Consider the following 55,651-nt stretch of genomic DNA (forward strand, 5'->3'; position numbering starts at 1 on the left):
CCCCCCCCCCCCCCCCCCCCTTTTTTTTTTAATGATACGGCGACCACCGATATCTACACCGTATAATTCGTCGGCAGCGTCATATGTTTAAAAGAGACAGTTATTCGAGACGATCCCCGCTGATTTCAAGTTTCGCCGTGCCGTTCAACGACGCAGGCACGACGCGCTCGAGCGCGACGGTGCCAAAGCGCTTCTCGCTGGGCTGATTGTCATTGGCTCCGATGGCCTCGGCCCATGTCAGCGACAGCGCGGTCTCGCCAGCGGAAGCGGCCGTCAGATCGGCCGTCACCTCGACGAAGCCGTCGGCTCGCGACAGAGCGCCGTAGCTGACAGAATTGACGGCAAGCTCGTGCATGGCCAAGCCGATATGCAGGGCGGCATTGGGATTGAGGTATGGGTTTGCACCGCGAAAACGCAGGCTGCGCACAGGGTCGGCGCCATAGCGGCCGACCTGGCCGGACACCAGTTCGCGCAGTGCCGCTCCCCGCCAGTTGGACGAGGTCACCAGGTCTTGGGACGAGGCAAGCGACTGCAGCCGGCCGCGAAAGCGCGTCAGGAAATCACTGAGCGTGTCCGAATAACGGCTGGTCTGGGTGGCGATGCTCTGGATGATGGCCAAAAGGTTCTTCGACCGGTGGCTCACCTCGCGCAGCAGCGTCTTCAGGGTTTGCTCGCGACGTTTCTGCTCGGTCGTTTCGACCATTGTGGTGACGACGCCCTGCACGGCGCCGCCGTCGTCATGATCCGCGTCTATCCATATTTGGAACCAGCGGACGCCATCTTCGGCCGGAATGCTGAGCTCAAGATGTTCCGGATTGCCGGATGCGACGACCTTGCGTTTGGCTGCGCCGATGCGCTCCGCCTGCGCAAGCGGCAGGATGCCGTTGCCGTCGCCCGTCTCGGAAACCCCAGTGTCGGAAACCCCAGTGCCGGAAATCCCCGTGTCGGAAATCGTCGTGTCGGAAATCCAGGGCGGGCGCATGTTGCGGGCCCAGACGGTTTTCATCTCGCGATCCTGATAGAGGACCGAAATGCCGGCATTGTGCAGCGCATGAAGAAGGGCCCGGCCAAGCTGCATTCCACTCTCAGCGGACTGCAGAGCGATGATCTCATCGCTCCGTCGGCTGTCTCTCATGTCTCCGGCTCTGGATTGCATCGTTCACTTCACCCGCCCAATGCAGGCTGAACGGCTGACGGAAAATTGGGTTCCAAAAAGAAGTCCGCCGAGCGACGTCTGGCTAAGGACACCGCCCGGCGGTAGCTGGAAACCGCTTGAGGGGTGCGGCTCCCAGTGTTCGATCGCAGTTCACGACGCGCGTTTGAACAAGCCCGCAATAAGCGAGATGATCAGGAAAGCGAGAAAGATGAAAAACAATATCTGCGCTATACCAGCCGAGGTGCCGGCGATGCCGCCGAAGCCAAGAGCGCCTGCAATGATCGCAACGACGAGAAATACGAGGGCCCAGTAAAGCATGGTCCATCTCCTTCAAATAGTATGCCAAAAACGTCTTTCGCTGCCGTTTGTTCCAGCATTTCCCGAAAAAGACGAGCCCCGGAAAGCATTCCCGCTCGAATTGGATCGTCATGCGCAGGTGAGTTGCAAGTGGCGTGTGCCGGCCGCAAGCGGCCAGCGTTACTCATCTGTGGAAAACGGGCGATCAGTGGAACTGTGGAAAGGGCGGCTCAGGGCCGGGCTGCCCGGCCCTACGCAGCGGCTTTCGCATGCCGGTCGAAGAACAGCGCCTGGCTGATCAGGGCCTTGACCATCTCCGGATTGAACGGCTTGGTGACGAGGAAGGCCGGCTCCGGCCGCTCGCCGGTCAGCAGGCGTTCGGGAAAAGCGGTGATGAAGATCACCGGCACCGGGGTGGTCGACAGGATCTCGTTGACCGCTTCGATGCCCGAGCTGCCGTCGGCAAGCTGGATGTCGGCCAGCACCATCTTCGGCCGCGTCTTGGTGAACATCGCCACCGCCTCGGCATGGGTACGCGCCGTTCCGACAACGCGATGGCCCAGGCTCTCGACCATTTGCTCGATGTCCATGGCGATCAGCGGCTCGTCCTCGATGATCAGCACATCGGTTGCCACCTGGCGGGAAATCTCGTTGCTGGCCTCGGCAAGAAGCTCGGAGAACTCCTGATCGTCGACGTCGAGGATCTCCGCCGCCTCGTCTTCGCTGAAACCTTCGACGGCGACCAGCAGGAAGGCTTGGCGGGGGCGGGGTGAGATCGCGTTCAGATTGGCGGCGGCGCGCTGTTCCCACGCCGACTGCGGGTGTTCCTGCGGAACGCGGATGGCGACGGAGGTGAACAGCCTGGCGAAGACCTTGTAGAGCGCGATGCGGTCATTCGACGCGTTCGGAAAGATGTCGACGTCGGCGATGATGGCCTCGAGCATCGCGGCGACCAGCGCGTCGCCACTCTCCTGCGATCCGGAGACGGCCCGCGAAAAGCGGCGCAGGAACGGCAGGTGTGGAGCGATGGTTGCGGATAGGCTCATGATGGACGTCTCCCTCTGACGTAATTGCATAGATTGCAGGCCAAGCTAATGACAAACCCCGAGAATAAACCCTGAAAACATAAACGCCGGCTTTCCCAAAAAGTTCCGACGGCTTGGAACTAATGTAAGCCGAAGGCGTTTGAGATCGGGACGGGCAACCAGACGAGGGGGCCGCCAGCTTTGCGTCGTGTATTGAAGGCGGCAGGGTACTGGGAACAAAGGGCGAAATGACGACATGAGGAAAGACAACACGGCTGGCGCTGCAACGAACAGGCGCCGGGCTGCTTCCGGCGACCCGCTCGGGCCAAACTCGGAAATCGGCCGCAAACTCAAACAATATTACGACGAGCTGGTCTCCGACAGCGTGCCGGATCGCTTCGCCCAATTGCTCAGCCAGTTGGAACAGGCCCAACCTGCACGGAAAAAGGACTGAGGCATGGCGGCCGTCTCCCAGAGCTTCAAGACGGATCTGCTCGCCTCGATTCCGAGCCTGCGGGCCTTTGCCGTGTCGTTGACGCAAAACGCCGACAAGGCCGACGATCTGGTCCAGGAAACGCTGGTGAAGGCGTGGGACAAGCATGAGAGCTTCGAGCCGGGCACCAATCTCAAGGCATGGCTGTTCACCATCCTGCGCAATGAATTCTATTCGCAGATGCGCAAGCGCGGCCGCGAGGTGCAGGATAGCGACGGCATCATGACCGCCAGACTAGCCGTCCATCCGGCCCAGCACGGCCAGCTTGACCTCAAGGACTTTCGGAGCGCGCTCGAGCAATTGCCAGAGGACCAGCGCGAAGCCATCATCCTCATCGGCGCGTCGGGCTTTTCCTACGAGGAAGCCGCCGAAATTTGCGGCTGTGCGGTCGGAACGATCAAGAGCCGCGTCAGCCGCGCCCGCACGCGGCTGCAGGAAATCCTGAAGATTTCCGGCGACGACGAGTTTGGCCCGGATGCGATCTCGGCTCAGGTGACGGGGTCGAACGCCGCCTGAATACACACCACCGGTAATGTGGGACCCTGTAATTAATGTCGGGCCCGGTAATCGGGCTCCAGTTTGCGGACATCAAACAACAGGTCCGCGCCCGCACGCCGACGCCACCGCCTCCACGAGATCGTCTCCCGAATAGGGCTTGGTGACCAACCTGACATCCGGAAACGCCACCTTGATTTCGTCCATCTCGGAATAGCCCGAGGCGAAGACGAAAGGCACGCCCGATTCGCGCAGCCGCGAAGCGAAATCGAGTGTCGAAGTGCCGCCTAGCATGAGGTCGACGATGGCCGCGTCGAATCGCGAGGCAATGCTCTGCCGATCGATCTCAGCCAGATCGCGGGCGACGACCACATCGCCGGCGCCATAGTCGCGGCAAAGCTGCTCGACATCCATGGCGATCAGGAATTCATCCTCCAGAACTAGAATCCGCAATCCGTCCAGCAACTGGGGCACGTGCAATGTCTCCGTGGGGCGCAGGGAACAGGGAGCGCAAGGGATAGAGGAGTCATGATCCCTATTTGGCTTCCTGTCATTTAAAGTTATTTCGCATCCTGTCATTTAAAAAAGACATGCCGCCGCAGATGGCGGAACCTCGACGCCGGCAGGGCGTTTGCTATCGCCCTCCGGAAGAGGGCTTCGAAGAGAGATTGAAATGTCTGGCCAGAACGGCCGTTCCTTGTCCGCCCGCCGGTATTCATGTGAGAGCTGCCCACTGCGGCCGTTGCCGGCGTTCCGGGCGTTCGAGAAGCAGGAACTCGTCTTCGTCAATGGCTTCAAGAAGGGCGAACTGGCCGTCGAGAAGGGCGACACGGTTCTGGTTGAGGGAAGCCGCAGTGCCCATCTGTATACAGTGCTGTCGGGTTGGGCCTTCCGCTACAAATTGCTGTCGGATGGCCGCCGGCAGATTCTGAATTATTCCATGCCAGGCGACCTCATCGGTCTGCAAGGCAGTCTGATGGGCGAAATGCAGCACTCCGTGGAAGCTCTGTCGCCGATGCTGCTCTGCCTCTTCGAGCGGGAGGCCCTCCCCGAACTCTACCGCAGCCATCCGGGCCTCGCCTACGACATCACCTGGATCGCCGCGCGAGAGGAGCGCATGCTCGACGAGAACCTGCTCAGTATCGGCAGACGCACCGCGCTCGAGCGTGCTGCCTATCTCATCGCCTTCATCTCCAGTCGCGCCAGGGTGGTCGGGTTGAACGGCAGGACGCCCGTGCAGATTCCGATCACTCAGCAGCACCTCGCCGATACGCTCGGCCTGTCGCTGGTCCACACCAACAAGACGATCCGCAAGCTGATCGATCGCAAGCTTATCTTCTGGCGCGACGGCGGCTGCGAGGTGGTCGACAACGAAAGGCTCAAGGACCTCGCCCGCTGGGAAGGGTTGAGCGAAGGTCGCCGACCGCTGATCTGAGCGGCTAGCGGAGACGTGCCGGGCTGGACTTGGCTGCGTAAACACCCTTTCATGGCAGTTGTTCCGATTTCGGAACCTTGGGGTGGGTCGAACGTTTCGACCCGAGCAAACGCAAGGAGTCAAGTAATGGCGACTGCCGCAGGAAAGTCCCCGAACGAAAGCCGGCCGAATTCGGACCTTGAAGAAGACATCAGGCAGCTGAAAGTCGACATTCAGAAACTCACCGAACAGCTGGCCGAGACCGGCCAACACGGTTACGGGGCTGCTCGTCGGGTTGCTGCGGAAGGGGTCGAGCAATTGCGCTCCCAAGGCGAAGCAGCCTTTGAAAATATGCGTAGCAACGCCAAGGATATCGAAGCGCAAGTGGTGGCGAGCGTGCGCGAAAAGCCGGTGACGTCGCTGGCGATCGCGGCAGGCGTCGGCTTTCTGTTTGCGCTTCTCGCGCGCCGCTAGTCTCAGCCCAGATGGGAATGCTGGCATCGTTGATCTCGGCTCTTGCCTCGGGTGAAGCCGTTGCCGCCGTGCGCCGCGCGCGCACGGCTGCGATCGTCTATGCGCTCGCAGCACTTGCAGCGCTGTGCGGCCTCGGTTTCCTCGTCGGAGCGGCCTATGTCTGGGTGGCGGGTCGCTATGGGCCGATGGCAGCCTGCCTTGGTTTCGGGGTCGGCTTCCTGCTGATCGCAGGGCTCCTCCTGCTCATCCATCAGCTGTCGGCCGGCGCGCGCGCCCGACGCCGGGCGCGGAGGCGCAATGCCGATATGAAGGCGGTCGGCATCACGGCCGCGCTCGCCGTGCTGCCGGCGCTACTCAAGGGGAAAGGCGGCTTGGGCACGATACTCGCCCCGGCGATTGCACTCGCCGCCTACGCAATCTACCGCGAGAACACAAAGCCCGATGCCGACGATCCGGATGCCGGCGAAGCGAAATAGCTCGAAGTGGTTCTTCTTCGGGTTGGCATCGTGTTGGCAATGATCCGAAAAACCGGGTTCCACTTTTCCCTGACATGGACCTTTGGTTCGAGATCCATGGTCGAGCCGTCACTTCGGCAGATCCTCCAGCGGCATCGATATTTCGGCGAATACGCCTTCCGGCCGGAATTCGTGGGTCACTTCACTGGAGATGACCTTGGCCAGGCTGCGGCGGATCAGGATCGAGCCGAAGCCGTGGCGTTCGGGCGAGGCAACTTCAGGCCCGCCGCTTTCGCGCCAGGTCAGGACCAGGCGCCGAGCGCCTTTCCTAACCTGTGCCTTCCAGTCGAGATCGACCTTGCCCGAGGCCGCCGACAGCGCTCCGTGTTGCAGCGCGTTGCTGGCCAGTTCATGCAAGATCAGGCCAAGCCCGACTGCCTGGTCAGGCGAAAGCAGCAGATCGGCGCCTGAGATCGTCATGCGCGGCTGATCGGCGGTGTCGAACGGCTTGACCTCGATCTGCACGAGTTCGCGGATGCCAATGCCGCGCCACTCGCGGTCGGACAGCAGGCTGTGGGCGGCGCCCAGCGCCTGAAGCCTGGAGCTGAAGGCGTCGAGGAAATCCCTCGGCTGGCGGGCATGGCGAACTGTCTGCGTCGCCAGCGCCTGGACGGTGGCCAGCGTGTTCTTGACGCGATGGTTCAGCTCGCGCAGCAACAGCCGCTGCCGCTCATCGCCGAGCTTGCGTTCGGTGATGTCGTAGTTGACGCCGAAGATCAGCGTCGGCTTGCCGTCGCCGTCACGCTCGATGACCCGGCCGCGCGTAGCGAGCCAGCGCGGCGGGCTGAAGCCCTTGACGCGGTATTCGCCAAAATAATCGTCGCCGCCGCTCAGCACGTCGCGAAAGCGCGTCTCGGTCTGGTAGGCGTCACGCGGGTCGATGGCGGCGAGGATATCGCGTGCTCTCAGCCGGGTCGAGCGCGGCAGGTCGAACAGCTCGGACAATCGGGCATCGCATTCGATCATATCGCTATGGATATCCCATGCCCAGCTCGCGAGCGATGCGGCATCGAGCGCAATGCCGCGCCGCTTTTCCTCGCGCGCCAGTGCCGCAGCGGCGCTGGCGGCGTTGCGGGTGGCGTCCTTCAATGCGAACAGGCTGGCAGCGAGGCTGGCGAGCGCCGTCAATTGTTCGAGCTGGGCGGCAGACGGCGACCCGCGCGGCCTCCGGTCGAGCACGCAGAGCGTGCCGATCCGGGCACCGGCCACCACAATCGCCGCACCCGCATAGAAACGGAAATGATGCTCGCCAGTGACCAGCGGACTGGCGTTGAAGCGTGAATCCATGGTCGCATCCGTCACCACCATCGGCTGGTCGCCGGCAGCAATGGTGTGGGCGCAGAAGGATGTATCGGTCGCGGCCTCGGTCTCGTCCAGGCCGACACAGGACGTGAACCACTGCCGCTCGACATCGACGACCGTCACCAGCGCGACAGGTGTTTGCATCACCGCGGCGGCGAGCCCACTGATAGTGTCGAAGTCAGGATCGGCCGCCGTGTCGATTGCATCGAGATCATGGAGCACGGCAAGCCGATCCTGCGCCGTTACCACGCTAAGGACATCGACCGGCAGATTCGGCTTTGTCACTACCCTGCTATCCACAAGTCCCCCAGATGCATCGGCTTGCAGCCATCCGCGCTGGGCCCAGTTGCCGGGCCCTGAAACCGGAACCTTCGCCCTGAGGAACCGTTACCCAACCACATTTTGCCAGCCGCGCCGCCAGCCGCCAACCGACATGCCAGCGCCAAACGAAATGCCAGCGCCAACCGAAATGGAGGCCGATCATGCCCAAGATCGTTCCTGAAGACAAAGCCCGGCAGGGACGCTGGGGGTGGCACACCTTCCGTATCTTGATCGCTGCGCTGCTTTTGGCGTTTATCGCCTGGGGCATCGCCGAGATCTACGGCAACATGATAGACCGGACGCCGACAACCGAACAGGGCGAGCTTCCCAGGAACGAGCAGGGCGAGATTCCCAGAGGCTGAAGCCTTCCGATCGACTGTGCCGGGATGCATCACGCTGCCCTTGCTTGGACGGCGCGCGCCGGGACGAGAACGTTCAGCGCACCAGGATGAATTTCGATCGTCGTTTCGCGGTCAAGCCTGACCAGTTCGCCATCCATGACGGCGCGAAATTTCTTCGCAGCTGAGTGGAGTTTCAAAACGGCCCGTTCAGCCTGGTGGATCTCCACATGCTCACTGTCGCGCCATTTGCCGCGCGACATGTCGAAGAGGACCCTGACCAGTTCGCCACGCCGCCGCGCCACCGTGACATAGATGCCGAGCACGCCGCCGGCGGGATTGTCGGCATAGGGCAGATGACCCTCACCGAAAAGATTGTTGGTGATGCCGATGCCAGTGGTGCGCGTCACGATCTCAGCCTCGCCGATGGTCAGCGTCACCTTCATCGCCGAAGGGTTTTTGATCGCCGCCCAGGCAGCCTTTGCCGAGGCCCGCATCTTTCCCAACCGCGAGCCATACTCCATGGCCTGGCGAAGCTGAACCATCCTGGCATGCATGCCGATCGAGAACTGATGCACGAATGGCTTACCATTGGCGGTTGCCATATCGACTGCGATCACCTCGCCGTCGGCAAAGGATTTCACAGCCGCGTCAAGGGTTTGTGGAATACCGAGCCCACGCGCGAACAGGTTCATCGTGCCCGCCGGTAAAATGGCAAGCGCTTTCTTGCTGCCCATCAACCGAGCAGCCGCGGCCGAAATGGTGCCGTCGCCGCCACCGGCCAGCACAATGTCGACACTGTGCCTGGAAGCGATACGGTCCAGCGTTGCGACGATGTCCCTGCCGGCAACGATTTCGATATCGATGCAGTGACCTGCTGCCTCCAATGCCTGGCGCATCCGGTCGGTGAAGGCGGAGAGATCAATTGTTCGCAGGGTGCCGCCCTCCTGGTTCAGCACCGCCGCAAATCGCATCCCCCCGCTCCGTTTTTTCTTGGCAGCCATTGGATAATCATCGGCCAGGACAGACCCAGCCACAGGCTGGAACGGGGCGGCTGAAAAAAAGTTCCACAAGCTATAGCGAAATTACAGGAGCGAATCTCACCGGCCGAACGCATGGCTGAGCGCGATTCGGGTGGTTTTTGCAGGACACTCGCCATGGTGTCGGAACAACCGCGCGGTCACGACGTTGTGAATGTGTAACGCCGCGACCATTCTCCACCGGCGGCTTGTGGCGTGAAGAAATAACGCACGAGGAGAGATTACGATGATCCGCACCCTTTTATCCACCACCGCACTGGCAGCGTTGATTGCGACCGGTGCGTATGCGCAGGAAGCCACAACACCGGCGCCCACCCAGGACCCGGCGGTCCAGGAGACCGCTCCGGCGGCTCCCGTTGCGCGGGCCGAGGGCAGCCTGATGACCAATATCATTGGTGAATCCGTCTATAACGGCACCGGCGACGATGCCGAGAACATCGGTGAGGTCAGTGATGTCGTCTTCGATGAAAACGGTCAGGCGAAATCCGTCGTCATCGGCGTCGGCGGCTTTCTTGGCGTCGGTGCCAAGAATGTCGCTTTCGACTACAACAAGCTGCAATGGGCCGAACGGAATGGCGACCGCTGGCTGATTGCCGAAACCACAAAAGATGAGTTGACGGCTCAGCCGGACTTCGATCGCAAGCCCTATGATCCGGCTCCTGCGGCCACCGACAGCACGGCTACGGCTCCCGCTCCATCGACCTCGACGGATACAACGGCGCAGAATGCTCCGGCGGCTCCAGCCGATAGCGCCGCAGCTCCGGCCGAACCAGTGAAGAGTGCCGACGGCAACCTTGCCACGAATATCATCGGTGAAACCGTCTATAACGGCACTGGCGACGACGCTCAAAACATCGGCGACGTGAACGACATCGTTCTGGCCAAGGATGGCAAGGCCGAGTCGCTGATCATTGGCGTCGGCGGCTTCCTCGAGGTTGGCGAAAAGAATGTCGCCTATCAGTTCGACAAGGCCAAGTGGGCGGAGAGGGACGGCGACCGCTGGCTGGTGGCCGAGACCACGAAGGAAGACCTGGAGGCGCTGCCGGAGTTCGACCGCGAGCCCTATGATCCCGCCCCGGCGACAACCGCAGCGACTGACGCGGCGACGCCGGCGCCAGTGACCACCACCCCTGCTGTCACTGCGGCTCCAGCCCCGGCGGAGAAGACTGCGGAAGCTCCGGCGGCAACGCCGGAACCCGCGGCTCCGGCTCCAATGGACAAGACAGCCGAGGCTCCGGCGACGACGCCAGACCCGGCTGCTCCGGCACCGGCGGACAAGACAGCCGAGGCTCCGGCTGCAGCAACGCCTGACCCAACCCCCGACCAGACGAAGACCGCGGCGATCGACAAGTCGGCGCTGACCGAAATGCCGATCAACGAAATCCGCTCCGAGGATTTGGTTGGAACCACCGTCTATGGCGCCAACGATGTCAACGTCGGTGAGATTGGTGACGTCGTGCTGACCGGCGACAAGAAGGTTGACGCCGTCATCATCGACGTCGGCGGTTTCCTCGGGGTTGGCGAGAAGGAAGTGGCGATCGGCATGGACAACCTTAAATTCATGACCGACAAGGATGGCAATCGCTATCTCTACACGAACTTCACCAAGGAGCAGCTCGAGGCGCAGGCACCCTATGACAAGGCCACATATGCGCAAAACCGCGACACCCAGCGCATGATGATGCGCTAGCTTGCGCCAACGACGAAAAAGACCCGCGTCGGCAACGGCGCGGGTCTTTTCATGATGGGAAAGATGGCAGGCCTGCGACGTGGCCGGCAACCCCATCCTCGGTCAGTTCGGCAAGCGCCAGCGACTGATCGAGATGTTCGGCCCGCCAGGCAAGCAGCCTTTCGGCAAGCTCCAGCCGGACCGGCAGATAGGCCGGATCGGCAGCGACATTGGTCAGTTCGTCCCGATCCTGCTCCAGGTCGAATAGCAGCGGCGGCAGGCCGCCGCCGAAATGTACATATTTGAATTGTTTCGTGCGGATGACGGCCAGATTGCACTGGCGCGGACCGATGCCGAAACGGCGCTCGGCATCACCGTCGGCGACCGAGCGGAAATCGAACTCCCAATGCGCGGCCTCGCGCCAGTTGCCCGGCTCCCCGGCATCCAGGAACGGCTTCAGCGATTGTCCGTCGAGGTGCGGCGGGGGTTCCTCGCCAAGCAGATCGAGCAATGTCGGCGCTATGTCGACCGCTTCGGTGAAGCGGTCGACGCTGGCGCCGGCTGCCTTGCGGCGACGCGGGTCGCGGATGATCAGCGGAATATGAAAACTGCCGTCGAAGAAGCCGCCCTTGCCCAGCATGAAATGGTCGCCCATCATCTCGGCATGGTCAGAGGTCAGCACGACGATGGTGTCGTCCCAGGCATTCGCCGCCTTTACCGCCTGCCAGATGCGGCCAAGCTGCGCGTCGACTTCCGAGATCATGCCGTAATAGAGCGCGCGGATGCGGCCAAAATTGCCGTCGCCCCAATCGCGCACCTTGCCCTCGGCGCCGGGGCGGAAATTTGCCCGCTGCTGCTGGTCAAGTTCATAGGCGAGGTAGGGGTGGCTCTGCGCCTCGGCCTGCCAGCTCGCAGCGTGGCGGAAGGCTGTTCCGTCGGCTGGGTCATACATCCTGTTGTAAGGCTCCGGCACGATGAAGGGCGGGTGCGGGCTGAGGAAGGAAAGATGCGCGAACCACGGTGTATCGCGCTCCTGTTCGCCGAGCCAGCGGACGAATTCGCCGGTCAGGAAGGCGGCTGGGGTCTCGTCCTTCGAGTAGACGGGCGGTGAGGTGGTCACGGCACCGTCCGTCGTGGCACCAACGATTTCGTCCGCTGGGCGATGGATATCGGGAAAACCGGCGCTGCTATCGATGCCGCGCGCCTTGAGCCATGACAGCCACGGTTTCTGGTGCTCCGGCAGGAGTTGGCGCACGGTGAAGCCGGGCAGCACGCCTTCATAGCTTTTCAGCCGCGGGTCGCCTGGCGCCAGCGTGCGCGGATCGGGCGATACGTCGGTATAGCCGAACAGCGTCGGATCATAGCCGAGACTGCGTGCCGAGAGCGCAATGTTGCCATGGCGGACGTCGAGCGGCGTGCCGTTGCGGCAGACGCGGTTGTTCATCTGGTAAAGGCCGGTGTAGAGGCAGGCGCGTGCCGGCGAGCAGGGCGCCGCCCCGCCAAAGTGCTGTCGAAACAGCACACCCTCGGCGGCGAGCGCGTCGGCATTCGTCGTTCGCACCACCTTGTGGCCTGCCGCCGACAGGCAGTCGCCGCGCCACTGGTCGCAGGTGATCAGGAGAACATTCGGGCGTCTGTCTTTTCTGACCAATGCTGGTGTCCTTCATTGAAAACCTGTCGCGAATACCTGCCGGTCACGGGAGCCGAATTTTTGTGGCGACACAAGCCTCAGCTGTTCGCAAAATGGTGAACAAAGGTCGCTTTATTGTTCACTTATAGAGCACAGTCTATTCTGTGTTTGCGGCCTTTGCCGCCGGCTGGCGGCTCCTCATATTGGCGTGGACCGCGGCATGGGCCGCACAGGACAAGGAAGGAGCAGGAAAATGCTCAACCAGATCAGGGGCCTGCATCACGTCACCTCGATGGCCAGGGATGCGCGCCAGAACAACGCGTTCTTCACCAAAAAGCTCGGCCTGCGCCGGGTCAAGAAAACCGTCAATTTCGACGCGCCGGATGTCTACCATCTCTACTATGCCGACGAGCTCGGCACGCCCGGTTCGGTGATGACCTATTTTCCGTTCCCCAACATCGGCAAGGGCCGCCACGGCGTTGGCGAGGTCGGCACCACGGTCTATTCGGTGCCCGAAGGCACGCTTGCCTATTGGGAAAAGCGTTTTGCCGATGAGGGCGTCGCCGGGCTGTCGCGCGAAGAGAGCTTCGGCGACAAGCGCCTTGGCTTCGCCGGTCCCGATGGCGACGGGTTTGCGCTGGTCGAGAACAAGGCCGACAGCCGTGCACCATGGGCGAAGGGCGATGTTCCGTCCGACGAGGCGATTCGCGGCTTTCACTCGGTGTCGCTCAGGCTGAAGGATGGCGGCGCCACGGAAGAGCTGCTGAAATTCATGGGCTATGAGGTAGTCGACACGTCCGGCACTGTAAAAAGGCTGGCGCTGAAGGACGGCAACGGCGCCGACATCGTCGATATCGAATCGCTGCCGGGCGCCGCTCTTGCCGATCTCGGCGCCGGCTCGGTCCACCACGTCGCCTTCGCTGTCGAAAACCGCGCCAAGCAGCTCGAAGTGCGCAAGGCGCTGATGGACACCGGCTACCAGGTGACGCCGGTGATCGACCGCGATTATTTCTGGGCGATCTATTTCCGCACGCCGGGCGGCGTGCTGTTCGAAGTCGCCACCAGCGAGCCGGGCTTCGACCGCGACGAGGACGCCGCCCATCTCGGCGAGGCGCTGAAGCTGCCGTCGCAGCACCAGCATCTGAGGCCATATCTCGAGCAACATCTGCAAAAGCTGGAAGACTGAGGATAAGTCATGAGCAAGGACGCTTACACCTACAAGACACTGCCGGGTTCGCCTGATGGATCGCTGCTCTTCGTCTTCCACGGCACCGGGGCCGACGAGAACCAGCTTCTGTCGCTCGGGCGTGATCTCGCGCCGCAGGCGACCATCGTTTCGCCGCGCGGCGATGTCTCGGAAGACGGTGCTGCGCGCTTCTTTCGCCGCACCGGCGAGGGCGTCTACGACATGGACGACCTGGCGCGGGCGACGGACAAGATGATTGGCTTCGTCAAGGCGCATATCGAGGCGGCAAAGCCCGCGTCGGTGCTTGGCCTCGGCTATTCCAACGGCGCCAACATCCTGGCCTCGGTGGTGTTCGCGGCGCCCTCTCTGTTCGACGCGGCGGTGCTGATGCATCCGCTGATCCCATTCGAGCCGGAAATCGAGGGAAGTCTCGCCGGCCGCCGCATCCTGGTCACAGCAGGCAGGCGCGATCCGATCTGTCCGCCCAACCTGACGTCGCGGCTAGAAGCCCATTTGCGCGCCGATGGCGCCGATGTCACAGTGGAGTGGCACGACGGCGGCCATGAGGTGCAGTCGAACGAGATCGAGGCGGCGCGGCGGTTCCTGTCCGCTACGCCGGCAGAAGGAGCGTAAGCAATGCCTGACCAATTGCCGGAGGTCGAACTGGAGGATCGCGGTTCCAAGGGCCGTTATCTCCTGCGCGGGCCTGACGGCGCCGAGGCGGAGATGACTTTTACCAAGGTCGGCGAGCACCAGATCATCATCGACCACACCGAAGTGCCGGATGCGTTTCGCGGCCAGGGCGCGGGGCTTAGGCTCGTTACCCGCGCCGTCGAGGACGCGCGCGCGGCGGGCAAGAAGATTATTCCGCTCTGCCCGTTCGCCAACGCCCAGTTCCGACGTCACCAGGAATGGGCCGACGTGCTGAAGCAATAGTCGGTCGTGGCTCCCCTTCTCCCCTTGTGGGAGAGGGTGGCCGCGAAGCGGCCGGATGAGGGGTGTTCCAGCTTGGCACCAACAGCACTCCGTCCAGCACCCCTCAACCGTCTTGGCGCTACGCGCCAATCCACCTTCTCCCACAAGGGGAGAAGGCAAGACCGCGCTCGACTTGCCTAGTGGGTATTGCCTTGCCTAAGTAGGATATTGCCCGCCCGACCAATCGAACCGAAATGATCCCTTGATGACCGAAACCGATCTTGTTCCCGTCTTCGACGGCCACAACGACACGCTGCTCAGGCTCTACCAGTCGAAAGACGCGGATGTCGAAAGGCTGTTCATCAAGGGAACATCGGGTGGCCACATCGACCTGCCGCGTGCGAAACAGGGCGGCTTTGCCGGCGGCATGTTCGCAATCTTTCCGCCGCCGGTCGAGAAATCCAAGCGCAGTGCGGTTCCTCCCGCGCCAAGCGATATCGAGCCCCTGCCGCCCGAAATTGCGCGCGCCGACGCGCTTGCTTCCACCATCGCCATGGCCTCGATCCTGTTCAGGCTGGAACGAGCGTCAGCGCTCACCGTCTGCCGCAGCGCCGGCGATGTGCGAAACGCGATGGCGCAAGGGGCGATCGCAGCGGTGTTCCATATCGAAGGCGTCGAGGCGATCGACCCCGAACTGACCATGCTCGACGTGCTGCATGCGGCCGGCTTGCGCTCGCTCGGCATCGTCTGGAGCCGCCCGAACGCTTTCGGCCATGGCGTGCCGTTCCGTTTCCCGTCGACGCCCGACACCGGACCTGGCCTGACCGATGCCGGCAAGGCGCTGGTCAAGGCCTGCAACCAGCTCGGCATCATGGTCGATCTTTCGCACCTCAACGAGAAGGGGTTTCGCGATGTCGCCGAGATCAGCGACGCACCGCTGGTCGCGACCCATTCCAATGTCCATGCGATCTGCGGCCATTCGCGTAACCTCACCGAATGGCAGCTCGGCGCGATCCGCGACTCGGGCGGCATGGTCGGGCTGAATTTCGCGACCGGGTTTTTGCGCGAAGACGGCAGGATGAATGCCGATACCAGTCTCGACGTCATGGTGCGCCATGTCGATTCACTGCTGCAGGCTTTGGGCGAAGACGGCGTCGGGCTCGGGTCCGACTTCGACGGCGCCATGATCCCGGCTGTGATCGGCGACGTCACCGGCCTGCCGAAGCTGCTCGACGCGTTCGCCGCGCGCGGCTTCGGTCGCGCGCTGATCGAGAAGATCGCCTACCGCAACTGGATAAGCATGCTGGAAAAGACCATTGGCTAAAGCGGGTCGCCCGGCGGAGCGGCCAGCGACCTGCAATTCGATCGAGCGGGGTTTGATGATCTCGACAGGACCGTTGTCTCCGAAGCTCAAGCCGCGGATGATTGCGGACTTCGAGACCTTCAGGGCCGGCTCTTGAAGCGCCAGACCGTACGAACCGATGTCGCCATCGTCGGCGCCGGCTTTACCGGCCTGTCAGCCGCGCATGAATTGAGCAAGGCCGGCATCGATCTTGCGCTGCTCGAGGCGCGCGGCCGCGTCGGCGGGCGGGTCGAGTCCCAGTGGAACGGGCTTGGCGAGCGGATCGACAGCGGCGGTCAGTTCCTGTGCGAGGACATGCCGGAACTGATGGCCCTGGTGCGAACGCGCGGCAAGACGTTGGTCGAGACCTATACCAAGGGCGAGTTGGTTGCCCAGCCACTGACCGGCGCAAAGCAAATCGAGCGAATCTACCACGCCTCGATGTCGATCCGCGACCGCATGAACGCGATCGCACCGGGCGATCCGGCTATCGCCGGCTTGACCGTCGCCGCATGGCTCGAACGCCAGAACGATCCCGGCGAGGCCAAGGCGGCGTTCCGCTCGATGATCGAGGGGCTGTGGTGTCAGGCGCTCGAAAAACTGCCGCTTTGGCACCTCATCGACAATGACCGCCGTATCACCAACGAGGTGTCGGAACTGCAGTATTTCCTGCTCGAAACCATGCAGTCCCTGGCGGATGACCTGGCTGGCGATCTCGGCGACCGCCTGCGATTGAACACGCCGGTCAGAACGATCGAGCGCAGACCGGGAGGCGTTCGTCTCGCGTCGACGACGGGCTCGATCACGGCACGAATAGCGCTGATCGCCATGCCGCCGATGATGGCTTCGAAGCTGGACTTCGTGCCGCCGCTGCCGGCTGTCTTGCAACGGGCTCTCGGCGTCTGGCAAAGCGGCGCGGTGATCAAAATACAGCTGCGCTATGCCACCGCCTTTTGGCGCGCCAGGGGCCTGAGCGGCATGGTGATGTGGCGCGATCCGCCGGCACTTTTTGCCTGTGACGTCAGCAAGGATTGTGGCCACCCTGCGTTGGTCGTCTTCGTCGGCGGGCCGCTTGCCCTCCGCTGGCGGGAACTGGGAGATGCCGCGTTGCGCACCGAGGTTATGGCGCGGCTGCAGCAGGCGCTCGGCACGGATGCAGGCAAGTTCACCGATTTCAGCTCTCGCGACTGGACCGACGATCGCTGGAGCGGCGGCGGCTACGCCGATCTCATCATCGATACGAGTGCCACCGAGGCCGAACAAACCATCCTGGCCGGCGCGCCGCCGGTGTATTTCGCATCCTCGGAATTGTCGCCGTCGTTTCCGGGCTATGTCGAAGGCGCAATCGTGGCTGGGCGCATTGCGGCTCAGAAAATCCTGAGGGAATTTAATCCGCAGTAATCACCAGCGCCTCATGGTCGCAGGCGAGGGCGTCTCAAAGTGGCGACCGGACGTCGCCGGGCCAGAGCGGCGGCGCGATTTGATCCCGTGAACATGCGACTGCACGAAAACAGTTCGGCAACGAACTGCCTCGCCCCTGCGATGACCGGATGTGCCCGCCGAAATCCCGTTTCAAAGCTGTTACATGGTCAGTTTGCGTGCGTCGTTCGTCCGTTACAAGGTGCGACTAAGTTCGTTTCAACAAAAAAAGAAGATCGACGAAGGGAAGCGCGATGTATACGAAAATCCGGACTGCCGGCAATGACCGCCGTCTGCAAGGGCTGAAGGGCAAGGATCGGCGGCCGAAGCTGGCGCTGCGCCAGCGCGCCAACGACCATCCGATGGCGCTGTTCGTGGTGCTGGGCGCCGCCGCGTTCGCCGGCATGGCGTTCGCGCCAACGGTCGGTCCCGCCTTTGCTTCACTGAACCCGCCGGCAAACATCGTCAAGGGCGCGCCGACCACGACCAAGACCGCGCGGCTGCCGATGCCGGAGATCGATTTTGTCTGCAAGGGGCAGGCCTGGGGCGCCGAGAGTGCGGACTGCCTGCGCGTCATTGCCGAGCAATCCGGCATTCACAAGGCCCGCGCGGTTCGCGTGATCGCCAATGCCGCGCCGCTGACCGATACCCCGAACGTTTTTTGATGCCCGAGCGACCCCTCCAGCGCTCCAGGCAGGCTCCCGCCGCTCCTCGGCCGGGAGTCTTTTTTCTCTGGAACTTAGCCCTTTGTTGAGCATCGGATTCTCTCAAAAACCGATTTCCACCGGTCCGAAGTTCTAGCTGCCCAATGCAGCCTGCTCGGCGATGGCCGACAGCACGCCGCGCACGTCCAGCGTGCTGAACGGCTTTTCCAGGATCTGCGGCCGCTGCGGCGCCGGCAATGCCTCGATTTCGGCTTTCGCGCCGATCAGGTCGCCGGTGACCAGAACGAAGCGCCGCGCCAGATCAGGCTTTTCGGCGAGCAGTTCGCGATAGATCGATATGCCGCTGGTGCCGGGCATGCGCAGATCGGAAAAGACGATGTCCGGTGGCATATGGCCCGACAAGGTCGCGGCGGCCGACGCCCAGGCCGGCACGATCCGCGACTTGATGCCCATCAACTCCAGAATGTCGGACAGCGAGGCGGCGACATCCGGCTCGTCGTCGATGATCAGGGCATGGCGCAATCCGCTCGAGCGCGACGGGCTTTCGCCGGCGGCGGCCGCGCCGCCGGCGATCGCCGGCAACTGGACGACGAAACGGGCGCCTCTCGGCAGAACTTCCTCGAACCAGACATTGCCATTGTGCCGTTCGATGATCGATTTCGAGATCGACAGGCCGATGCCGGTGCCGACGCCGACCGGCTTGGTGGTGAAATACGATTCGAAGATGCGAGAACGTATCGCTTCCGGCACGCCCGGCCCGTTGTCCTCGACCGAGAAACAGGGATTGCCGCGATCGCTGCGAAACGTGCGAACTTTGATCAGCCGGTCGCCGCCGATGCCGGCCAGAGCGTGCTGGCTGTTGATGAGGAAGTTGGCGGCCACTTGCGTCACATGGTCGGCGTCGGCCATGGCCAGCAGCGGGCCGCTGGCGAAATCGGTGTCGATAATGATGCCGGTCGACCTGGCGCCGTAGGCGGTCACTTCGAGTGCCGCGCGGACCACCTGGTTGAGGTCGGTCTCGGCCTGCGACGCCGGATGCAGGCGGACCATCGAGAGGAAGCTCTTGACGATGCGGCCGCAGCGCTCTGCGGCGGCGCGCACCTTTTCGGCGCGCACCTTGGTCTGCGGGTCTGAAGCGAACTCGTGCAACAAAGTCGATTGGGCGACGACCACGGCAAGCGGGTTGTTGAGCTCGTGTGACACGCCGGCAAGCAGCGAGCCCATCGCCGCCATCTTCTCGTTCTGGTGCAGCTTTTCGCGCTGGCGGCCGATCTCCTCCTCGGCACGCAATTTGTCGCGAAGGTCGCGGATCGAGCCGAAGATCAGGCGGCGGTCGGCGACCCGCATCTCGGTTGCCGTCAATTCGATCGGAAAGACCTCGCCGGCAGCATTCTGGGTGACGGTCTCGATCCGCTGCCCGACCATCGGCGCGCCGCGGCCCGACATGTATTCGGCGCCCGACACATAGCCCTTGCGATAATAGTCCGGAACGACGGTGTCGAGCAGGTCCTTGCCGAGGATGGTGCTGCGCTGGTAGCCGAACATCCTTTCGGCGGCCGGATTGAATTCGATGATCGAGCCGGTCTCGTCGATGACGATGATGGCGTCGAGCGAGGCCTGCAGCATGGTGCGGCGGATGACTTCGCTGGCGTGGGCATCGGAAAGCGATCGTTCGATGGCGTCGCCGATGGCCAGCGCCACGATGTGCAGCGTTGCCTCTTCCTCGTTGGTCCATTCGCGCTCGTTCACGCAGTCGTTGACCGCCAGCGTGCCCCACAGATGGCCATGCGCAAAGACCGACACCGACAGGAACGACTTGATGTGCTGCTTTTCGAAATCGGTTCTCAGAAAGCCTTCGAGGTCGCGCGTGTGTCCCGCGAAGATCTTGCCTTGCCGCTCGTCCTCCGCCAACCGTTCCAGCAGCGGGTCCGAATTGACAACCGACTGCATGATCACCGTCGGCGATGCCAACTCGCCACCATATCGGGGGTCGATCCAGTAGGCCGCCACCGATTGGGCAAAGCCTTGGCCGGGCAGCTCGCGCAGCCGAAACAGGATGCCGCGCTGGCAATCCATGGCCCCGCACAGCGTTTCAAGGATGCTGCCCATGTCGCGCTGCCAGTCGCCAGCTTCGTGAAGCCGGCGAACGATGTGAACAGCGGCCATCGCCGCGCTCTGCCTGACGCCGTGCCTATCGCTGCGTGCTTCAGCCGTCATGGTCAACCGTCATGGGGTCAGCCGTCATTTCACAGTCGTGCCACCGAGAGTGGTTGGTCGCGCCGCTCAGTTGCCTTCGCCGGTCGGCAGCGAGAAGATATAGCCTTCGCCGCGGACTGTGCGCAGGAATTTCGGATTGGCCGGGTCCGCCTCAATCTTCTTCCTCAGCCGCATGATGCGGATATCGACCGCGCGTGAGGAGTCAGGATCTTCCACGAAGCCGATCGCCTCGGAGATCGCCGCACGCGTCAGCAAGCGGTTGGCACGCGTCAGGAAGACCTCCAGCACGTCGAACTCGCTCTTGGCCAGGTCGATGACCGTCCCATTGGCGCCGGTGACGAACCGACCGTCGAGATCGGCATGGAAAGGGCCGAAGCTCATGGAACGGCGGTTGTTGGCAGTTGTTTCGGCCTTAGCGGCCTGCGGCTCGGCCGGCGGCGGCACGCGGCGCAGCACGCTGCGGACCCGAGCCAGCACCTCGCGCAATTCGTAAGGCTTGACAATGTAGTCGTCGGCGCCGAGTTCCAGCCCGACGATGCGGTCGAGCGCGGTGCCGGCGGCAGTGGCATAAATGATGCCGATCGGCGTTTTCGAGCGCATCCAGCGGCCAAGCGACAGGCCGTCCTCGCCCGGCATGGCGATGTCGAGGATGGCCAGTTGAAACGACTGCGTTTCCAGCAAGGTTCGAGCAGCGCTGGCGCTCTCGGCCGTAGCGACATCGTAGCCGCTGGCGCCGAGATACTCGGCGACCGCGTCCCTCAGATCCGGCTCGTCCTCGACGACGACAATTCGTGCCCGCACTATGTTTTCGCTCCCGCTTTCAGCAGAAAGTAGATTGGGTATAAACATCATGTCCAGCACTCATCTTGGGTTGCCGGTTGCAGGGTGGAAAAAAATGGCTGCACGATCCATCATCGCGCTTGTTTCCGTCGCCGAAGTGGTCGCGACCGATCTCGCCGACCATCTCGAACGGCGCGGTCATGACGTGCGCGCAGTGCGGCAGCCGTGGGAGGCCGAATCCCTGCTTTCCGGAAACGGCATCGATGTCGTCGTCGTCGGCGACAGCCTCAGCCAGGCGGAAGGGCGTGATCTGCTCAAGCGCCATGGCGGCGAGGGCGGGCCGGATTTCATCTTGATATGCCGGCCGGCCGATCTCGTCGACAAGGTGCTGGCGCTCGAGCTCGGCGCCGCCGACGTCGTCGAGAGCCCGCTCAACGTCAGGGAACTCGCCGCCCGTATCGGCGGCTTGCTGGCACGGCGCGGCCGGAACGCCGGGGAATTGGTCGTGCTGGAGAACGCGACGGTCGACCTCCGGTCGGCCATGGTCATGCATCGCTCCGGCACGGAAGAACAATTGTCGCCGGGCCAGGTGGCGCTGCTCAGATTGTTCCTGGCCAGTCCGCGCAAGGTCTTGACGCGCGACGACATCATTGCCGCCGCGCCAGCCGAAAATGCCGATGCCTTCGATCGCTCGATCGATTCGCGCATTGTGCGACTGCGCCGCAAGCTCGACACCGAAACCATCACCACCATAAGGGGTGCGGGCTACCGGTTCGACCCGCCGACGCAGTTCGCCGACTGAGGCTGGGGCGCTCACCGCAGGCCCAGGCGTTCAGCGCACCACAAGAAGAGATGGACCTGACGGCATTTCGCTGGCCGCGACGAATTCACTGGCATGGGCACGATCCCTGAGAAGCACGGTGGCGAGGCCGGCAAAGCCGAGCAGGCCCTGTGCGTAGAGCAGTGCGGAAAGCACCGAAGCTGCAAATTTCGTGTTCATCGTTTTCGTCCCCCAAATTTGGTTTCAGGTTCGCTTCAGGGAAAACCCCGAAGTGCCCGCGCCGCCTGCGGAGCCCCCCGTCGCGGCGCGGGCCTTCGGTCCTCTCGGCTGCAAGTTGCCGGAGGTGCCGCGCATCTTCTTCAGCCCAAAACCGACCCGCCAGAGGGCCTTGAGCCGGTTATGCGCAGGCTGGACACGATCCAGACCGTGGCGAAAACAGTGCGGCATGCAAATCAACGCTGCTTCTATGCTTATCCTGAACCAGGAGATCACGTTCGATTGCATGTTCATCTTGGTTTGTGCCGGCTGTTTTCGTTGGGTCAACTTTGCCGGTGGCCTGTATCAACATCATGCCGCTCGAGTCCGCGCTTTGTTGCCGATTGGTTTCGAGCTTTCTTTCATGTGAGGGAAGACCGCGCTTCCGCCAGGAGATGGCAGTAGCTTTTCCGGTCCGGGCTCGACCGGGCAGACCGTCCTGTTCTTGCTTTCACCCTTGCAAACGCCTCGGAATGGGCCTGCGGCCGTTAACCAGAGGAAACAGATTCGAAACAGAAAAATCCGCCGTGCGAAATCAATTCGAAACGTGACCCAACGACAAGCCAGTCATCGAATTGGAGCCGGCCATGCCCGGCAGACAGGGGGATATCATGTACACTGCCATTTCCGCCAAGCTCATCAACATCGCCGCCGCCGTCACCGCGGGCACGGTTCTTCTGTTCGGCGCCGGCAACGGCGTTGCCGATGCTGCCAATCGGGCCGCCAACCAGATCGTGGCGCGGATTTCGCTTTCGCAGCAGACGATGGAAGTCCTCGTGGACGGCCGGCCGACCTTCGCGTGGAAAGTCTCGACCGGCGGTAGGGGGCATGTCACCCCGACCGGGTCGTTCAAGCCGACCCGCATGCACCAGATGTGGTATTCGAGGAAATATGACAACGCGCCGATGCCGCATTCGGTCTTCTTCAAGGGTGGCTACGCCGTGCATGCGACCAATTTCGTCAGGCGCTTGGGACAGCCGGCCTCGCATGGTTGCGTGCGGCTGCATCCGGACAACGCCGCCGACTTCTACCAGCTTGTCGAGATGTTCGGTCCGACCAACACCAGGATCGTCATCGTCAAATGATAAGCAAGACGATCCGCCTTTATAAATACGTTGCGGTCGGACATCACTGCCCAAGAAAAAGGCCGGAAATTTCCGGCCTTTTTCTCAATCAATCGACAGGCACCGGCATCAGCTTCGGGTCCGGCTTCTCGGCGTGATGCGGCAGGTCCTTGCTGGCGATGAAGGTGTAGAACATCGGCACCACGAACAGGGTGAACATGGTTCCCACCAGAATGCCGGTGAAGATCACCAGGCCCATCGAATAGCGCGCTGCGGCGCCTGCGCCGCTGGAGACGATCAGCGGCACCACACCGAGCGCCATCGCCGCCGTCGTCATCAGGATCGGTCTTAGCCGCACCCTGGCCGAGGCGACGATCGCATCGCGCCGCCGCATCCCGTGGAGCTCGCGCTGCTGGTTGGCGAATTCGACCAGAAGAATGCCGTGCTTGGTGATCAGGCCGATCAGCGTGATCAGCCCGACCTGCGTGTAGATGTTGAGCGTCCCCAGCCCCAGATTGAGCGGCACGATTGCGCCGAAGATCGACAGCGGCACCGACATCATGATGATCAACGGATCGCGGAAGCTTTCGAACTGCGCCGCCAGCACCAGATAGATGACGAGAACGGCTGCCGCGAAGGCGATGATGATCGTGTAGCCCTGTTCCTTCTCCTGCCGCGACTGGCCGGTATAGTCGATGAAGAACGTGTCGGGCAGGCTTTCCCTGGCGATGTCCTCGATGGTCCTCAGCCCGTCGCCGGTGGTGATGGTGGGCAATGGCAGAGCGGAAATCGTGGCGGAGTTCAATTGATTGAACTGCTCGATCACGGCCGGCGAGGCGTTGGTCGAGATCTTCACCACCGCCGAGAGCGGCACCATCTCGCCCGACGCGCTGCGGACGAAATACTCGGCCAGCTTTTCAGGGTTGTCGCGGAAGTTCTGCGGCACCTGAGGGATGATGTCGTAGCTGTTGGATTCGCGGTCGAACTGCGCCACTTCGGCGCCACCGACCAAAAGGGTCAGCGTCCGGCCGATGTCGGCGATCGGCAGGTTGAGGGCCGCGGCGCGGTCGCGGTCGATCGTCACCGTCACTTGCGGCGCATCGAAGGACATCGAATTCTGCACGGCGAGGAAGCGACCGGAGGCCTGCGCCTTGTTCTTGATGTCCTCGGCCGCCTCGAACACCTGGGAGGCATCGCCGGTCGAGCGCACCACCATGGTGACCGGCAGGCCGCCGCCGGAGCCGGGCAGCGTCGGCGGTGCGAAGACGAAAGCCTCGACGCCCGCCACCTTGGCGAGGCGGGCGGTGATGTCTTCCTGAAGTTCCTTCGAGCTGCGCGCGCGCTCGGCCCAGTCCTTGAAAGCGAAACCGACGAAGGCGCTGTTCGTCGGGCCCCCGAAGGCGACGGCGGAGAACCGCGCCCTGGTTTCGGGGATGTCATTCACCAGCCCGAGAATCTGGTTCACATAGGTTTCGGTGTAGTCCGACGTGGCGTAGCGCGGCGCGTTCACAAGAGACAGCAGGAAGCCCTGGTCTTCTTCGGGGGCCAGTTCGCTCGCGGTCTTGGTGAACATGAAGCCGGTCGTGGCGACCAGTGCGATGACGATCATCAGCGTCACTGGGCGGTATTTCAACGAGCCGCTGACCAGCCGCTCATAGACGTTTTCGACGCGCCTGAACGTGTTGTCGACAATGCGCTGGAAGCGGCTGTGCGAGCCGGCCCTCAGGATGCGTGCCGACATCATTGGGGTGACGGTGAGGGCGACGACACCCGAAAGCACCACCGAGCCGGCAAGCGTCACCGCGAATTCGCGAAACAGGGCGCCGGTCAGGCCGCCGGTGAAGGCCAGCGGCGCGAACACGGCGGCCAGCGTTATCGTCATGGCGATGACGGCGGACGAGATCTCGCGCATGCCATTGAAGGCCGCCTGCATCGGCGACAAACCGTCTTCCTCCATGTGGCGGTGAATGTTTTCCACCACCACGATGGCATCGTCGACGACGAGGCCGATCGCCAGCACCATGGCCAGCAACGACAAGAGGTTGATCGAATAGCCTAGCGAAAACAACAGGAAACAGACGCCGATCAGCGACAGCGGAATGGTCACGATCGGCATCAGCACCGAGCGGAACGAGCCGAGGAAGAGCAGGATGACGACGATGACGATGGCGACCGCTTCGCCGATGGTCTTGAACACCTCCTCGATCGAGGCGCTGATCTGCTCGGTCGAATCGTACACGATCTCGATCGTCATGCCTTGCGGCAGCGTCTCCTGGATCGTCGGCACGATTTCGTGGATCGCCTCCGCTGTCGTCAGCGGATTGGCGGCCGGCGTCGGGAAGATGGCGAGAAAGATGCCGGGCTTGCCGTTGAAAGTAACCCTGGTGTCGGTGTTCGCCGCGGCGAGCTCGACGCGCGCCACGTCGCGCAGCCTCACCACATTGCCGTCTGTGGAACGAAGCGGAAGAGCGGCGAAAGCCTCCGGCGTCTGCAGCGTCGAGCGGACGGTGATCGAGGAGGCGACGTACTCGTTTTCGGTATCGCCGGGTGCTGAGAGGAAATTCGATGCGTTGATGGCGGTCAGCACGTCCGACGCCGTCACGCCGCGCGCCGCCAGTTTGATCGGATCGATCCACACGCGCATCGAATATTCGGCGGCCCCGAAGATCTGCACGTCGGCGACACCCTCGACCGTCGACATGCGCGGTCGCACGACGCGCTCGATATATTCGGTGAGCTGTTCCGGCGTCATGTTCGGATTCTGCATCGAGATATACATCATCGCGAACTGCTCGCCGGTGCCTTTGACGATCACCGGGTCTTCGGACTCGTCCGGCAGGTCGCCGCGCACGCTTTGTACCTTCGACAGGACTTCGTTCAGCGCGACGTCGGGGTTGGAGCCGAGTTTCATCTGCACCGTCACGGTGCTGGAGGACGGCCGGCTTGCCGACGTGACATAGTCGATGTTTTCGGTCGAAGCGACGGCACGGGCGATCGGCGCGGAAATGAACCCCTGGATCAGGTCGGCGCTGGCGCCGGGATAGGCTGTGGTGATCGTGATGGCCGTTTCTTCGACCTCCGGATACTGCCGGATCGAGAGGCTGAAGATGCCCTGGAAACCCAGAAGCAGGATCATCAAGGCGAGCACGGTCGAAAGGACCGGACGGCGAATGAAGATGTCGGAGAAGCTCATTTCTGGGCTGCCTGCTGGTTTGCCGGCTTGGTCGGATCGACGGTGTTGTCGACGGCAACGGACATGCCGTTGGAAAGGCGGTTCTGGCCGGCGGTAACGACTTCGTCGCCGGGGGCGATGCCTTCCAGGATCTCAACTAGGCCGGCATTACGGCGGCCTGGCTTGACGAACACCTGGGCAAGCACGAGCTGCGGCTTCTGTTCTTCCGCCGTCGGTTCGGCCGGCGCAGCAGCCGATTGTTCCTCGGGTTTTGCCGCGGGCGCTTCAGTCGCGGGCTTCGCACTATCCGTGGCCGGCTTTTCTTCCAGCTCCGCAGCGGCAGGGGCGGCGCCGTTGGCCGCGGCTGGCTTTGCCGGACGCACCACGTAGACGAAATCACCGTAGAGGCTGGAGGTCAGCGCGGTCTGCGGCACCGTTAGCACGTTGTTTTCCTCGGGCAGTTCGACGCGCACCTGCACGAACTGGCCAGGCGTCAGCTTGCCTTCGGGGTTGGCGACCTCGGCCCTGACCGTCACCATCCGGCTGGTCGGATTGATCTTCGGGTCGATACCGCGGATGGTGCCGGCGAACGGAAGCTCGCCGTCGCCAATGCCCAGCCGCAGCGTCTGGCCGATCTTCAGCAGCGGAAGCTGCTGTTCGGGAACCGAGAAATCGGCTCGCATCGTCTCCAGATCCTGCAGGGTCGCTACGGAAGTGCCGGGTGAGAGATACTGGCCGAGATCGATCCTGGGGATACCAATGGTGCCGCTGAAGGGCGCTGTCAGCAGCTTCTGCTCGAGCACCGCCTGCAACCTGTTGACCCGCGAAGCGGAAGCCAATGCGGCTGCCCGCGCTGAATCGAGCGTCGATTCCGAGCCGACATCGCGTTTCTGCAATTCAAGGGCGCGTGTCAACGCCGTCTGGTCGAGCGCTGCTTGCGCCTTCGTCGCATCGAGATCGGCGCGCTCGGCAGCATCGTCAAGCTGAAGCAGACCCGCGTTGGCTTCAACCTTCTGATTGGCGTGAAACAGGATATCCTTGACGATGCCGGCGGTTTCGACGGTCAGGTCGACGCCGCGGACCGCACTGACAGTGCCGATCGCCTCGACGCCCGGCGTCCACCCCGTCGGCTTGACGATCATCGTCGACACGGTCGCCGCCGGCGGCTTCATCGTGGCGAAGAATTCCTGCATTGCATTGTCGCGGAACAGGTTGAAGCCGACGATGCCACCGCAGACCACCACGAGCAGAATGAAGGCGATGATGAAACGCTTGATCACGAACAGTCCCCTTGGCCATGGCCCGGCACAACAGTCGGATGACCCAAACACATAGCTGTGACTGGTCCCGATATCAAATGACGGCGACCTTACTGTACCGTCTGGACGGTCTTGTCAATTCCGCGTAGGCTAATGTATGGGGGAACGATTGATGAAAGCCCGCAGAGCAAATTCGCGTGATAAAATTCTCGCTGCCGCCGCCGATGTGGCACGCGAGACAGGACCCGGCAGCCTGTCGCTGGACGCCGTCGCCAGCCGGGCCGGGGTGTCGAAAGGCGGCTTGCTGTACAATTTCCCGACCAAGGCGAAGCTGATGCAGGCGCTGGTTGAGGATTATCTTCGCGCCTTCGAGCAGGCGCTGGACGCCGCCCGCACTGCCGGCGTCGCGGGCGAGAGCCCGCTTGCGACCTACATCAAGCTTTCGGCCGAACATGCCGCGGAATCGAAACCGTCGGCTTCCTGGATATTTTCGGCGATCGCCGAGGATCCCGATTTCCTGACGCCGATAAAAGCGTTCAGGCGGCAGGTTTTCGAACGGCTCAAGGGAGAAACGCCAGACCTCAAGGCGCTGCTGGTCTGCTACCTCGCCATCGAAGGACTTCGCAGCATGAATCTCTTCGATTCGGATGTTCTTTCGGTCGACGAACGCCGGTTGCTGATATCGTCCTTGTTGGAGATTGCGGGATAGATTGCCGCGCAGGAGTGCCGTTCAGGGAACCTTTGTCCGCCTCGCGATTTTGGATGTATGGTGAGAAGCCGAACGGCCAGAAAGGCATTCCCCGATGACAACAAAACGTTTTGCGATCCGCGCTCTCGTTTTCGCAGTGGGGTGCAGCATGTCTGCCGCGGCCTTGGCTGGAGATCGCGATGATCGGCCTGACCGTGATCGCTACGTTCCCGCCGAAGGCAACATCATCGACATTCTGTTCGGCGGCCCGCGCTACTATGATCGGCAGTTGTTCACGACAGCCGCAGGAGCCTGCTCCTACCACAGGGTCGGGCCCGACGCGAACGCGTTGAACAAGATCAACGATCACCATTGCGGGAAGTAGACGGCAGGCCGCGGCGGTCGCCAACGCAGTCGGGCGATGCAGCGGCGCAGAATGAAGACTGTAGCGATCCTTGGCGCCCCCCTCTGTCCTGCCGGCATCTGTCGTTGGCGCGAACGCCATCGATCAGCAGGTCGCCATCGCCAACGGCGCGCCCGGTTCGCCTTCCCACAGGATCAGGCTGGCCGCGCCGATCAGTCCTGCGCGGTCGCCAAGCTGCGCCGGCACGATCGGTACATCCCTGTAGGCTGGCATGGCCCGCTGCTCGACGGTTGCCCTGATGGTCGGAGCCAACAAGTCGAAACCGTTGGCGAGGCCGCCGCCCATGACGATCAGATCCGGCGAATAGAGGTGAAGCAGATTGGTGAAGCCGATGCCGAGCCACTTCGCCTCAGCCTCGATCAATTCGAGCGCGCTGATATCGCCGGCACGTGCGGCTTCGACGACCTGCCTGGCCGAAACGTCGCCGTCAGCCGAAAGGCGCCTAAGCAGGGAGCCGTCGCCCGGCGTCGTCAGCGCCGTGGCACGCCGCCCGAGCGCGGTACCGGAGGCGACCGCCTCGAAACAGCCGACGGCGCCGCAGAAGCAGCGGTCGCCCTCGCCGGTGATGGTCATGTGGCCGATCTCGGCGGCAAGCCCGCGCCGGCCGTGATAGATGTGGCCGTCGGCGACGACGCCGCCACCAATGCCGGTCGACACGGTGACGAACACCAGGGAGTCGCTGCCTCGGCCGGCGCCGAAGCGCCATTCGCCAAGGGCGGCCGCGTTAGCGTCGTTTTCCAGCCGCACCGGCAGGCCGAAATGCTTGCCGAGAATGTCGATCAACGGCACGTCGTGCCAGCCGGCCAGCGTCGGCGGCGCGATCACGATACCGGCCTTGGGATCGAGCGGTCCCGGCGCGCCGATGCCGATCCCGGCGACATCCGCCTGTGGGCGCTGTGTCAGAAGAGCCCCTGCCAGTGCGATGATCTGGCCGATCACCGCATCCGATCCCGCAATCGCCATCGTCGGCGCCGAGACCTGCGCGACAACGCCGCCGTCGCTCTCGACCAGCGCGCCGCGCAGCTCCGTTCCGCCGAGATCGAAGGCGAGGGCCAGTCTTGTCATCAGGCGGCGACCTCCAGCCCATGCAGCCAGGCTATGCGCTGCGCAAGGTCGGGGTCGCCGAACGCCAGCGATCCGAGCACCACCGTCTCGGCGCCAGAGGCGCGCAGGCGGGGCACCGTCTCGTGGCGGATGCCGCCGTCGGCAGCCAGGATGATGTCAGTTTCGCGACCGGCTTTTCTCATCAGTGCGCGCGCTTCGATCAAACGTGGGCAGGCCTGCTCGGAAAGGCTCTGGCCCTTGACGCCGATGGATGTGCCGAGAAGCGTCAAAAACGCGACTTGCGACAGGAAAGGCGTGACCGCGGCCACCGGCGTTTCCAGCCTGAGCACCACGCCGGCCTCGGCGCCGAGCGCATGCGCCAGCCGCACGGCGCGCAGGCCGGCTTCGCCGTTTTCGGCGTGGACACTGACCAGATCGGCGCCGGCCTCGATGAACTGACGCGTCTGCTCCTCGACGATCTCGGCTTCGACCATCAGGTGCACATGGATTGGCCTTGCCGTCAGCCTGGCGATCCGCGCTACCAGGTCCGGGAAGAACAGGAAGCCCGGAGTGAAGCGGGCGTCCGCGACATCGATGTGGTGGAGGTCGACATGAGGTTCTATGCGCTTCAGGTCGCGCTCCATATTGGCAAGATCGGCCGACCACAGCGAAAACTCGCCGAGCAGCCGGTTGCGCGGCAGGGCGGCGATGGCAGCGGGGCCGGACAGGGATTTGCCGGACAGGGATTTGATGGTCATGACGGAATGAGGCTCCGAAAATTCGAGTGGGTGTGAAGGAAGGTCGTGATCTCGGCCTGCAACTCGGCGAAATGCCTGACGCTGTCGAGCGCCTTGGGATGGGTTTCTGCAAAGGTCGCGCCGGGAATGGCTGCGGCGAGCGTTAGTGCCGCCGAGAGCGGATGCACCGCATCCATGGCATTGCCGATGACCAGCGTGGCAATGCCAAGCACGGCGGCGTCGCTCGCCGAAACGCCCGGGCCGTCGGCGGCAATGTCGGCGAGGACCTGCGCGAATTGCGCGGCGTCCGGCCGGTCGAAATAGCCGATCAGCGAGGCAAAATTGTCGGGTGCTTCACGCTGCAGGCGCGCGGCGGTTTCCGATTGCGCGAAGATCGACCTCGCCTTGTCGGGCCCGTGGTCCAGGATAAGCCTGGCAACCTCGGCGATCGGCAGCAGGTTCACCGGCGCGTCGTCGAAAATCCAGGCCGGCCGCACCAGGAGAAGACCAGCGACGCGGTCCGGATGACGGCAGGCCAGGCGCATGGCGATCGCCGCGCCCATCGAAATGCCGCCGGCGACGAAACGATCGAGACCGGCCTGATCGGCGGCGGCAACAACATCGTCCGCGAACATCTCCAGGGAAAACGGCCGGCGGCTGCCCAGTCCGGAGGCGCCGTGCCCGCGGCATTCCAGCGTGATGCGCCGCAAGCCCGGCCCGGAAGGGAAGGCCTGGGCGACCTGCGCGTCGCCACCGCCCAGCCCATGCTGAAAGATGACCGCAATGCCGTCGCCACCATCGGAAATCCGAAGCGTGGCGTCATCGCGAAGCAGCGTGGCCAGGCGCGCCATCACACCAGCCCTTTGAGGAAGCGGGCAACGAGGGGTGCCTCTTCGGCCGAGAGGCCATGCGTGACCAGCGCCCCGTCAAAACCCGATGCTTTCAGCCTGGCGACGAAATCCGCAAAGTCGACGACACCCCGGCCGGCGGTCGTGAAGCGGCCGTCAGCGAAACGGTCCTTGGCATGGGCCATGGCGACGTGGCCCGCAGTGTGTTCGACGGCGGCGGCGACGATGGCGCGTGCTTCGGCGGGGCTCGCCTGCTCGAACAGGTTGGCCGGATCGAGCACGATGCGCAGCCGTGTCGAGCCCATCTCGGCGATCAGGCGCATCGCGTCCGAGGCCGAGGTGACGATGTTGGCCTGTTCGGGTTCGATGCCAAGATCAACGCCGTGACGCTCCGCGAGCTGAAGCGCCTTTTCCATCTCGCCCGCCATGTCTTCCCATGCCGAGGGCTCGCTATTGTCGGGATGGTATGCCCACTGATCGTCGGCGTTGCGTGTTCCCGTGCACAAGGTGACCAGCGGAACGGAAAGCTCTGCCGCGGTCTTGATGACCACGCCAAGCCGGCGCAGGCCGTCGTCGCGCACGGCCCTGTCGGGATGGGCCATGTTGTAGGTTCCCGAGAGCGCTGCCAGGGCGACACCGCAAGCCTTGGATGCGTCCGCGATGGCATCTATGGCGTCTTTTTGCACCGCCTCCGGCATCGACGGCAACCCGGCGCAGGCAAGGTTGAACTGGGTGACGGCAAATCCCGCGTCGCGGACCGCTGCCAGCACGCCAGCCGGCTCGCTGCCCGGGAAGGTCTTGGCGAACACCCCGATCTGCATCAGACCGCTCCCGTTACGGAGGCGATCTCGACGCGATCACCGGTTTCGACCGAACGGGCGATCGCCACCATGGCGCGGATCGAGGCAAGTCCGTCCTCGACGTTGGCGCCGCGCATCGGCTTGCCGTCAAGGATTGTCTCGGCGAGGCCTTCGAGCTGGCGCCTGAAGAAATGCCCGTCGGCGCCGAGCGGCTTTCGCGACGTTGCATCCTTCTCGTGAAAGATATCGACCTCACTCGCCCGGAAATACCAGGGATTGAAGGTCTTCGCGATCACCGAGCCGTTTTCGCCATAGAGCTGAAAACCCTCGTGCCAGTCCATGCGGACAGCCACGGTGAGGTCAAGGTGGCCGAGCGCGCCATTGGCGAACTCGGTTTCGACGAACCAGCAATAGGCGCCGAAACGCTCGTTGAGCCGGGCACGCACGGCAACGATCTCGCCGCACAGGAAGTGCGCGGTGTCGACAAGGTGCGAGCCGTGCGCGAGCATGAAATACTGCCTGAGATCGGCCTTCGGATTGCCGCCCTGCTTGCGCGCCAGCTTGCTGGTGACGGGCAGCGGCTGGACCGCGTCGGTGTTGGTGTAGCGGTGCGTGGAATCGCAATACCAGGCTTTTAGCGCCAGGATCTCGCCGATCTCGTCGCGGACGAAATCGCGCGCCGCTTCCAGTGCCGGGTCGAAGCGCTTCATGTGGCCGACCTGCAGCACCTTGCCGGAGCGCCGGACCGCATCGGCGAGCATCTCGCCTTCCTCGACCGAGACGCCGATCGGCTTTTCACACAGCACGTGCTTGCCGGCCTCGAGCGCCTTGATCGACATCGGCACGTGATAGGCGTCGGAGGTCGCCACGATCACCGCTTCCAGTTGCGGGTCGGCGAGCATCTCATCGTAATCGCCATAGATTTTTTCGGGTTCATAGGTCGCGGCCATGCGCGCCAGAAGATCGGGGGCGGCATCGCAGATCGCATAGAGATCGGCGTTGCCGGCCTTCACGCAGGATTCGAGATGCGCGAATTGCGCGATCGGCCCGCAGCCGAGCACGCCGACACGAAGGCGACGGTCTTGCTTCCGGATCATGGTCTCTTCCTCACGCGCCGTAGCCGCGCATCGTCTGGCGGTTGGTCTTGACCGCGGCGGCCGGATCGCCGGCGGCGGTCTCGGATTCCTCTTCCAGCACAAGCCAACCGTTGAAACGAGGTGCGGCGCTGGCGATATCGATCACCGCTTGGGTGTCGCAGACGCCCTTGCCGAGCATAGCCCAGGTGCCGCTGGCGTCGACGTCTTTCAGATGCACGTAGCGGATGCGGTCGCGGTAGGTGGTGAGCGTATCTGCCATGTCTTCATGGCCGCGCAATATGTGGCCGGTGTCGGGCACCCAGCCGACGAGCGACGGATCGATCAGTTCGAAAATCCGGTCATAGTCGGGACGGTCGAACAGCAGCGTGTTGTGGTGGGAACTGGGATGGACAGCGATGTCGACGCCGGCCTTGCGTCCGAGTTCGCCGACCTTGTTGTAGAGCTCCGCAGCAATAGGGAACTTGTCGTCGCGCGGGCCGTCGGACACGACGGTGGCCGAGCCCATCGAGACCAGCGCGCCTGGAAAGGCAGCGGCAAAATCGATCCAGCGTTTCGCTGTCTCGAGGTCGGCGCCGATGCCCTCCTTCAGCGTAAAGCCGCTCTTCGAGCCAAAGGCGAAAGAAACAAGGGTGAGGCCGGCCGGTCTCAGCGCCGCGGCGAATTCCGCCGGCCTGTCGGCATAGTGGCCGATCATCGTGTCGGTGATCTCGATGCCGGCATAACCGCCATCGGCGATCGCCTTGAGCAGATCGTCCGGACCACCGGCAAACCGGTCTCCGAGCATTTCCCAGGTGAAGGTCTGGCAACCGACTTTCAGGTCTTTCATGCTTTCATTCCTTGATGCCGCCCTGCGTCAGCCCTTTGGCGCTGGATGAACAGCACGAGCATGATTCAGCGGCGCTATGAAGACGCCCGAGGCCGCGGCGATATCGCCTGCCAGCAGAGAAGGTCCAATCCATCGATTTCGACGCGCGGCCTTCCCCATCGGTTCTCCGTTGGAGGGACATCCTACTTGACCGAGCCCGCGGTCATGCCGGCGAGGAAGAACCTCTGGGCAACGAGGTAGATGAGCAAGAGCGGTAGCGAGCCCAGCACGCTCATCGCCATCATCTGGTTCCATTCGAAGGCGTGCTGCCCCATCAAAAGTTGGATGCCGATCGGGACGGTGCGCATGGACGTTGACTTCGTCAGCGTCAGCGCAAAGAGAAATTCGTTCCAGCACAACAGGAAGGTGTAGACCGACGTCGCCACGATACCAGGCAGTGAAATCGGGACGATCACCCGCCAGAGTGCGGTCCAGCTGGTGCCGCCGTCGACAGCCACCGCTTCATCGAGATCGCGGGGCAAGGTGTTCAGATATCCCGTCATCAGCAGGATCGCGTAGGGCAGCGTAAACACCAGGTAAGTCAGGATCAGTGCGACGTAGGTGTCGAAGATGCCATACGAGACGACAAGCCCGAAGAAGGGGATCAAAAGCGTGATCGGCGGAATCGTCTGCGTGCTGATGATGAGTGTGTTGAGGCTGCCCTTTCCGCGGAAATTGAAACGGCTGAACCCATAAGCCGCCAGCAAGGCGATCAGGACCGTCAGCACGGTCACCGCTCCGGCCACGAAGTAGCTGTTGAAGAAGAAGCGCAGCTTTACCGGGTCGCCAAGGATGGCCGCATACGCTTCCAGCGTGAAGGCCTTCGGCAGGACGGTTGGTGGCAGGGCAAAGATTTCGGTATTCGACTTGAACGAGCTGCTCAGCATCCAGTAGATCGGGAAGGCCGCGAAAAAGAGCCCTGCGGCAAGCGCGACATGGAGCGCGACGGTGATCAGTCTGTCTTTCGGTGTGTGCCTTTTCCTCATGGTGACTACCGAGCCTTTTGATAGCGGATGTAGAACAGCGTCAGGCCGAGAGAGATCAGCAGGATGACCACGGCGCTCGCCGACGCCTGCGACAGGTTGTAGCTCGAAAACGCCAGCTTGTACGTGTAAGTGCTGAGGACCTCGGTCGAGTAGATCGGACCGCCGCCCGTCGTTATCCAGATCAATGGAAAGACCTGCATGGTCCAGATGAAGTCGAGCAGCGAGATGCTGATAATGATCGGCATCAGCTGCGGGATGGTGATGAAGATCAGCTTCTGGTAGGCCTTCGCCCCGTCGATATCGGCGGCCTCGTAGAAATCCTTGGGAATGCCCTGCAAGCCTGCGAGCAAGCTGACCATGAAAAGCGGGTAGCCCGCCCAGATATTGGCGAAGGTGACGGCGTGCAGCGCGGTCGCCGTCGAGGAAAACCACTCGACCTTGGAACCGATGATGCCCATCTGCATGAGAACGGCGTTCACGACACCGTTCGGCTCGAGCAGGAGGCGCCAGATCACGGCGATAATCACCGCGGTGAACAGCCAAGGCAGTATGTAGAGCACGCGCAGAATGTTGCGCAGCGTCGGATTGATGCGGTCGCTGTTCAGCATGAGTGCGAAGACCATGCCGATGGTCATATGGAAGATGACACTCATGCAGGTGAAGTAGAGCGTGTGCCACAGCGAGGCCCAGAACACCGGATCGGCAAAGATCGCGTGGTAGTGTTTCAGTCCGGCAAAGGATGGGTCGCGACGCAGCACTGCGCTGTTCTGGAACGAATAGCCAATCACCGTCACCATCGGCAGTAGCATCAGAAGGCCGATGATGAGGAGCGAGGGTGACAGATAGAGATAGGGTGCGACCGCTCGTTTCAGTCGATGGTGGGAGCGCTTCTGCCGAGTCATGTGCCACCCTTGGGATGTGCCTTCAAGAGGAAGGTGCGCTTCGGAAAGAGATCCATCTCAAATTGCCGATCCGTTGTTGACGGGTGGCCTGCCCTAAGTCAGGCTACCCGGTGGAAGATAGCAACGGGGAACAGGTCGCTCAGAATTTCGCCATCCAGCCCTTTTGAGCGTTGGCTGCGGCTTCTTCCGGAGACTGCTCGCCGGCGAGCATCTTCTGGGCTTCCACGTCGAACTGGGTCATCAGGTCTTCAGCCACCGGCAGACCCGTGAACTCGTTGGCGAGATAGCCGGTCTTGAAGATTTCGAAAGCCTTGGCGAAAGCCTTGTCCGAGGTCACGAAATCGGGCTTGGCATTGACGTTGCCCGGGAAGGCGTTTGCAAGCGTCACGAGCTTGGCGTTCACCTTTTCACTCATCAGATATTGGACGAGCTTCCAGGCTTCCTCCTGATGTTTTGAGGCCGCAGAGATGCCGATGCCCCAGGAGGCGTAGGGAAGGCCGCGCTTGCCGTTGTAATTCTCCACGACCGGGACGGGGATGAGGTCGAAGTTCAGCTTGGGATTGCGTTTGCGAATGAGGTTCACATGCGCGAGCGAGTCGATCATCATTCCGACCCGATCGTTCACGAATTCCTCGACCTTTTCCTGCTCGGTCTTGGTGGCAATGCCGGGCGAAATGACGCCGGCGTCGTTCAGCGATTTGACGAAGGTGAGCATATCGACGACCGGCTTGCCCTCGAGAGCCGGCTTGCCGTCAGCCATCATCGATTGACCCGAGGCCCAGACCCACGACATCAGGTCGTTCTGGACACCGGACGGCGTTTGCAGCGACAAGGGCAGCACCCAGCCATACTGGTTCTTGTCGGCATGGGTCATCTTCTTGGCGGCTTCGAGAAACTCCGCGCGGGTCGACGGCAGCTTGGTCACGCCTGCCTGGGCGGCGAGATCCATGTTCACGAAGACCGGATAGACGAACGAAGCCACGGGAAACATCACCGCCTTGCCGTCCACCTTGATGATATCCGCGACCTGGGTCTGGTCGAACTTGCTCGCATCCATCATCGGGTTCATGTCGGCCAGCGCATTCTGCGCGTTCAGATTGTTCACCCAGGCGCCGTCGAGACCGACGACGTCGCTAAGCGTTCCAGTTGCAGCACCAACCGAGATCTGGTCTCGCGTGGTCGCATAGGGGCCGCTGACCAGCGTCACCTTGATTCCGGGGTTTGCAGCCTCGAAGTCATCCATGATTGCCCTGAGCGAGCCGGCCGGTAATTCGGGCTCCCACCATTGGGTGAATTCCAGCGTCGTGTCCGCCATGGCGCCGGTTGCGCCAAGCAACCATGCGGCCGCGGCTATTTTCAGCATCGCGGGTTGTATCCGAAACATCATTTTCTCCTCCTTCTTTAAGATCGACCGCACAATGCGGACGATCGTCTGCTCTACTCAGAAGCCTTCTTGCGTTTCGCAGGCGCCTCGCTCTCGCCTGCGGTCTGCCGCAGATCTTCAGATCGCCAGATGCGTCTCGGGATCGAAGAAATGGAACTTGGCATCATCCAGGGCCAACCGGATTTCCGAGCCGGAGTGGACGGCGCTGATCGGCTCGAATCTCGCCACCGCGTTCGATGCCAGGCCAAAATCGTCCACCGCGTCCGGATCGCCGGAGTCCACCCGGACCGCGTCGATGTTCAGATGGACAATATGTTCGGATCCGAGTTCTTCGATCGAGGTCACCTTGGCCGGTATCGTCTGATACTTGCGACCGGATTCGAGGCTGCTGTCATAAAGATCCTCCGGTCGTATGCCGAACACGACCTTGCGCCCCGCAAACGACCTTAAGCCCGGCCTGCGCACGAAGGCTGCCTCCTGCAACCGGATGGCGAAGGTGCCGGACATCAGTTCGTCGCCCGTCAGGGTCGCCTCGAAAAGGTTCATCGAAGGAGAGCCGATGAAGCCGGCAACGAAGGCGTTCACCGGCGATTCATAGAGCCTCTTGGGTGTATCGACCTGCTGCAGCACGCCGCCTTTCAACACCGCGACCCTGTCTCCCATCGTCATCGCTTCGATTTGATCGTGGGTCACGTATATGGTCGTTACGCCGAGCTGCTTTTGCAGACTGGTGATTTCGGCGCGCATTTGCACGCGCAGTTTCGCGTCCAGATTGGAAAGGGGTTCGTCCATGAGAAAGGCGGCCGGCTCGCGCACCATGGCGCGGCCCATGGCAACCCGTTGACGCTGTCCGCCTGAAAGGTTCGCGGGTTTGCTGTCCAGCAAAGACGTCAGCTGAAGGGTTTTGGCGATCTCGTCCACGCGCATCTTGCGCTCGGCCTTCGGCTTGCCTGCCAGTCGCATCGAAAAGGCGATGTTTTCGAACACCGTCATATGCGGGTAGAGCGCGTAGCTTTGGAAGACCATCGCGATGTCGCGGTCCTTGGGCGGCATGTCGACGACGTCGACTCCGCCGATCCGAAGGCTGCCGCTGGTGATGTCCTCCAATCCCGCGATCATTCGCAACGCGGTGGATTTGCCGCAGCCGGACGGCCCGACGAGAATCAAGAACTCGCCGTCCTCGACCGATAGGTTCAATTGGTCGATTGCGCGAAAATTGTTACCGTATGTTTTGCAGATATTCTCAAGAATGACTTCTGCCATATTCCTCCCTCCGCAAGTATAAGCCGCTGATTTTTATAACCCTCCTCGGAGCATGTTCACCTGCGAAATATTTCATCGTATAGTTTCTAGCTATGTTCCAGTATTGACATGCGTTTTTTTCAATTCGACTGCTGACGGCGCGTTCGTCGATGCCAGGAGTTCCGTAACCTGGTCGTCGGTCGGAAGCGCCTCGCGCCCGCCACGGCCCGTTATCGAAAGGGCTGCCGCCGCGGCCGCGAATGCCACCCGGCCTGCGGTGCCGGCTCCGCGCGTCAACGCATAGGCATAGGCGCCATGAAAGCAGTCACCCGCACCGGTCGAGTCGACGACCACAATCCTGTGCGGGGGCAGGTGCCAGAGACCTGTCTCTTCACGCCCGCGATAGTACACGCCCCTGCCACCGTCGGTCAGAACCACTGCGGACCGCGACGGCAACCACAATTTATCGAGCATCTCGGCGGGCGATCGGCACCCCGTGGCAGTCCGCGCAAAGCCGAGTGGAAGAATGAGATGGTCGCAGAGCGCGATCAGCCGCTCCGTGGCTGGGCCGCTGCTCCATTCGATATCGCCGAGGATCGCAAGGCCGAGATCGCGAGCCCGAGCCACGACATCCAGGGACCGGATCGCGTAGCTATCGACGATCAGGACGGTCGCGCGGCTGAGGATGTCGTCCGGAAAATCCGGAGCGGTGCCCAGCATCGCATCGTCGTCATACGCGATGAACCGTTCCCCGTCCGAGCCGACGGTGATCCGCGAGCGCACCGGGCGCGCGTCGGGATGGCGCGGCGCGAATGCGGTTTCAACACCGCTCGCAACGAGATCGCGCACCACGGCGTCGTCCGCGGCACTGCCCAGCCATCCGGCGAACCCGGCGGTTCCGCCGAGTCGCACGACGGCGGCCAGCGCCGTCGCAACATTTCCCCCGAAAGCGTGGGCACTTTGCAGAACCTTCCCCTTGCCCGCCGACAACGGCTGATCGACATAGACGATGTCGTCGATCGCAATAGCGCCGAAGCCGAGGATTGAAGGGACGGTGGGCATCGTTCAGGCACCTGCCTTCGCCAGGGCGTCTTGCGCCGAAAGGCCGTCATGGATGACGCCCCGAAAGGCAAGCGCTGCCTTCTCCGGATCGCCATGCCCCCAGAGATTGCGGCCTACCACGGCGCCGCGTGCGCCGGCACGGATGGCGTCCGCCGTCTGCTGAAGCGCGCCGAGCAGCGTATCGGTCTTTGGACCGCCCGCGATCACAACCGGCACCGGGCAGGTCCGGACGGTCTCTCGGAACGACTCGAAATCGCCCGTGTAGCCGATCTTGATCACGTCGACGCCGGACTCGTAGCCGATGCGCGCCGCATAGGCGATCTCGTCGGGGGTGAAGACGATTTTTGCTCCGTCGGTGAAATCGCGAGGGTAGATATGCGCCACCACAGGCATGCCGTAGCGGGCCGCTGCATTTACCGAATCGGTCAGCCAGCGTATGTATTTGCCCTCGGTCGCGCCGCGCACCGGAATGGCCACGGCCAACGCATCGGCCCCCGCGCGCACCGCATCCTCGGGCGTTGCGATCAACTCGCTGATGCGATCGTCCGGAGTGAAGCAGCCCGCCTGAATCACCAGGGAAGCTTTGCCCGCATATTGCGGCCACAGATGGCGCGCGGTGCCAGGCTGGATGCTGACGTAGTCGGGTTTGCCCACCATGACGCGTGCGAGCGCACCCGGCAGATCGGCAAGGCCGCCTTTGCGCACGTCGCCATAGCCGACGAAGTGGTCGACCGCGCCGCCAAAAAGTTTCCCCGATGGATGCGAGAAGAGGCGCGCAAGACGCACCTTGGTTCCTAGGCTCATGAGTGCAAAATTCCTCAATCGTTTGATTTCAAAATCCTGGACCCAGTGTTTCCGAAAGAAACAAGAAATACAATCTTTCGAAAGCTTTCGAATTTGCATATTTTTGGTAAGCTGAGCCGAGGCCAGAGCGGTTGCTTGGCGCAGGGAGGCAAGGACAGGGCAATGTTGTCGGAGCAGAGACGCCAATCGATCCTGGGTGAGGTGCAGCGCAACGGACAGGTTCGCATCAAGGACCTGTCAGAAGATTTTGGCGTGTCGGAAGTCACGGTGCGCTCCGACCTCGAGATACTGGACCGCAAGGGACTGCTGACCAAGACCCGTGGAGGGGCGGTGACCCGGACCACCGATTCGACTACGGCCGCGTTCGCCCGGCGGATGCAAACGAACCTCGACGCAAAGAAGCGCATCGCCCGGGCGGCGCTAGACCTGTTCGAGGACAACCAATCGGTCATCTTCGACGGCGGCTCGACATTGATGCAGGTTGCCATGCAGTTACCGCCGCTCAGCAATGTCGTGGTCGCGGCCACGGCCATGAATATCGTGCAGCATCTTATGCATCGTCCCGGGCTCGACGTTCATATGATCGGCGGCCGGGTCTATCCCGACACGGTGAGCACGCTGATCACCGATGCCGATACGGCTCTCGGCGGCTTGGTAGCGCATCAGGTCTTTGTTGGAGCGCATGCGATAGACTCGTCACTGGATGTGGTCGACGTGAACGAAGACATGGCGCGAACGAAGCGAAACCTCGTTCGCATGGCCCGGCGCGTTGTCCTCCTCGCCGATTCGAGCAAATGGGGCGTCAGCGGGACCTCCAAGGCATTTTCGCTGTCGGCCGTCGATGTGGTGATCACCGACGATGGCCTGCCCGGTCCAATACGCAGCCAGCTTGAGATGACCGGGGCCAAGGTGATCTATGCCTGAACCCATCTCGGTCCCTGACCGACGGAAAGACCCAATGCGCGCATGACCCACGGGATTCGCATCGGCTGTTGGCCGTCAGTCATGTTCTCCTCCTCAAGGCTGGCGGCGTCCAATGTTGCGCCATCATTTTCGCATGTTCTATAATAATTTTACGCGCGTCAATATTTAAAATGTTGTATAGCGGCTTTCGACTGTGATCCGTTGCTGGTGCAATGATTCAACCAGAGCGTTGCGACGCCGGGAGGTAGAGTGGAAAATGCCAGGAAAATCAGGAGCTAAGCTCGGCATCGGCGTTGTCGGGTGCGGCAATATCTCGATGACCTATTTGCGCAATGCGGCCCTGTTCGGCGAGGTCGAGCTACGCGCCTGCGCCGACATTTCGGCCGATATGGCTGTGCTGCGCGCCAAGGAATATGGCATCCGCGCGCTCGGCGTCGACGCGCTTTTGGCCGACCCGAACATCGACCTTGTCCTCAACTTGACGATACCGGCGGCGCATTTCGACGTTTCGCTGTCGGCGCTTTCGGCGGGAAAGCACGTCTTCACCGAAAAGCCGCTGGCGACCTCGGCCAAGGACGGCAGGCGGCTTGTCGCCGAGGCGGCGGAGCGCGGGCTGCTGCTGGGCTCGGCCCCGGACACCTTCCTTGGCGCCGCCGGACGGCGGGCACGCCGCCTCATGGACGAGGGTGCGATCGGCCGGCCGGTGACCGGCACCGCTTTCATGATGGGGCGCGGCATGGAGCACTGGCATCCCAATCCGCAATTCTATTATCAGCCCGGCGGCGGACCGGTCTTCGACATGGGTCCCTACTACCTGACGATGCTGGTCAATTTGCTCGGGCCGGTGGCCCGCGTGATGGCGATGGCGACGCGGGGCCAGGAGGAGCGGCTGATCACCGCCGAAGGCCCCTACCGGAACACCAGCTTCAAGGTCGGCACACCGACCAACATCCTGTCGCTGCTGGAGTTCCGCTCAGGCGCCACCGTCACCTTCGGCGCCTCGTGGGATGTCTTCAGGCACTCCAACCACCCGATCGAGCTGCATGGGACGGAAGGCTCGCTCAGGCTGCCCGATCCGGATACGTTCGGCGGCACCGTCTCGCTGTCGGAACGAGGGGCCGACTGGGCCGACTTCCACAGTGAGAGCGAACTCTATGGCGCGCGCAATTGGCCCTTCGCCGCGCCCGACCGCGCGAATTACCGCATGCTCGGCGTTGCCGATCTTTCGCGCGCGCTGACAACAGGAAGAAAGCCGCGGGCGTCCGGCGACCTTGCGCTTCATGTGCTGGAAATCATGGAGGCGATCCTCGCTTCGGGTGAGAGCCGCGAGTCCGTCGCCGTCAACGCAACGGTCGATCAGCCGCCGCTCTTCCAGGACGCCGAAGCGACGAGCCTGCTCGTCTGATATCGGAGGGCTTACGATGACGACATTGCTTTCACCCTTGCTCGATCCGGAGGCCCGGCATGTGCTCGACCTTGACCGGCAGGCGGCCGCCCCGCCATTCGAAGCCGGCACGCCTGAAGAGGCGCGCCGCGCCTATGAGGAGGGCTTTCCGGCACTCCAGGGCGAGCGCGAGCCGGTCGGCTCATTGACCGAGCGCACCATCACCGGACCCGGCGGCCCGTTGACGCTCAGAATCTATCGCGGACAGGGCGCGGTCGGGGCCGCTGCCCCGGCGCTGCTCTATCTGCATGGCGGCGGCTGGGTGATCGGCAATCTCGAGTCGCATGACGAGATCTGCCGCTGGCTTGCGAATATGGCGGCCTGCGTCGTCGTCTCTCCCGACTACCGGCTGGCGCCGGAACACAAATTTCCGGCGGCCATCGAAGATTGCCGCGCCGTACTTTCCTTCATGCAGGACGGCGCGGGCGATCTCGGCATCGACGCCGAACGGATCGCTGTCGCCGGCGACAGTGCCGGCGGCAATCTCGCTACCGTGCTTTGCCTGCTTGCGCGCGGCGACAAGAAGCCGCCGGCGGCGCAGCTGCTGTTCTATCCGAACACTGACGCCTCGCAGGCGGCGGACAGCTATCGCCGCTTTGCCGACGGTTATGGCCTGACTTTGGCGACCATGGCCTGGTTCCGCGACCACTATATCAACCATGCTGGCGATATTGATGACTGGCGCGTGTCGCCGCTCAAGGCCGCAAGCCTTGCCGGCGCAGCGCCGGCTTTTGTCGCAATCGCCGGCCATGATATCCTCGCCGACGAAGCCGAGGCCTACGCGAAGCGTCTGGAAGATGACGAGGTGCCGGTCGTCCTGCGGCGCTGGCCCGGCCAGATCCACGGCTTCGTTTCGATGGGCCGCCATGGTCCGGCGGCGCGGCAAGCGGTCGGCGCGGCAGTTGCCGCATGGCGCGGCTTCGATCCTGTGTTTGGAAACGCTCAGGCCGACTGACGCATGACCAGCGTCGCGTCGAGACTGACCTTGCGGGCAACTGTCGCGTCGTCCTCATCCAGCAAGGCCAGCAGCGTCTCGACGCTGCGTCCGGCCATCGAAGCGAAGTCCTGCGCCATGGTGGTGAGGGCAGGGCAGGTGTAGCGGCTCAGCGGATGGTCGTCATGGGCTGCGATCCGCAGGTCGCAATCGCCCTTGCGGCCGACCTTGCGACCTTGCGAGTAGGCGGCAGCCATCACGCCGAAGGCGAGACGGTCGTTGGCGCACAGAATGGTCTTGCCCGGCAGGCCGCCACGGGCGAGCATCGCTTCCATCTGCTCATAGCCGATCCGTTCGAAATCCCAGCTGTAGTCATAAGGGGTGCCGATGAGCACCGGTTCATGCCCGAGCCGCTGCATGGCGCCGACATAGCTGTTCAGGCGCTCGCGCGAATTGTGGTTGACGTGCGGGATATCGAAATAGACCGGAGCATCGCCGGAGCGGCAGAGATAATCGACGATGGTCGAGACGCTCTGGCTGTTGTTGTTGCCGACGAATGGCGTGTCGCCCTCGAGATAAGTGTCGAAATAGACGATCGGTATGGTCTGTGTCAGCTTCTCCAGCGTGCGCTCGTCGGAGCGCAGGCCGAGCGGCGCGATCAGCGCGCCGGAAACTTTTAGCGAAAGAATGGTTCGCGTCGCTTCCACTTCGAGCTCGCGCGAGCCGTGCGAGGAGATCACGATCGGCCAGTAGCCTTCGTCGCGCAGCCTGAGTTCGATGCGGCTGACCATTTCCGAATAGAAGGGATCGGCGAGCGTCGGCACGACAATGCCGATGCTGCGGGTCCGCTTGCGGTTGAGGTTGCGTGCAAACAGATTGGGCTGGTAGTCGGACGAGCGCAGCGCCACTTCGATCCGCTGACGTGTCGCCGGCTTGACGCTGCTCGGATCGTCGAAATACTTCGACAGTGTCGGCCTGGAGACGCCGCAAGAGCGAGCAAAATCCTCCATCGTCTTGTGCTTCATCGACATCAAGCCCCCGAATGCAAGGTGAAACTTTACAGTAAAATTGTATAGCTTCCATGCGTAAATTTATTAATTGACGCGAAAAAGCACAAGCCGTATTCACTTGCAGTAGGCGAATTTGAGGGATTCCGCGAGATGAAGAAGCTGGTCGGTGCCGGCGAGATTCTGGTCGAGATCATGGCCGAGCGGATTGGTCAGAGCTTTCTCGAGACTGGTCCGCTGCTTGGGCCCTACCCGTCGGGCGCGCCCGCGATCTTCATCGGCCAGGCGGCGGCGCTCGGCCAGCCGGCAGGCCTCATCGGCGCCGTCGGCGACGACGATTTCGGCAGGCTGAACATCGATCGGCTGCGGGCACTGGGCGCCGACGTGTCGGCGATCGCGGTTCACACGGGCCATGCGACGGGCACGGCCTTCGTCACCTACCGGGCCGACGCGAGCCGGCATTTCGTCTTCAACATCCGCAACAGCGCCGCCGGCCTGATCGAGACAAACGCGGCGGCGACAAAGCTGCTCACCGGTGCCGATCACGTCCATGTCATGGGCTCGTCGCTGTTTTCCGACCGCGCCATCACAGTGGCGCTATCGGCGATCGAGACGGTCAAGGCCAGAGGGGGAACCGTGTCCTTCGATCCGAACATCCGCCGCGAGATCATGCAGGCATCCGGCATGCGCGCAGCACTCGACCAAGTGCTGGCGCAAGCCGACATCTTCCTGCCGAGCGGCGAGGAGCTCTTCCTGTTTTCATCCGCCAGGGACGAGAAGGGTGCAGTCGACGAACTGCTGGCCCGCGGCCTGTCCTGCATCGTCCTGAAGAAGGGCGCCGCCGGCGCCGTCTATCATGATCATAACGGTGCGGTCGCCTCGTCAGGCTTTGCCGTCGACGAGGTCGATCCGACCGGCGCGGGCGACTGCTTCGGTGCTGCTTTCGTCTCGTTCTGGCTGCGCGGGGCGGCTCCTGCCGAAGCGCTGCGGATCGCCAATGCCTGCGGCGCGCTCGCCGTCATCCGCAAGGGGCCGATGGAGGGCATTTTCCCGCTTGAAGCGGTCGAGGCATTCATCGCCACAGGGAACACGCAGTGATTGACGCGACGCGAAGGTTTGCGAACATTGCGGCGAGGCGCGCCGCAGGCGAGAAAAGCGGCATCGCCTCGGTCTGCTCGGCGCATCCGCTGGTCATCGAGGCTGCCCTGCGCCATGGTGCGGCGCGGCGCGCGGATGTGCTGATCGAGGCCACCTGCAACCAGGTCAACCACGACGGCGGCTACACCGGGATGACGCCTGCGGGGTTCCGCAGCTTCGTCGAGGCGCATGCGCACAAAGCCGGTTTCCCAATTGATCGCCTGATCCTCGGCGGCGATCATCTCGGGCCCAATCCGTGGAAGCACATGGCTGCCGCCGCCGCGATGAAGAAGGCTGCGGCGATGATCGATGCCTATGCGAGCGCCGGCTTCACCAAGATGCATCTGGATACGAGCATGGCCTGCGCCGACGATCCAGCCGTGCTTGCCGATGAAACGATCGCCGCGCGCGCGGCCGAACTTGCTGAAATCGCCGAGGCGGCGGTCGAGCGCGCCGGCGGCGAAAAACCGGTCTACGTCATCGGCACCGAAGTGCCGGTGCCGGGCGGTGCGCTGGAGGCGCTCGACCACCTGCATGTGACGGCGCCCGGGGATGCCTTGCGCACCGTCGAGATCCACGCGCGAGCGTTTTCGCGCGCCGGCCTCGAAGCCGCATTTGACCGTGCGGTCGGTGTCGTCGTCCAGCCCGGCGTCGAATTCGGCAACACCGAGATCGTGCCCTATGCACCCGCCAAGGCGACTGAACTGGTGGCTGTGCTCGACCGTATGCCAAAGGTCGTGTTTGAGGCGCATTCGACCGACTACCAGCCGGCCGAAGCGCTCAATGCTCTCGTTCGCGACGGTTTTGCCATCCTCAAGGTCGGCCCCTGGCTGACCTTCGCGCTTCGCGAAGCGCTGTATGGGCTCAGCCATATCGCCGATATCCTCGCGCCTGACACTTCGCGCGAAAGCCTGCCTGCCGCGATGGAACGCATCATGCTGGCGTCGCCGGACAATTGGCAGCAATACTATCCGGGCACGCCGGACGAGCAGCGCGTGCAGCGGCATTTCTCGTTCAGCGACCGCATCCGCTATTACTGGCCGACGCCGGAGGCGCAGCGCGCGATGCAGGCGCTGCTGGACGTGCTGAGCGAGAACGATATCCCCCGGCCGCTGATCAGCCAGTATCTGGGGCAACTCGACGCCGAGGTTGCCGCACGCCGGGTCAAGCCCCTCACTCACGAGCTTCTTATCGGCAGCATCACCCGTGTCCTCGATATCTACGCGGACGCGACGGGACAGTAGGGATCGCGCTGCCGGAAAGACGGCAGCCGCCCAAATCCGCATCATATATTCGTCCGATGTCGACGCCGTGTTCGAAAAGCCCCTCCGCAATTTACAACTAACATGTTAGTGTGTTAGGAGTGCTGCACATCGACATCTGGAGAGAATAGTGGTCTCGCGCTTTGGTCTTTCGGTTGCTCTCGCCACGCCTTTCGATGCGTCCGGGCAAATCGCCATCCTTCCTATGGTCACGCAGGCCCGGGCTTGCCTTGGCGCCGGCTGCAGCAGCGCCACGCTGTTCGGCACCACCGGGGAAGGGGCCTCCGTGGGCACGGCAGAGCGGCGGATTGTTACCGAGGCCATGCTGGCCGCCGGCATTCCGGCACATCGGCTCGTTGCCGGCGTGCTGGTCGATGCGGCCGAAGACGCCGCTGAACAGGCGCGGCATGCCTTGCAGTGCGGCGTCCGCAACATCCTGCTGGCTCCGCCGAGCTACTTCAAGAATGTCGGCGAGGACGGGCTGTTCGGATGGTTTTCTGCCGTCTTCGCTGCGCTCGGGCCGCTGGCTCGCGGCATCCTCCTCTACAACATCCCCTCTGTCACCATGGTGCCGCTCCCGCTTACCCTGATCGGTCGGCTGTGTGCGGCCTTCCCCGGCGTGATCGCCGGTGTCAAGGATTCGGGTGGCGACTGGAGTTACAGCGAGGCGCTGCTAAGAGCCCATGGCGACATGGTGATCCTGATCGGCGACGAGCGGCACTTGGCCAGAAGCGTGCGTCAGGGTGGGCAGGGCGCCATTTCCGGCATGGCCAATTTCGTCACCGGCGAAATCCGCGCCATGGCCGAGGATGGGCGCGACGATGCCCGCGTCGAGAGCTTCGTGCTCGAATTGCTTAAGTTTTCGGTCATCCCGGCGGTGAAGGTCATGGTGGCGCGCAAAACCGGCGACGAGCGCTGGCTGGCGGTCCGTCCGCCGCTGGAGCCGATCGGTTCGCAGGGGCGGCAACAGCTTGCTGCCGCCTATGACAGGCTGTTTGCGACAGAGCCGGCCTGACCGGCAAAGGGAAGCGCGCTGAAATGGACGACAGCAGCGAACCGGCAACCCTCAGGGAAAGAGCTTATGCCAGCTTCACGCGGCATTTGCTGGCCCGCGATCTGCGGCCGGGACAGTTCGTGTCGCAGCGCGAACTGGTTGCCTTTACCGGGCTGCCGCTAGGCGCCATCCGTGAGATCGTGCCGCGTCTCGAGGCCGAGGGGCTTTTGACGACCATCCCGCAGCGCGGCATGCAGATCGCCCATATCGACATCAACCTGATCCGCGAGGCCTTCCAGTTTCGCCTATTCATGGAGCGTGAGGCGGTGGCGCTGTTCACCGTCAACGGCTCCGACGCCGTGCTCGCCGGCCTGCGGCGCGAACATGAGGACATGCTGGCTCAAGCCTTGTCGCAGACGCCGACGCCGGAAATGGAAGCCAAGGCCCAGAACATCGATTGGGCCATGCACGACACCTTCATCGATGCGCTGGGCAACGAGATCATCGCCAAGGCGTATCTGGTCAATTCGGTAAAGATCAGGCTGATCCACCAGGAGCGTTTCCGCATCGATGGGCGCGTCGTGCCGGTGATGCAGGAGCACCTGACGGTGATCGAAGCGCTCGAGAGCCGCGATCCGCAAAAGGCGGTTGAGGCGATCAGTCGGCATATCGACAATGCGCGCCGGTTGGCGCTCCAGATCTGAGGACGTATGGTTCGCGGCTGCCGCGACACTATCAACAACGACAGCAACCCAAGGGAGGAAGAAATGTCGTCCAATCCGTTCAAGCCAACGAGAAGGCAAGTCCTTGCAGGAACCACGGCGCTCGCCGCCGCGGGCATGGCCGGCCTTCGCCCGAGCTTTTCCGCCAGCGTCGACTGGAAGCGCTTTGCCGGCACCACGCTCGACGTCAATCTGGTGAAAAGCCCGCGCAGCGACACCATCCTGAAATACATCGCCGAATTCGAGGAACTGACCGGCATCAAGGTCAATGCCGAGGCGACGCCGGAACAGCAGCAGCGGCAGAAGACGGTGATCGAGCTCAGCTCCGGCAGGCCGAGCTTCGATGTCGTGCATCTCAGCTATCACGTGCAGAAGCGCCAGTTCGAAAAGGGTGGCTGGCTGGCCGACATTGCCGGCTATCTCGCCGATCCGACGCTGACCGATCCCGGCCTGGTCGAAAGCGATTTCGCCGAGGCCGGCATGCTTTTCGCCAAGGACAACCAGGGCGTGCTGCGTTCGCTGCCGTTCTCGGTGGACTACTGGATCGTCTACTGGAACAAGGAGCTGTTCGAGGCCAAGGGCGTAAAGTACCCTGAATCATTCGAGCAGCTGGTGGCCGCCGCCGAAGCGCTGACCGATCCATCGACCAACACGTTCGGCTTCATCGCCCGCGGCCTCAAGAATGCCAACACGCCGGTGTGGACGTCGCTGATGCTCGGCTACGACATGACGCCGCTCGACGACAAGGGAAAGCTGCGCACCGAAACGCCCGAGGCGATCGAGGCCGCTGCCCTCTACCAGAGGCTGATGACCAAGTCCGCCCCTCCGGGCGTCACCGGCTTCAATTGGGCGGAAGCGCAGTCCGCCTTCCTGCAAGGCAAGATCGGCATGTGGTTCGATGGCGTCGGTTTTGCCCCGCCGATGGAAAATCCCGAAAAGTCGCGCGTGGTCGGCAAGGTCGGCTACGGCGTCATGCCCAAGGGGCCCAAGGCGCATGCCTCCGGGACGTTTGGCGACGGCCTCGGCGTGACCGCCTCCAGTGAAAAGAAGGAGGCCGCCTATCTGTTCTGTCAGTGGGCGGTTTCCCCGGCGATGGGCGCACGCCTGCTCCAGGCCGGCGCCGGCGTGCCGTTCCGCAAGTCGGTGCTGGAAGATCCCAAGGTGCGCGAAGGCGTCACCATGCCGGCAAGCTGGCTCGATGCGGTGGTTCAGTCCGGCAATATCAGCAGGCTGGCGCTGCCGGTGATTATCCCGGTCACCGAGTTCCGCGACATCTACGGCGTGGCGTTGACCAACATGATTGCCGGTGCCGATCCTGCCGAAGAACTGAAGAAGGCCACCGCGCAGTTCCAGCCGGTTCTCGACAGGAGCGAGCAGGGCTGATGTCCGCCATCGCCCCTGAACGCACCGGGGCGACGACAGGTCGCGCCGAGGTGACGACTGAACAGGCCATCGAAGGGAGCCAGACGATCCGGCTGGCTCCCAACTACTGGCCCTTCGTCGTTCCGGCGCTCGTCGTCGTTAGCGCCGTGATCGTCTTTCCCTGGGCGTTCACGCTCTGGATGAGCGTCAACCGCTGGACGCTCGGCCAGTCGCGGAGCTTTGCCGGGATGGAAAACTATCTCCGTCTGGCCAGCGACCCGCGATTCTGGGAATCGCTTGTTCATACATTGACCTACACCTCGCTGTCGGTGGCAGCGCCGATGTTGTTGGGCACTGTCGCCGCCCTGGTCTTCGACGCCAGGTTTCCGCTGCGCGGCCTGCTGCGCGGCGTCTTCGTCATGCCGATGATGGCAACGCCGGTTGCCGTGGCGCTGGTCTGGACCATGATGTTCCATCCCCAGCTCGGTGTTCTCAACTACCTTCTGTCGCTGGTCGGCATCCCGGCGCAGGAATGGATATTCAACGCCAACACGGTCATCCCTTCGCTGGTCGCGGTCGAGACCTGGCAGTGGACGCCGCTGGTGATGCTGATCGTGCTGGGCGGGCTGGCCTCGGTGCCGCGCGAGCCGTTCGAGAGCGCCGAGATTGATGGCGCCAATGCCTGGCAGCAATTCCGCTACCTCACTTTGCCGATGATCGCGCCGTTCCTGATGATTGCGTTGATCATCCGCACCATCGATGCGCTGAAGAGCTTCGACATCATCTATGCGATGACCCAGGGCGGGCCGGGCACGGCGTCCGAAACCATCAACATCTATCTCTACAACACCGCCTTCTCCTATTACGACATCGGCTATGGCTCAGCCATGGCCGTGGTGTTCTTCATTGTCATCGTGGCGCTGTCCTTCATCCTCCTGATGCTGCGCCAGCGCTCGCAGTGGAACGACGCGGAGGGCAAATAGATGAGCTCACGATTGCTCAACCAGATCGGCCTGTTTTTCGCGGCACTGGTCATCGTCTCGCCGGCGATTCTTTTCTTTCTCTGGATGATCTCGCTTTCGCTGAAATTCGAGATCGACAACGGCGCCTATCCGCCGATCCTGATCCCCGAACGCTTCGCCTGGTCGAACTATGTAAAAGTGTTCGAGGAGAACAATTTCCTGCTCTATCTCTGGAATTCGGTTCTGGTCACCGGCACGGCGACACTGCTGGCGCTGCTGATCGGCGTACCGGCCGGCTATGGCATAGCGCGTCTCAAGGCCGAAAAATCGGCGGTCGTCATCATGATCGCCCGCATGACGCCGGGGCTGTCCTATCTCATCCCGCTGTTTCTGCTGTTCCAATGGATCGGGATACTCGGCACGCTCTGGCCGCAGATCATCATCCACCTGGTGGTGACGGTGCCGATCGTGGTCTGGGTGATGATCGGCTATTTCGAGACCACGCCGATGGAACTGGAAGAGGCGGCCAACATCGACGGGGCCAGCTCCTGGCAGGTGTTCCGGCTGGTCGCCCTGCCCATCGCCAAGCCGGGCATCGTTGTCGCCTTCATCCTGTCCGTCATCTTTTCGTGGAACAATTTCGTCTTTGGCGTGGTGCTCGCCAGCCGTGAGACGCGGACGCTGCCGGTCGCCGTCTACAACATGCTTTCCTATGAGCAGGTGAGCTGGGGGCCGCTCGCCGCCGCCGCACTGGTGGTGACGCTGCCGGTGCTGGTGCTGACCATGTTCGCGCAGAAGCAGATCGTCGCAGGACTGACCGCCGGCGCGGTCAAGGGCGGCTGAAGACGCATTCCAGCTCGACATCACTCTTCTCCCGGAGAAATCCAATGGCATCGGTAAACATCAACAACGTGCAAAAGGCTTTCGGAGCCACCAAGATCATTCACGACGTCAGCGTCGACATCGCCGACGGCGAGTTCGTCATCCTGGTCGGCCCGTCGGGATGCGGAAAGTCGACGCTGCTGCGCATGATCGCTGGCCTTGAAACGATCTCGGGCGGCAAGATCACCATCGGCGAGCGCATGGTCAACAATCTGCGGGCGCGGGACCGCAACATCGCCATGGTGTTCCAGAATTACGCGCTCTATCCGCATATGACCGTGGCCGACAACATGGGCTTTGCCCTCAAGATCAAGAAAGCCGATCCGGCCGATACCGCTGGCCGCGTCAGGAATGCCGCCAGCATCCTTGGCCTGGAAAAGCTGCTAGAGCGCTATCCGCGTCAGCTCTCAGGCGGCCAGCGCCAGCGCGTCGCCATGGGCCGCGCCATCGTACGCGACCCGCAGGTCTTCCTGTTCGACGAGCCGCTCTCCAATCTCGACGCCAAGCTGCGCGTCCAGATGCGCGGCGAGATCAAGGGGCTGCACCAGCGGCTCGGCACCACCACGATCTACGTCACGCATGACCAGATCGAAGCCATGACGATGGCCGACAAGATCGTCGTGCTGCATGACGGCCTGGTCGAGCAGATCGGCGCGCCACTCGACCTCTACGACCAGCCGGCCAATCTCTTCGTTGCCGGCTTTATCGGCTCGCCCGCCATGAATTTTATTGCCGGCCGCATCGAGGAAGGCGTGTTCCGCAGCGCTGGTGGGCTGATCCTGCCGCTGCCGGAAGGCGCCCGTCCGACCGACGCTGCAGGACGCGAACTTGTCTACGGCATCCGTCCCGAGCACATCCGCGCAACTGCCCAGGGCATGCCGGGCACGGTCACGCTCCTGGAAGCCACGGGTTCGGAAATCTTCGCCAAGGTCGACTGCGCCGGCGAGGAAATTGCCTGCCTGTTCCGCGAGCGGCTGCCGCTCACGCAGGGCGCGGCGATAGGGATCGAAGTCGATCGCGCCTGCGCCCACCTGTTCGACGCGAAAACAGGTCGGCGTATGTGATGGCGTGGCCTGCGCGGCGGGTGCGCTGACGCGAAGACGATGTTCACGCAAAAGCGCCGTAGTACCAATTGCGGCGCCTGTCGCCAAACGCGTTTCCACCGACAATAACGTGCCCGATGGCACTGGACAGAACGGTCACGCCCGAACTATCGGCCGCTCGAGAGCCTTGTGAGAAGCGCGACCAGCTCCGACTGCCGATGCGTCTGCGTCTTCGCGAAGACCGATTTCAGCTGGTTGCGCCCGGTCTCATAGGAAACGCCAAGTTCGTCGGCTGCCGCTTCAACGCCGTGTCCCGCGCAAATCTTTCTCGCCAGCCTCGCTTCGGACGCTGTCAGCCTGAAGCAGGACTGCAGCACGGCTTCAGGAGGAGGAGGTCTCGCGTCAGGATCAATGAGGATGACGATTGCCTGGCACGGCGCCAGCGCGTTGTAGGAGACTTTCGGCAGTCGCAACGGATAGGCAAGGAGCGGCCGCCCTTGCAGTCTGGGCAGTGGCACAGGTGGCATCGATGCGGCCGTGTCCGGCGAACACAGCAGCGTTTTCAGCGATCGGTCGAGAGCATCTGTCGCGGTTCGGTCAAAGGAGACCAGACGCCGGCGCGTAATCTGCAGGCCTCGCCCCAGAAGCCTTTCCGCCGGAGCATTGGACCGGAGGACATTGCCGCTCCTATCCAACATGACGGCAGGCGTTTCGGTGGCGCTAAACGCATCCAGTGCCGCGTCGGCCCTCCCGAAACCTATTGCCCGCGCAACTACGGCCACAGAGCCCAGCTGTTTCGAAAGGTCCGCCAGCTGTCTCATTTCGTCTGGCGTGAACGGGCCCTGCTGGATCGACCGTTGCAGCGACAGCGCCCAGAAGTCATCTCCGGCGGCGATCTTGACGGCCGCGCACCATCGCAGGCCGAAAGGTGCGAGGAATTCCTGGTAGTATGGATGCTTGGCGATATCGTCTGACGTCAGGAGGTCGAACTCCGAGGTGACCCCTTTCCGATCGAGGAAGTTGATGAGGCGATACCGCTCGTCGCGGTTTATCCAGCCGTCGCGGACGTAGGATTCGAGAGCAGGGGCCATGGTGCGGCTGCAAGGCACGAGTGGCAGATGCCCTTTTATGTCGAAGAGCAGCGCTCCGGCGCTCCCGGTGGCCTTTTCTGCCACCTCCATCGCGGAATCCCAGCGTGATGGATCGAGGGCTGCCTCGACAAAGGCAACACCGATCGCGTCAAAATCGAAAGCAGCGCCCACCGCCAGCCCCTTGGTAGGCACCTATCTAAACATACCGAATCTTGGATAGCGAGTCGGACCGTCTCGGGGCCGCCCGCGATCGTGATGCAGCTTGGCGGCGCTTGCCGCCAGGGAATTAGTGTTTTTTGGGCGATGTTGAAGAGCGATGCCTGAACCGGAACGGCGACCTCATCTGCTTTGGCGACCTTATCGCCGCAGCCCGCTGCGTTTCTGGCCCTCGCCACTGCTCCTCCGCCGCCGCGGTGAACTGCGGGGCCTGCATCCGTCCAATGCACCCAGTCTTCAGCTTGCGTCTGGGGTTGGCCAGGAAATCGGTGACAACCTCCGATCCGCAAGGGTCGGAATCGATCACATCGTGCCCAATCCCGCGAAGCACGACGACCTGCCCAAAAGGAAGGCTTTTGGCCGCACGATATGCCCAGTGAGTCGGTGTTGCCGGATCATACTCTCCCGACAACAGCAGGGTCGGGATATCCAGGCGGCGAGGATGCTTTTGCGAAACCGTCATTCCCTGGGGAAACCAAAGCGGGCAAACCCAGGTATAGTCGGCCTCTCCGATCCACTTCGTCCAGTATTCGAGGCGCTTGTCAGGCAGCTCGGATCTGATGGTCTCAGAGCAGGTGACCGAAAAATCCATGCCCTGGGCAATCTCGGTATCGTCATGTTCAAAGATCATATCCGCAAGCGGTCTGAAATCGTTTTCGTATGTTTTCTCGACCAGCTTTGGAAGATCTTCGATAGCGTAACGATCATATAGCAACCCGAATACAAGTTCGAGAAAATCCGCTCCGGAGACATATCTGTACTGAGCGGGAGCGTTTTCCCTGTCGTCGCTCCGCAAAAGCACCGGCTGTTTGTCCAATTGCTTTACGATCGCTCGCACCGCGTCTCCCAGTCCGCGCATGCAATTTTTTGATTTTTGGCAATCTCGTTCCAGCAGTCGCAAAGAACGATCCAGATTTTTTCCGTCTTCCTTGAGGTAGTCGATATCAAGGGGAAGAACGGAATCCAGAATGCTCGCCGAGATGCCCTCTGGATGCTCATTCATCACTTCCAAGGCAACTCTTGTGCCGTAAGAGACGCCGTAGAGTACCCACTTCCTTATGCCAAGAGCCTTCTTAACGTCGTTGATATCTGCTGCATTTTCGGTGGTGTTGTAGGCGGAAAGATCAATGCCCTTTGCTATCAGCGCGCTTCGGCACGCGGCCACCTCATCTCTCATGAGCTTGTCAAAGCTGATCTCGGCATCGACGCTTAACGAAATGGAGTTCCAATGATCGGCCTTGAAGTATCGCGAACAGCTCAGCCTGGGAATTGACTTTCCTATCCCTCGTTGGTCGACCACGACCACCCGGCGCCCGATCATCCAATTTTGATCACTTATGAACTGCCACCATGCCTCGATGTCTTCCCTGTCGCCAATATCGGTGGGCTGGCCCGGCCCGCCCGTGAGAAACACAATGGGCTCATGCCGCTCGCGGTCGGGTTCGAAGACCACCACCGATAGAGTGATTTCAGTCCCAGAAGCTTTTTTGCGGTTTTCAGGGACATTGAGAGTCCCGCACGTCATTCCACGGTCGCGCGGAACCTCGAACCAGCAATTCGTTTT

At 62.6% G+C, this 55,651-nt stretch carries 56 protein-coding genes (1 of these 56 cut by a window edge); 29 read left to right on the forward strand and 27 right to left on the reverse strand.

The window, feature by feature from the left end; translation table 11 throughout:
* Positions 1-100 precede the first annotated feature (100 nt).
* The 3 genes from AC0L2R_RS24475 to AC0L2R_RS24485 all read right to left on the reverse strand — a co-directional run bounded on the left by AC0L2R_RS24475 (position 101) and on the right by AC0L2R_RS24485 (position 2,499).
* Positions 101-1,156: a sensor histidine kinase gene (locus tag AC0L2R_RS24475; RefSeq protein WP_473512051.1), complete on the reverse strand. Its 1,056-nt coding sequence runs from the start codon at positions 1,154-1,156 to the stop codon at positions 101-103.
* A gap of 150 nt (positions 1,157-1,306) precedes the next feature.
* A complete protein-coding gene (locus tag AC0L2R_RS24480; RefSeq protein ID WP_023797107.1) occupies positions 1,307-1,474 on the reverse strand; it encodes a DUF1328 domain-containing protein in 168 nt (55 codons plus the stop codon).
* Between the two features lie 230 nt (positions 1,475-1,704).
* A complete protein-coding gene (locus tag AC0L2R_RS24485) occupies positions 1,705-2,499 on the reverse strand; it encodes a response regulator (RefSeq protein ID WP_091593233.1) in 795 nt (264 codons plus the stop codon).
* A 235-nt stretch (positions 2,500-2,734) separates the two neighbouring features.
* Between AC0L2R_RS24485 and AC0L2R_RS24490 the strand changes: the two genes are divergently transcribed.
* On the forward strand, positions 2,735-2,932 hold the full coding sequence (locus AC0L2R_RS24490; protein WP_027153467.1) for a NepR family anti-sigma factor: 198 nt from the start codon (positions 2,735-2,737) through the stop codon (positions 2,930-2,932).
* A 3-nt stretch (positions 2,933-2,935) separates the two neighbouring features.
* Complete coding sequence (locus AC0L2R_RS24495; RefSeq protein ID WP_023797110.1) at positions 2,936-3,487, forward strand: RNA polymerase sigma factor; 552 nt, start codon at positions 2,936-2,938, stop codon at positions 3,485-3,487.
* Between the two features lie 72 nt (positions 3,488-3,559).
* Here AC0L2R_RS24495 and AC0L2R_RS24500 read toward each other — a convergent pair whose 3' ends face one another.
* Positions 3,560-3,940, reverse strand: coding sequence for a response regulator (locus AC0L2R_RS24500; protein WP_473512052.1), 381 nt, complete (start codon positions 3,938-3,940; stop codon positions 3,560-3,562).
* 199 nt (positions 3,941-4,139) lie between these two features.
* Here AC0L2R_RS24500 and AC0L2R_RS24505 point away from each other — a divergent pair, with 199 nt between their 5' ends.
* From AC0L2R_RS24505 to AC0L2R_RS24515, 3 genes are all read left to right on the forward strand, one after another.
* Positions 4,140-4,901 carry a Crp/Fnr family transcriptional regulator gene (locus AC0L2R_RS24505; protein WP_473512054.1) on the forward strand — a complete coding sequence of 254 codons (762 nt, stop codon included), beginning with the start codon at positions 4,140-4,142 and terminating at the stop codon, positions 4,899-4,901.
* Positions 4,902-5,027: 126 nt separating this feature from the next.
* Entirely contained in the window at positions 5,028-5,354 is a 327-nt protein-coding gene (locus AC0L2R_RS24510) for an ElaB/YgaM/YqjD family protein (protein WP_287066577.1), read from the forward strand.
* Between the two features lie 11 nt (positions 5,355-5,365).
* Positions 5,366-5,830, forward strand: a complete 465-nt coding sequence (locus AC0L2R_RS24515; protein ID WP_473512055.1) for a hypothetical protein — start codon at positions 5,366-5,368, stop codon at positions 5,828-5,830.
* 108 nt (positions 5,831-5,938) lie between these two features.
* On the opposite strand, the gene AC0L2R_RS24520 is transcribed toward AC0L2R_RS24515, so the two are convergent.
* On the reverse strand, positions 5,939-7,456 hold the full coding sequence (locus AC0L2R_RS24520) for a sensor histidine kinase (RefSeq protein WP_473512056.1): 1,518 nt from the start codon (positions 7,454-7,456) through the stop codon (positions 5,939-5,941).
* A gap of 197 nt (positions 7,457-7,653) precedes the next feature.
* Between AC0L2R_RS24520 and AC0L2R_RS24525 the strand changes: the two genes are divergently transcribed.
* Entirely contained in the window at positions 7,654-7,854 is a 201-nt protein-coding gene (locus AC0L2R_RS24525) for a hypothetical protein (RefSeq protein ID WP_023797117.1), read from the forward strand.
* 29 nt (positions 7,855-7,883) lie between these two features.
* Here the strand turns inward: AC0L2R_RS24525 and AC0L2R_RS24530 are convergent, their stop codons facing one another.
* A complete protein-coding gene (locus AC0L2R_RS24530; protein ID WP_473512057.1) occupies positions 7,884-8,804 on the reverse strand; it encodes a diacylglycerol/lipid kinase family protein in 921 nt (306 codons plus the stop codon).
* Between the two features lie 292 nt (positions 8,805-9,096).
* Between AC0L2R_RS24530 and AC0L2R_RS24535 the strand changes: the two genes are divergently transcribed.
* Complete coding sequence (locus AC0L2R_RS24535; RefSeq protein ID WP_473512058.1) at positions 9,097-10,560, forward strand: PRC-barrel domain-containing protein; 1,464 nt, start codon at positions 9,097-9,099, stop codon at positions 10,558-10,560.
* Between the two features lie 49 nt (positions 10,561-10,609).
* On the opposite strand, the gene AC0L2R_RS24540 is transcribed toward AC0L2R_RS24535, so the two are convergent.
* On the reverse strand, positions 10,610-12,190 hold the full coding sequence (locus AC0L2R_RS24540; RefSeq protein ID WP_473512060.1) for an alkaline phosphatase family protein: 1,581 nt from the start codon (positions 12,188-12,190) through the stop codon (positions 10,610-10,612).
* Between the two features lie 232 nt (positions 12,191-12,422).
* Here AC0L2R_RS24540 and AC0L2R_RS24545 point away from each other — a divergent pair, with 232 nt between their 5' ends.
* The 6 genes from AC0L2R_RS24545 (at position 12,423) to AC0L2R_RS24570 (ending at position 17,696) form a co-directional block, all read left to right on the forward strand.
* Positions 12,423-13,355 carry a VOC family protein gene (locus AC0L2R_RS24545; RefSeq protein ID WP_473512061.1) on the forward strand — a complete coding sequence of 311 codons (933 nt, stop codon included), beginning with the start codon at positions 12,423-12,425 and terminating at the stop codon, positions 13,353-13,355.
* A 9-nt stretch (positions 13,356-13,364) separates the two neighbouring features.
* Positions 13,365-13,988 (forward strand): alpha/beta hydrolase, encoded by a 624-nt coding sequence (locus AC0L2R_RS24550; protein ID WP_473512062.1) that lies wholly within the window; start codon positions 13,365-13,367, stop codon positions 13,986-13,988.
* Between the two features lie 3 nt (positions 13,989-13,991).
* Positions 13,992-14,291 carry a GNAT family N-acetyltransferase gene (locus tag AC0L2R_RS24555; protein ID WP_023797123.1) on the forward strand — a complete coding sequence of 100 codons (300 nt, stop codon included), beginning with the start codon at positions 13,992-13,994 and terminating at the stop codon, positions 14,289-14,291.
* A 244-nt stretch (positions 14,292-14,535) separates the two neighbouring features.
* Positions 14,536-15,594 carry a dipeptidase gene (locus AC0L2R_RS24560; RefSeq protein ID WP_473512064.1) on the forward strand — a complete coding sequence of 353 codons (1,059 nt, stop codon included), beginning with the start codon at positions 14,536-14,538 and terminating at the stop codon, positions 15,592-15,594.
* A 132-nt stretch (positions 15,595-15,726) separates the two neighbouring features.
* A complete protein-coding gene (locus AC0L2R_RS24565) occupies positions 15,727-17,013 on the forward strand; it encodes a flavin monoamine oxidase family protein (protein WP_473512065.1) in 1,287 nt (428 codons plus the stop codon).
* A 272-nt stretch (positions 17,014-17,285) separates the two neighbouring features.
* Positions 17,286-17,696 (forward strand): hypothetical protein, encoded by a 411-nt coding sequence (locus AC0L2R_RS24570; protein WP_473512067.1) that lies wholly within the window; start codon positions 17,286-17,288, stop codon positions 17,694-17,696.
* Between the two features lie 132 nt (positions 17,697-17,828).
* Here the strand turns inward: AC0L2R_RS24570 and AC0L2R_RS24575 are convergent, their stop codons facing one another.
* A complete protein-coding gene (locus tag AC0L2R_RS24575) occupies positions 17,829-19,913 on the reverse strand; it encodes a PAS domain S-box protein (RefSeq protein ID WP_473512068.1) in 2,085 nt (694 codons plus the stop codon).
* A gap of 66 nt (positions 19,914-19,979) precedes the next feature.
* Positions 19,980-20,762, reverse strand: coding sequence for a response regulator (locus AC0L2R_RS24580; protein WP_473512176.1), 783 nt, complete (start codon positions 20,760-20,762; stop codon positions 19,980-19,982).
* A gap of 46 nt (positions 20,763-20,808) precedes the next feature.
* Here AC0L2R_RS24580 and AC0L2R_RS24585 point away from each other — a divergent pair, with 46 nt between their 5' ends.
* Positions 20,809-21,495: a response regulator transcription factor gene (locus AC0L2R_RS24585; protein WP_023797129.1), complete on the forward strand. Its 687-nt coding sequence runs from the start codon at positions 20,809-20,811 to the stop codon at positions 21,493-21,495.
* A 30-nt stretch (positions 21,496-21,525) separates the two neighbouring features.
* Here AC0L2R_RS24585 and AC0L2R_RS24590 read toward each other — a convergent pair whose 3' ends face one another.
* Positions 21,526-21,693 (reverse strand): hypothetical protein, encoded by a 168-nt coding sequence (locus tag AC0L2R_RS24590; protein ID WP_023797130.1) that lies wholly within the window; start codon positions 21,691-21,693, stop codon positions 21,526-21,528.
* On the opposite strand from AC0L2R_RS24590, the gene AC0L2R_RS24595 reads away from it, so the two are divergent.
* Both AC0L2R_RS24595 and AC0L2R_RS24600 read left to right on the forward strand, forming a co-directional pair.
* Positions 21,686-22,099, forward strand: coding sequence for a hypothetical protein (locus AC0L2R_RS24595; protein ID WP_287218455.1), 414 nt, complete (start codon positions 21,686-21,688; stop codon positions 22,097-22,099). The genes AC0L2R_RS24590 and AC0L2R_RS24595 overlap by 8 nt on opposite strands.
* A gap of 241 nt (positions 22,100-22,340) precedes the next feature.
* Positions 22,341-22,814 (forward strand): L,D-transpeptidase, encoded by a 474-nt coding sequence (locus AC0L2R_RS24600; protein WP_473512177.1) that lies wholly within the window; start codon positions 22,341-22,343, stop codon positions 22,812-22,814.
* An 88-nt stretch (positions 22,815-22,902) separates the two neighbouring features.
* Here the strand turns inward: AC0L2R_RS24600 and AC0L2R_RS24605 are convergent, their stop codons facing one another.
* Both AC0L2R_RS24605 and AC0L2R_RS24610 read right to left on the reverse strand, forming a co-directional pair.
* Entirely contained in the window at positions 22,903-25,986 is a 3,084-nt protein-coding gene (locus AC0L2R_RS24605; protein ID WP_473512070.1) for an efflux RND transporter permease subunit, read from the reverse strand.
* On the reverse strand, positions 25,983-27,245 hold the full coding sequence (locus tag AC0L2R_RS24610) for an efflux RND transporter periplasmic adaptor subunit (protein WP_473512071.1): 1,263 nt from the start codon (positions 27,243-27,245) through the stop codon (positions 25,983-25,985). Before AC0L2R_RS24610 ends, AC0L2R_RS24605 begins: the two co-directional genes overlap by 4 nt.
* Before the next feature lie 151 nt (positions 27,246-27,396).
* Here AC0L2R_RS24610 and AC0L2R_RS24615 point away from each other — a divergent pair, with 151 nt between their 5' ends.
* Positions 27,397-27,933: a TetR/AcrR family transcriptional regulator gene (locus tag AC0L2R_RS24615; RefSeq protein WP_091593200.1), complete on the forward strand. Its 537-nt coding sequence runs from the start codon at positions 27,397-27,399 to the stop codon at positions 27,931-27,933.
* A gap of 148 nt (positions 27,934-28,081) precedes the next feature.
* Complete coding sequence (locus AC0L2R_RS24620; RefSeq protein WP_473512073.1) at positions 28,082-28,297, forward strand: hypothetical protein; 216 nt, start codon at positions 28,082-28,084, stop codon at positions 28,295-28,297.
* Between the two features lie 123 nt (positions 28,298-28,420).
* Here the strand turns inward: AC0L2R_RS24620 and AC0L2R_RS24625 are convergent, their stop codons facing one another.
* From AC0L2R_RS24625 to AC0L2R_RS24680, 12 genes are all read right to left on the reverse strand, one after another.
* Positions 28,421-29,401 carry an ROK family protein gene (locus AC0L2R_RS24625; RefSeq protein ID WP_473512074.1) on the reverse strand — a complete coding sequence of 327 codons (981 nt, stop codon included), beginning with the start codon at positions 29,399-29,401 and terminating at the stop codon, positions 28,421-28,423.
* Entirely contained in the window at positions 29,401-30,123 is a 723-nt protein-coding gene (locus tag AC0L2R_RS24630; RefSeq protein WP_473512178.1) for a ribulose-phosphate 3-epimerase, read from the reverse strand. Before AC0L2R_RS24630 ends, AC0L2R_RS24625 begins: the two co-directional genes overlap by 1 nt.
* Before the next feature lie 11 nt (positions 30,124-30,134).
* Positions 30,135-30,968: an alpha/beta fold hydrolase gene (locus AC0L2R_RS24635; RefSeq protein WP_473512075.1), complete on the reverse strand. Its 834-nt coding sequence runs from the start codon at positions 30,966-30,968 to the stop codon at positions 30,135-30,137.
* A complete protein-coding gene (locus tag AC0L2R_RS24640) occupies positions 30,968-31,786 on the reverse strand; it encodes a sugar phosphate isomerase/epimerase family protein (RefSeq protein ID WP_473512077.1) in 819 nt (272 codons plus the stop codon). Before AC0L2R_RS24640 ends, AC0L2R_RS24635 begins: the two co-directional genes overlap by 1 nt.
* Complete coding sequence (locus AC0L2R_RS24645; protein WP_473512078.1) at positions 31,786-32,862, reverse strand: Gfo/Idh/MocA family protein; 1,077 nt, start codon at positions 32,860-32,862, stop codon at positions 31,786-31,788. Before AC0L2R_RS24645 ends, AC0L2R_RS24640 begins: the two co-directional genes overlap by 1 nt.
* A 10-nt stretch (positions 32,863-32,872) precedes the next feature.
* The gene (locus AC0L2R_RS24650) at positions 32,873-33,688 is read right to left on the reverse strand and encodes a sugar phosphate isomerase/epimerase family protein (RefSeq protein ID WP_473512079.1); all 816 of its coding nucleotides are present in this window, start codon (positions 33,686-33,688) and stop codon (positions 32,873-32,875) included.
* 182 nt (positions 33,689-33,870) lie between these two features.
* Positions 33,871-34,713: a carbohydrate ABC transporter permease gene (locus AC0L2R_RS24655; protein WP_023797144.1), complete on the reverse strand. Its 843-nt coding sequence runs from the start codon at positions 34,711-34,713 to the stop codon at positions 33,871-33,873.
* A gap of 5 nt (positions 34,714-34,718) precedes the next feature.
* Positions 34,719-35,615 carry a carbohydrate ABC transporter permease gene (locus AC0L2R_RS24660; RefSeq protein ID WP_473512081.1) on the reverse strand — a complete coding sequence of 299 codons (897 nt, stop codon included), beginning with the start codon at positions 35,613-35,615 and terminating at the stop codon, positions 34,719-34,721.
* Between the two features lie 139 nt (positions 35,616-35,754).
* Positions 35,755-37,002 (reverse strand): ABC transporter substrate-binding protein, encoded by a 1,248-nt coding sequence (locus AC0L2R_RS24665; RefSeq protein WP_473512082.1) that lies wholly within the window; start codon positions 37,000-37,002, stop codon positions 35,755-35,757.
* Between the two features lie 114 nt (positions 37,003-37,116).
* Complete coding sequence (locus tag AC0L2R_RS24670) at positions 37,117-38,262, reverse strand: ABC transporter ATP-binding protein (RefSeq protein ID WP_473512084.1); 1,146 nt, start codon at positions 38,260-38,262, stop codon at positions 37,117-37,119.
* A gap of 90 nt (positions 38,263-38,352) precedes the next feature.
* A complete protein-coding gene (locus AC0L2R_RS24675) occupies positions 38,353-39,303 on the reverse strand; it encodes a PfkB family carbohydrate kinase (RefSeq protein WP_473512085.1) in 951 nt (316 codons plus the stop codon).
* A 3-nt stretch (positions 39,304-39,306) separates the two neighbouring features.
* Complete coding sequence (locus AC0L2R_RS24680) at positions 39,307-40,107, reverse strand: beta/alpha barrel domain-containing protein (protein WP_023797149.1); 801 nt, start codon at positions 40,105-40,107, stop codon at positions 39,307-39,309.
* 162 nt (positions 40,108-40,269) lie between these two features.
* Between AC0L2R_RS24680 and AC0L2R_RS24685 the strand changes: the two genes are divergently transcribed.
* The 3 genes from AC0L2R_RS24685 (at position 40,270) to AC0L2R_RS24695 (ending at position 43,430) form a co-directional block, all read left to right on the forward strand.
* Entirely contained in the window at positions 40,270-41,031 is a 762-nt protein-coding gene (locus tag AC0L2R_RS24685; protein WP_473512086.1) for a DeoR/GlpR family DNA-binding transcription regulator, read from the forward strand.
* Between the two features lie 256 nt (positions 41,032-41,287).
* Positions 41,288-42,436, forward strand: coding sequence for a Gfo/Idh/MocA family protein (locus AC0L2R_RS24690; RefSeq protein ID WP_473512088.1), 1,149 nt, complete (start codon positions 41,288-41,290; stop codon positions 42,434-42,436).
* 16 nt (positions 42,437-42,452) lie between these two features.
* The gene (locus AC0L2R_RS24695; RefSeq protein WP_128175446.1) at positions 42,453-43,430 is read left to right on the forward strand and encodes an alpha/beta hydrolase; all 978 of its coding nucleotides are present in this window, start codon (positions 42,453-42,455) and stop codon (positions 43,428-43,430) included.
* Here AC0L2R_RS24695 and AC0L2R_RS24700 read toward each other — a convergent pair.
* Positions 43,418-44,440: a LacI family DNA-binding transcriptional regulator gene (locus tag AC0L2R_RS24700; protein ID WP_473512089.1), complete on the reverse strand. Its 1,023-nt coding sequence runs from the start codon at positions 44,438-44,440 to the stop codon at positions 43,418-43,420. The genes AC0L2R_RS24695 and AC0L2R_RS24700 overlap by 13 nt on opposite strands.
* A gap of 129 nt (positions 44,441-44,569) precedes the next feature.
* Between AC0L2R_RS24700 and AC0L2R_RS24705 the strand changes: the two genes are divergently transcribed.
* The 8 genes from AC0L2R_RS24705 (at position 44,570) to AC0L2R_RS24740 (ending at position 52,801) form a co-directional block, all read left to right on the forward strand.
* Positions 44,570-45,514 (forward strand): sugar kinase, encoded by a 945-nt coding sequence (locus AC0L2R_RS24705; RefSeq protein ID WP_473512090.1) that lies wholly within the window; start codon positions 44,570-44,572, stop codon positions 45,512-45,514.
* A complete protein-coding gene (locus AC0L2R_RS24710) occupies positions 45,511-46,797 on the forward strand; it encodes a D-tagatose-bisphosphate aldolase, class II, non-catalytic subunit (RefSeq protein WP_473512091.1) in 1,287 nt (428 codons plus the stop codon). Before AC0L2R_RS24705 ends, AC0L2R_RS24710 begins: the two co-directional genes overlap by 4 nt.
* Positions 46,798-46,945: 148 nt before the next feature.
* Entirely contained in the window at positions 46,946-47,830 is an 885-nt protein-coding gene (locus tag AC0L2R_RS24715; RefSeq protein ID WP_473512093.1) for a dihydrodipicolinate synthase family protein, read from the forward strand.
* 23 nt (positions 47,831-47,853) lie between these two features.
* Positions 47,854-48,513, forward strand: coding sequence for a GntR family transcriptional regulator (locus AC0L2R_RS24720; protein ID WP_473512094.1), 660 nt, complete (start codon positions 47,854-47,856; stop codon positions 48,511-48,513).
* A gap of 63 nt (positions 48,514-48,576) precedes the next feature.
* Positions 48,577-49,914 (forward strand): ABC transporter substrate-binding protein, encoded by a 1,338-nt coding sequence (locus AC0L2R_RS24725; protein ID WP_473512095.1) that lies wholly within the window; start codon positions 48,577-48,579, stop codon positions 49,912-49,914.
* Entirely contained in the window at positions 49,914-50,876 is a 963-nt protein-coding gene (locus AC0L2R_RS24730; RefSeq protein WP_473512097.1) for a carbohydrate ABC transporter permease, read from the forward strand. The genes AC0L2R_RS24725 and AC0L2R_RS24730 overlap by 1 nt, the downstream gene beginning before the upstream one ends.
* Entirely contained in the window at positions 50,877-51,698 is an 822-nt protein-coding gene (locus AC0L2R_RS24735) for a carbohydrate ABC transporter permease (protein ID WP_023797160.1), read from the forward strand.
* Positions 51,699-51,742: 44 nt separating this feature from the next.
* On the forward strand, positions 51,743-52,801 hold the full coding sequence (locus AC0L2R_RS24740; protein WP_473512098.1) for an ABC transporter ATP-binding protein: 1,059 nt from the start codon (positions 51,743-51,745) through the stop codon (positions 52,799-52,801).
* Positions 52,802-52,947: 146 nt separating this feature from the next.
* Here the strand turns inward: AC0L2R_RS24740 and AC0L2R_RS24745 are convergent, their stop codons facing one another.
* Positions 52,948-54,042 carry a helix-turn-helix transcriptional regulator gene (locus tag AC0L2R_RS24745; protein ID WP_473512099.1) on the reverse strand — a complete coding sequence of 365 codons (1,095 nt, stop codon included), beginning with the start codon at positions 54,040-54,042 and terminating at the stop codon, positions 52,948-52,950.
* A 115-nt stretch (positions 54,043-54,157) separates the two neighbouring features.
* Positions 54,158-55,651, reverse strand: partial view of an alpha/beta hydrolase gene (locus tag AC0L2R_RS24750; protein WP_473512100.1) — the 3' portion only. 132 nt of this gene lie beyond the right edge of the window; the window shows 1,494 of its 1,626 coding nt (coding positions 133-1,626); its start codon lies off the right edge, out of view — the gene reads right to left on this strand; the stop codon is at positions 54,158-54,160.

The sequence above is a fragment of the Mesorhizobium sp. WSM4820 genome (assembly GCF_055811075.1).

Bases quoted from the DNA above. Each gene is read 5' to 3' on its own strand.
- AC0L2R_RS24475 (WP_473512051.1), bottom strand. From the start codon at position 1,156: ATGCAATCCAGAGCCGGAGACATGAGAGACAGCCGACGGAGCGATGAG.
- AC0L2R_RS24480 (WP_023797107.1), bottom strand. From the start codon at position 1,474: ATGCTTTACTGGGCCCTCGTATTTCTCGTCGTTGCGATCATTGCAGGC.
- AC0L2R_RS24485 (WP_091593233.1), bottom strand. From the start codon at position 2,499: ATGAGCCTATCCGCAACCATCGCTCCACACCTGCCGTTCCTGCGCCGC.
- AC0L2R_RS24490 (WP_027153467.1), top strand. From the start codon at position 2,735: ATGAGGAAAGACAACACGGCTGGCGCTGCAACGAACAGGCGCCGGGCT.
- AC0L2R_RS24495 (WP_023797110.1), top strand. From the start codon at position 2,936: ATGGCGGCCGTCTCCCAGAGCTTCAAGACGGATCTGCTCGCCTCGATT.
- AC0L2R_RS24505 (WP_473512054.1), top strand. From the start codon at position 4,140: ATGTCTGGCCAGAACGGCCGTTCCTTGTCCGCCCGCCGGTATTCATGT.
- AC0L2R_RS24510 (WP_287066577.1), top strand. From the start codon at position 5,028: ATGGCGACTGCCGCAGGAAAGTCCCCGAACGAAAGCCGGCCGAATTCG.
- AC0L2R_RS24515 (WP_473512055.1), top strand. From the start codon at position 5,366: ATGGGAATGCTGGCATCGTTGATCTCGGCTCTTGCCTCGGGTGAAGCC.
- AC0L2R_RS24525 (WP_023797117.1), top strand. From the start codon at position 7,654: ATGCCCAAGATCGTTCCTGAAGACAAAGCCCGGCAGGGACGCTGGGGG.
- AC0L2R_RS24530 (WP_473512057.1), bottom strand. From the start codon at position 8,804: ATGCGATTTGCGGCGGTGCTGAACCAGGAGGGCGGCACCCTGCGAACA.
- AC0L2R_RS24535 (WP_473512058.1), top strand. From the start codon at position 9,097: ATGATCCGCACCCTTTTATCCACCACCGCACTGGCAGCGTTGATTGCG.
- AC0L2R_RS24545 (WP_473512061.1), top strand. From the start codon at position 12,423: ATGCTCAACCAGATCAGGGGCCTGCATCACGTCACCTCGATGGCCAGG.
- AC0L2R_RS24550 (WP_473512062.1), top strand. From the start codon at position 13,365: ATGAGCAAGGACGCTTACACCTACAAGACACTGCCGGGTTCGCCTGAT.
- AC0L2R_RS24555 (WP_023797123.1), top strand. From the start codon at position 13,992: ATGCCTGACCAATTGCCGGAGGTCGAACTGGAGGATCGCGGTTCCAAG.
- AC0L2R_RS24560 (WP_473512064.1), top strand. From the start codon at position 14,536: ATGACCGAAACCGATCTTGTTCCCGTCTTCGACGGCCACAACGACACG.
- AC0L2R_RS24570 (WP_473512067.1), top strand. From the start codon at position 17,286: ATGTATACGAAAATCCGGACTGCCGGCAATGACCGCCGTCTGCAAGGG.
- AC0L2R_RS24575 (WP_473512068.1), bottom strand. From the start codon at position 19,913: ATGACGGCTGAAGCACGCAGCGATAGGCACGGCGTCAGGCAGAGCGCG.
- AC0L2R_RS24580 (WP_473512176.1), bottom strand. From the start codon at position 20,762: ATGTTTATACCCAATCTACTTTCTGCTGAAAGCGGGAGCGAAAACATA.
- AC0L2R_RS24585 (WP_023797129.1), top strand. From the start codon at position 20,809: ATGGCTGCACGATCCATCATCGCGCTTGTTTCCGTCGCCGAAGTGGTC.
- AC0L2R_RS24590 (WP_023797130.1), bottom strand. From the start codon at position 21,693: ATGAACACGAAATTTGCAGCTTCGGTGCTTTCCGCACTGCTCTACGCA.
- AC0L2R_RS24600 (WP_473512177.1), top strand. From the start codon at position 22,341: ATGTACACTGCCATTTCCGCCAAGCTCATCAACATCGCCGCCGCCGTC.
- AC0L2R_RS24605 (WP_473512070.1), bottom strand. From the start codon at position 25,986: ATGAGCTTCTCCGACATCTTCATTCGCCGTCCGGTCCTTTCGACCGTG.
- AC0L2R_RS24615 (WP_091593200.1), top strand. From the start codon at position 27,397: ATGAAAGCCCGCAGAGCAAATTCGCGTGATAAAATTCTCGCTGCCGCC.
- AC0L2R_RS24620 (WP_473512073.1), top strand. From the start codon at position 28,082: ATGTCTGCCGCGGCCTTGGCTGGAGATCGCGATGATCGGCCTGACCGT.
- AC0L2R_RS24625 (WP_473512074.1), bottom strand. From the start codon at position 29,401: ATGACAAGACTGGCCCTCGCCTTCGATCTCGGCGGAACGGAGCTGCGC.
- AC0L2R_RS24635 (WP_473512075.1), bottom strand. From the start codon at position 30,968: ATGGCGCGCCTGGCCACGCTGCTTCGCGATGACGCCACGCTTCGGATT.
- AC0L2R_RS24640 (WP_473512077.1), bottom strand. From the start codon at position 31,786: ATGCAGATCGGGGTGTTCGCCAAGACCTTCCCGGGCAGCGAGCCGGCT.
- AC0L2R_RS24645 (WP_473512078.1), bottom strand. From the start codon at position 32,862: ATGATCCGGAAGCAAGACCGTCGCCTTCGTGTCGGCGTGCTCGGCTGC.
- AC0L2R_RS24650 (WP_473512079.1), bottom strand. From the start codon at position 33,688: ATGAAAGACCTGAAAGTCGGTTGCCAGACCTTCACCTGGGAAATGCTC.
- AC0L2R_RS24655 (WP_023797144.1), bottom strand. From the start codon at position 34,713: ATGAGGAAAAGGCACACACCGAAAGACAGACTGATCACCGTCGCGCTC.
- AC0L2R_RS24660 (WP_473512081.1), bottom strand. From the start codon at position 35,615: ATGACTCGGCAGAAGCGCTCCCACCATCGACTGAAACGAGCGGTCGCA.
- AC0L2R_RS24665 (WP_473512082.1), bottom strand. From the start codon at position 37,002: ATGATGTTTCGGATACAACCCGCGATGCTGAAAATAGCCGCGGCCGCA.
- AC0L2R_RS24670 (WP_473512084.1), bottom strand. From the start codon at position 38,262: ATGGCAGAAGTCATTCTTGAGAATATCTGCAAAACATACGGTAACAAT.
- AC0L2R_RS24675 (WP_473512085.1), bottom strand. From the start codon at position 39,303: ATGCCCACCGTCCCTTCAATCCTCGGCTTCGGCGCTATTGCGATCGAC.
- AC0L2R_RS24680 (WP_023797149.1), bottom strand. From the start codon at position 40,107: ATGAGCCTAGGAACCAAGGTGCGTCTTGCGCGCCTCTTCTCGCATCCA.
- AC0L2R_RS24685 (WP_473512086.1), top strand. From the start codon at position 40,270: ATGTTGTCGGAGCAGAGACGCCAATCGATCCTGGGTGAGGTGCAGCGC.
- AC0L2R_RS24690 (WP_473512088.1), top strand. From the start codon at position 41,288: ATGCCAGGAAAATCAGGAGCTAAGCTCGGCATCGGCGTTGTCGGGTGC.
- AC0L2R_RS24695 (WP_128175446.1), top strand. From the start codon at position 42,453: ATGACGACATTGCTTTCACCCTTGCTCGATCCGGAGGCCCGGCATGTG.
- AC0L2R_RS24700 (WP_473512089.1), bottom strand. From the start codon at position 44,440: ATGTCGATGAAGCACAAGACGATGGAGGATTTTGCTCGCTCTTGCGGC.
- AC0L2R_RS24705 (WP_473512090.1), top strand. From the start codon at position 44,570: ATGAAGAAGCTGGTCGGTGCCGGCGAGATTCTGGTCGAGATCATGGCC.
- AC0L2R_RS24720 (WP_473512094.1), top strand. From the start codon at position 47,854: ATGGACGACAGCAGCGAACCGGCAACCCTCAGGGAAAGAGCTTATGCC.
- AC0L2R_RS24725 (WP_473512095.1), top strand. From the start codon at position 48,577: ATGTCGTCCAATCCGTTCAAGCCAACGAGAAGGCAAGTCCTTGCAGGA.
- AC0L2R_RS24730 (WP_473512097.1), top strand. From the start codon at position 49,914: ATGTCCGCCATCGCCCCTGAACGCACCGGGGCGACGACAGGTCGCGCC.
- AC0L2R_RS24735 (WP_023797160.1), top strand. From the start codon at position 50,877: ATGAGCTCACGATTGCTCAACCAGATCGGCCTGTTTTTCGCGGCACTG.
- AC0L2R_RS24740 (WP_473512098.1), top strand. From the start codon at position 51,743: ATGGCATCGGTAAACATCAACAACGTGCAAAAGGCTTTCGGAGCCACC.